Here is a 55,045-nt window from a genome sequence, read left to right as displayed (position 1 = left end):
GAGGTGGTCTGCACCGGCAACATCTGCCGGTCGCCGATCGGCGAGGTCGTATTGCGCGCGAAGCTCGCCGCCGCGGGCCTCGACGACGTGGTGGTGACGAGTTCCGGTACGAGCGGCTGGCACATCGGCGACCCGATGGACTCCCGCGCCGCCGCCGTGCTGGCGCGCCGCGGGTACGACGGCAGCGCGCACCGGGCGCAGGAGTTCCGCAGTTGCTGGTTCGCCGAGCGGGATCTGGTGCTCGCGATGGACTCGGGCCACCTGTCGGCGCTGACCCGGCGCGGCGGGACGGAGCTGGCGATACCGGTGGAGCTGTTCGCCGACATCGACGTACCGGATCCGTACTACGGCGAGGACTCCGGCTTCGACGAGGTGCTCGACCAGATCGGGAAAGCCGCCGACCTCTGGGTCGAGCGGCTTTCCCGATAGACGATCAGCAGTACCGACCGACGCCGGTCAGCACCGGCCGATGTCGGTCAGGACTGGCCGATGTCGGTCAGACCTGGCCGATGTCGGTGAGGAGCTTGCCGAACCACTCCACTGAGGGGTCGAACTCCTTGCCGCCGGCGATCCGGGGGAACTCGATCGCGCGGAGTTCGTCGCCGCGTTCCTCGTCGTGGCCGACCACGCCGCTCTCGCCGCGCAGGGCGGCGTCCACCGCGTAGTCGGTGCACTGCTTGATCAGTTCCAGGTCGCGGTCGTTCGCGGCGGCAGAGCGGCTGAAGTACCCGCTCTTCTGCACCATCGTCTTCTCCGCGCCGATCCGCTCGGCGAACTGCTTGGCGAACCAGGCGCCCGGGTTGATCGTGTCCAGCTTGACGTGCCCGAACGGGTCCCGGCCGACCTCCTCGCCGCGGGCCTCCATCTCGGCCACGATCGACGGCACCCCCGCGCCCTCGGACAGGAAGATGTTGACGCAGTCCTCGGTGTCCATCACCGCCTTGAGCCGCTCGGCCTCGGCGTCCAGGTCGATCGTTGCCTCTGGCACGTAAACGGCGTCGATGTCCCAGCGTCCCGCGGTCAGCCCGATGCCCGGGTTCCACTCCTGCTGCTGGAACCAGTCGCGGTAGGCCAGCGCCGTCGCCGCGGTCAGCCAGCCGCAGTTGCGGCCCATCACCTCGTGGACGATCAGCATCCGGGGATTCGAGCTGTGCTCGGCGACGATGTTGCGGGCGAACAGCGCGCCCTGCTCGGCGGCGGTCCAGGCACCCAGGCTCTGCCGGATCGGGATCACGTCGTTGTCGATCGTCTTCGGCAGGCCGACCACGGTCAGGTCGTAGTCATGCTCGTGCAGGTACGCCGCCAGGTCGGCCGCGGTGGTGTTGGTGTCGTCACCGCCGATGGTGTGCAGCACGTCGACGCCGTCCGCGACCAGGCGCTCGGCCGCGACCTGCAGTGCGTTCTGGCCGTCGGCGATCAGCCCGCGCTTCACCAGGTCCGCGGTGTTGGTCAGCTTGACCCGGCTGTTGCCGATCGGGCTGCCGCCGAACTTGTGCAGCAGGCCGGCCTTGGCCCGGACCTCCGGGGTGACGTCGAGGTGCCGGCCGCTGAGCAGACCGTGGTACCCGTTCAGGTAGGCGATGATCTCCACGTCGGGCGCTACTTCGCTGTAGCGCTCGATCAGCCCGCCGACGGCGGACGACAGGCAGGGCGCGAGCCCGCCGGCGGTGAGCAGGGCAACTCTGCGGACAGACTTGTCGGCAGCCATGGGTCAGGGTCCTTCCAGAGGTCGCTGAATCGCCACCAGCGTAGTGATGCAGACCACTCAGAACGCTGGTTGGGGTTCACCTGCCGGACAGCGGCGACTGAGGTATCGCGTCGATCCGACTTTGGTCTCCGACTCCGGCCAAGCCCTACCGCCTGCTGTGGAATGCCCGCGAGACTGCGCAGATGACCCTGCAGATCCGCGGCATCTCCTACGTGCCCGCCGACGATCCAGACGCCGTACGCCGGGATCTGCGCGCCATCGCGGACGACCTGCACTGCACCACGGTGATGCTGATCGGTACCGACATCGAGCAGCAGCGGGCGGCCGCGGAGTACGCGCTCGAGATCGGCCTTGACGTCTACCTCCGGCCGTATCTCGCGGATCGACCGCGATCGGCGGTGCTCGCGCATCTCGAGCAGACCGCCGTCGCCGCCGAGGGGCTTCGGAAGCGCTATCCGGACCGGGTCACGTTGCTGGTCGGCAGCGAGTTCTCGCTCACCTCGCGAGGGATGCTGCCGGGGCGGTGGATCTTCCTCCGCGTGCAGGTGCTGATCCGATGGCGCCGCTTCTTCGACCGCCGCATCACCCGCAAGCTCGCCGTGGTACTGAAAGCAGCGCTGGCCACGGCGCGGCGAGAGTTCCACGGCCCCATCACGTACGCCGCGGGCTATTGGGAACAGGTCGACTGGTCCGGCTTCGACGTCGTCGGCGTGAACCTGTACCGGTTCGGAAACGACCCGACCGGGTACGCCGAACGCCTGGACCGGCTGGTCGCGGAGTCCGCCAAGCCGGTGGTCATCACCGAGTTCGGCTGTGGCTCCTTTGTCGGGGCCGACCAGCGGGGGCCGGGCTCGTTCCTGATCGTGAACTGGTTCGCGACGCCGCCTCGCCTCAAGGAGGGATTCGTCCGCGACGAGAGCACGCAGGCGGCGTACCTGGCAGACCTGATCACCCTGTACGCCGACCGCGGCGTGCACGGCTGCTTCGCCTACACCTTCTCGATGGCGGACTTCCCGCACAGCCCGGACCCTCGGCTGGATCTCGACATGGCTGGGTTCGGCGTGGTGAGGATTTCCGCCGACGACCCCTCCCACTGGGAGCCGAAGAACTCATTCACCGAGGTCGCCAAGCTGTACTCCCGCTAATACCGAGGTCAGGTCTTGGTGGCGTAGCCCATGTAGGAGAGGCCGAGCCTCTTCACCTGACCGGCATCCATGCGCCGGCTCAACTCTCCGAAGGTCAGCCGCCCCCGTCGAACCCGGGCGAAATCCCGGAGCAGGCGGAGCTTGTTCGCCCGGGGCGCCAGGCCGGTGATCTCGTCCACATGCAGGCCGTGCCGCCGCAGTACCTGGGTCAGCTCGTGAGGCGTGATGAACAGGTCCCAGACGTGCAGGTCCGTGTCGATCATCCGGGTAGGCCGCCACTCCTGCATCACCTTGATAGCAAGCAACTTACTGGCCGTCGTCCGATTGACGGTATCGAAGAAATAGAGCCCGTCTTGCTCGAGGACGCGAGCCGTCTCGCTGATCACCGCGTCCAAGTCCGAGACGTGCTCCAGTACGTCGCAGCAGTACGCGAAGTCGACGGCCGAGTCCCGGACAGGCAGGTGTTCGCCCACCGCTACGGCGTACGCGATCTCGAGGCCGGCCGATTCGGCATGCCGCCGGGCCGCGCGGATCGACACGGGAGACGGGTCGATGCCGATCACCCGATTGCCGAGCCGAGCGAACTCCTCGGCCAGGAAGCCACCGCCACAGCCGATGTCCAGAACCGCCGAACCTTCTAAATCCCGGTCGAGACGAGCCAGCACCTGGCGGAAGTAGGCGAACCTCCCGGCCGTGAAGCTCCCATGCAGCACGTTCAGCGGGTTGCGCTCGTCCCACCAGCCGTCGCCGAGGCGGTTGTACACCTCGTTGTCGATCGGCACGGCTGCCACCTCCTCGCCCGGCTCAGGGCAGCGGGACCGCGCGGGGTTCGACAGGCGTGGAGACGATGAACGAACTCGTCGTCTGGCCGTGCACGAGGAACTTGTCGAGCACGTCTTCCAGGCTGGCGATCGCAGCGACCTGGACGCGGATCAGGAAGCAGTCCTCGCCCGAGATCCGGTGGCACTCGACCACCTCGGGCGTGCGGGCGGCGAGTTCGATGATCCGTGGGATCTGGCCCGGGCCGGGCCGCAACCGCACCCAGGCTCCGACCGGCAGACCCAGCGCGGCAGGGTCGATCTCGAGCCGGTAGCCGCGGATCACCCCGGACTCCTCCAGCCGGGCGACCCGCTCGCGCACGGTCGGCGCCGAGACTCCGAGGCGGCGCGCGAGTTCGGTGGTCCGCAGCCGGGGGTCGGCCGTCAGTTCGGTCAGCAGCCGGACATTCAGCTCGTCCAGTGGCGGTTTGTCGGTCTGAAGACTTTCCGCCCGTACTGCGTTCGTTCCGGTAGGCATCGACGCCATTGCTCGCTCATTTCGCCATGGGAAGTCGCTGATTCCATTCCTAGAGTAATCAGCGTGACAACCATCGTGGAAGCTTCACCGAAGACTTCGCTCGCGACCGGTGCGGCCGCCGTCACGGTCGTCCTGTGGGCCTCCTCCTTCGTCGCCATCCGGCACGGCGGCACGGAGTTCTCGGCCGGCGCGATGTCCCTGGCCCGGCTGCTCATCGGCAGCGCGCTGCTCGGCGCCTTCCTCTTCCTTCGCCGCAGAACCACCGACCCCGCAGTACGCCGCTGGCCCGCCAAGCGGGACTGGCCGCCGCTGCTGGCCTGCGGCCTGCTTTGGTTCGGCGTCTACAACCTCTCCCTGAACGAGGCCGAGCGCCGCCTCGACGCCGGGACCGCGGCGATGCTCGTCCACATCGCTCCGCTGCTGATCGCTCTGCTGGCCGGCCTCACCCTCGGCGAGGGCTTCCCCCGCCAACTGGCGATCGGCAGCCTGGTCGCGTTCGGCGGCGTCCTGCTGATCGGTACGTCGACCTCCACCGGCCGCGCGGAGACCTGGGGCGTCGTGCTCTGCATCACCGCCGCCATCTCGTACGCCGTCGGCGTGGTCACGCAGAAGCCGCTGCTGAGCCGTCTCCCCGCGGCCGAGGTGACCTGGCTCGCCTGCACGATCGGCGCGCTCGTCTGCCTGCCCTTCACCTCGACCCTCATCGACGAACTGCGGACCGCGAGCGCCTCGACGATCTGGTGGGTCGTCTACCTCGGCGCCTTCCCGACCGCGCTCGGCTTCACCACCTGGGCCTTCGCGTTGCGCAGGACGAGTGCCGGCCGGATGGGCGCGACGACGTACCTGGTGCCGGTCGTCGCCATCGGTCTCGCCTGGCTCTTCCTCGACGAAACTCCTCCAACCCTCGCCCTGGCCGGCGGTGCGCTCTGCCTGGTCGGCGTCGCGATCTCCCGTCGAAAGGCCTCCCGATGAAGTTCGGCGTTTTCGTACCCCAGGGCTGGCGGATGGACCTCGTCGAACTCGACGACCCGATCGAGAAGTGGGAGGCGATGACCGCTGTCGCCCGGGCGGCCGACGCCGGTCCGTGGGACACGATCTGGCTCTTCGACCACTTTCACACCGTCCCCGAGCCGGTCCGCGAGACCGTCTTCGAGGCCTGGACGGCAACGGCCGCGCTCGCCCGCGACACCACCCGGGTGAACATCGGCCAGATGGTCGGCTGCAACGGATACCGCAACCCGGCCCTCTACGCGAAGATGGCCGCCACCGTCGACGTCGCCAGTCACGGTCGGCTGTACGCCGGGATCGGCGCCGGCTGGTCCGAGCACGAGTGGACGGCGTACGGCTATCCCTGGACCAGCCTCAAGGACCGGATGGGGTCGTTCGCCGAATCCGTCGAGCTGATCCACCGGCTGTGGACCGAGGAGGACGTGGTCTTCCAGGGCAGGTACCACTCGGTCGACAGGCCGTTCGTGGAGCCGCGACGCAAGCCGCCGCTGTGGATCGGTGGAGGTGGCGAGAAGGTGACCCTCAAGCTGGTGGCGCAGTACGCCGACGCCTGCAACCTCGGCACCGGCAGGGTCGACCTGATCAAGCACAAGCTCGCAGTACTGCGTACGCACTGCGACGCGATCGGCCGTGACTACGACGAGATCGTGAAGTCCACCAGCATCAACGTGTTCCCGGTGGACCCTGGAGCCGACCCGGTCACCGCCACCGCGAGGGCCCGGGGCCGCTACACGCTGGACGAGTTCACCGAGATCGGTGCCGGCGGAGGGTTCGAGGGCGCCCGAGCCGAGATCGTGACGGTCAAGCAGGTCAGGGAGCACCTGGAGCAGTTGGCCGAGGTAGGGATCGAGTACGTGATCGCCTACATCCCCGGCGTCGCCTACGACCATGAGCCGATGCAGCGGTTCGCCGAGGACGTAGTACCGGCTTTCAGCTGAGGGTGGCGGCCAGGTCGCGCAGGTGTTGGTGGATGTCGCTGTAGACTTTTGCGCCCGGCAGCAGGCGCTTGGGGACCTTGGTGACGACGCTGTAGTTGGCGTCGACGACGTTGGCCAATGGAACCTCGCTGATCTGGCTGAGCAACTGGTAGGCGTCCAGCTTGTCCAGGCCGTACAGCTCACCCAGCCAGCCGACCATGTCGACCTGACCGGCCCGCCACGCGTCCTCGAGCGGTCTGCTCGACCCGACCACGGCCAGGTAGTCGTCGTTGACGATCCGCGGCCAGGCCGGCCCCGGGGTCTTCAGGAGCTCCACGATGAGCACGACGTTCATGGAGCCCTCGACGGCCGTGCCGCACGACTCGCCCTCGCCCTGGCGGTAGTGGCCGTCCCCGACCGAGAAGAGCGCTCCATCGACGTTGACCCGGAGGAAGCAGGTCGCCCCCGCCTTCATCTCCGGCGTGTCCATGTTGCCACCGAACGTGTCCGGCACCAGCGACGACCGGACCTCCCCGGCCGCCGGAGCCACTCCGACCGTGCCGAGCATCGTCTCGATCGGCAGGGCGATCTCCAGGTCGCTGCCCTGGGCCTGGAACCCGACGGTCTGCTTGTCGGTGTCGACCTCGTAGATCCAGGTCCGCTCCGGCAGCGGGTCCTGCAGGGTCGCAGTACGGTCCGTGCTGGTCAGGCCGCCGAAGAACGGGATGGTCGCCGACGCGCCCCAAGTGCGGGCGGGGGTGAGGTCGACGAAGTGCAGGACGAGGGTGTCGCCCGGCTCGGCGCCCTCGACGTAGAACGGGCCGGTCTGGGGATTCACGAACGGCATGTTCAGCGAGGCGCTGGCCAGATCTGCCGTACTGCGCAGCCGGCCGCAGAACGCGTCCTCCGTCCACAGCCTCATCACCGATCCGGGTTTGACCCGGCGGATCGGGGCGGCGCCGCCGAACGTCCAGGTGAGCTGCTCTGTCTCAGGCGTGAATTCGACGATGTCCACGCCGGAAACCTACGCTGGCGGACCCCTTCTTCGCGAGTGATCAGCGGGTTCTCAGCCGATTCTCAAACAGACGGCATAACCTCGACACGCGGACACCCGGACCCCGGGCCCGTGCGGTGACGACTCGAAGCGGGGAACGACATGCGGGTACTGGTGGTGGACGACGACCGGGCGGTCCGGGATTCGCTGCGCCGTTCGCTGGAGTTCAACGACTTCGAGGTGGTGACCGCCTCCGACGGTGCCGAGGCGCTCGCGGTGATCGGCAACGTCGAGCCCGACGTGGTCGTGATGGACGTGATGATGCCCCGCCTGGACGGGCTGGAGACCACCAAGGCGTTGCGTGCCGCCGGCAACAACGTGCCGATCCTGGTGCTGACCGCCCGCGACGCGGTCGCGGACCGGGTGGACGGCCTGGACGCGGGCGGCGACGACTACCTGACCAAGCCCTTCGCGCTGGAGGAACTGCTGGCCCGCCTGCGCGCGCTGCTGCGCCGCAGTACGACACCGGGCGAGGGCGGCGCCCGCGGCGAGGTCCTCCAGTACGCCGATCTGGTGGTCGACGTGGACGCCCACGAGGTGCACCGCGGCACCACCCCGATCCCGCTGACCCGGACCGAGTTCTCGCTGCTGGAACTGCTGATCCGCAACCCCCGCCGAGTGCTCGAGCGTGCGGTGATCCTGGACGCCGTCTGGGGTTACGACTTCCCGACCACCGCGAACTCGCTCGAGGTCTACATCGGCTACCTCCGCCGCAAGACCGAGGTGGACGGCCTCCCCCGGCTGATCCACACGGTCCGCGGCATCGGCTACGTCCTGAGAGACACCCCACCGTGACCACCCAACCCCCCTCCGGCGACTTCCCCCGCTACACCGGCCAGTCAGACGAAGAAGCCCTCGAGCTAGGCCCGAGCCACAACCCACCACAGCCCGGCGGGCACAGCCCGGGCGCTCCTCAGCAGCCCGGCGGGCCCAGCCCGAGCACCCCTCAGCAGCCCGGCGGGCACAGCCCGGGCGCTCCTCAGCAGCCAGTCTCGGCGCCGCCACCAGGCGCAGCGCCGACCGGGACGCCGCGGCGCTACGCGGGTCCGCAAGGACAGCCGCAGTCCGGCCCCCGCCCGGCCCAGCCGGGCCCGGGCGGCCAATCGGCCCCGAAGCCCGAAGCGCGGCTGCCCCAGCCAGGCGCCGGCGCTCCCCCCGGACCACCCCGCAACGGCAACGGCAACGGCAACAACGTTGTCGTGGCGACGGCTGCCCGGACGCAGGACTGGTGGCAGGAGAAGCTGCACAAGCTGAGCCTGCACGCCCGGGTGACGCTGCTCGCCGCCGTGGCGGTCGGCCTGGCGGTAGCCATCGTCAGCATCTCCGCCTACGTGACGGTCCGGCAGCAGATGTACCGCAACCTCGACGCCAGCCTCGTCGACCGCGCCCAGCAGGCCGCGAGGAGCGGCGCGCTGACCAACCCGACCATTCTCCGGGACGTCCCTCCGGAGGCCCTCGGCCTGAGCGACATTCAGCTGGGGCTCTTGACCTCCGGCGGTGAGCCGGTCGGTTCCGCCGACGGAACCTTGCCTCCGATGGCCGCCCCGGAGCTCGCAGTTGCGCGGAGCCCGGGCAGCGAGCCCGGGATCCGAACAGTCGGCGTGCGGAACGGCGCCCACTACCGGGTGGTCGCCGTGCCCGCCCGGTTCTGTCCACTGAATGATCAACGCGCCTGTGGTTCGGGCGACTACGAGGCAGCCGCGCTCGTCGTGGCCCAGTCGTTGAAGCCAATTGACCGGACGCTCCACAACCTGGGCATCGTGTTGTGGGCGGTCGGGTTGCTCGGTGTCATCGGAGCTGCGCTGGCCGGGAACGCGATCGCGCAGTCCGGGCTCCGGCCGTTGGCCCGGTTGACCGGGGCGGCGGAGCACATCGCGCGGACCGAGGATCTGAAGCCGATTCCGGTGACGGGATCGGACGAGATCTCCCGGCTTGCGCTTGCCTTCAACGCGATGCTGGCCGCGCTGGCTCGGTCGCAGGATCGGCAGCGGCGGCTGGTGGGCGACGCGGGGCACGAGTTGCGTACGCCGCTGACGAGCATCCGGACCAACCTCGATCTGCTCGCCCAGGCGGACAAGCGCGGCGGGCTGCGACCCGAGGATCGGCAGCAACTGCTGGACGACGTACGTGCGCAGATGGACGAGTTGACCACCTTGATCGGGGACCTGACCGAGTTGGCGCGCGATACGCCGCAGGTGCGGAACGCGGAGCTGATCGAGCTGGCGAACGTGGTCGAGGACGCTGTGATCAAGGTTCGGCGCCGCGCTCCTGGGCTGGAGTGGGACGTGCAGATCTCGCCGTTCCCGGTCTGGGGTGACGAGCGGTTGCTCGGCCGGGCCGTGACGAATCTGCTCGACAACGCCGCGAAGTACAGCATCCCCGATGGCGCCGGGGTGCCGCGGCCTGAAGGCGAGATGTTTGGGACGGTCACCGTCAGGTTGCTGGACGGTGTGCTGACCGTCACCGACAGTGGGCCGGGGATCGCCGACGCGGATCTGCCGCATGTGTTCGAGCGCTTCTACCGCTCGAGCGAGGCTCGCAGTCGTCCCGGCTCAGGGCTCGGGTTGGCGATCGTGAAGCACGCGGCGGAGCAGCACGGCGGCATGATCTACGCCCGCAACGCCCCCACCGGCGGAGCCCAGTTCACCCTGTGGCTCCCCCACGCCGCCACCCAGTCCCGCTGACCCACCACCCCGTACGCCGTACGGAGGCGGCGCTCACGTCGTGCTGGTCGAACTGCCGGACCTCCGCCATCACGGCTGGCTCCGCGACCGCACCACCCGCTGCGCCGGCGCCCGGCTGCGCTACCGACCCCAGCACCCGGCACGCAGTACCGGGGCGGGGTCAGGGCTGCTGCTCGTCCGGGCCGCGGAGTTCGGAGTTGATTCGCAGGGCCTCGGCTAGCTGGTCTTCCAGGATGATGATCCGGCAGGCCGCCTCGAGGGCCGTTCCGTTGTCGACCAGTTCGCGGGCGCGCGCGGCGATGCGGAGCTGGTAGCGGGAGTACCGGCGGTGGCCGCCTTCGGAGCGCTGGGGCGTGATCAGCTTCGCCTCGTCCAGGCTTCGCAGGAAACCGGGCGTGGTGCCGAGCATCTCGGCAGCCCGGCCCATCGTGTACGCCGGATAGTCCTCGTCGTCGAAGTTCGCCGGCGCTGTCTCGGGATCTGTCGTCATCGTCTGCTTTCTCTGCTCGGCTGGGGTCATCGCACCTCCACGTCGAGGGCCCCGGTGCCGTAGCACCAGGGCCCTGGGTTTGGATTTTCACCATCTACCGGCGGTCAGGCCGGTATCTACTGCTGGGATCGCTGAATGCGTAACCGAGGACCACCTTCCAATCACGAAGGGACTGCGGTACCCGCCCGGCGAAGAACACGGCCACGGCGGGCGATCCTGATGATGTAATCCACTCCCTTCTTTCGGGTTCAGACCTTGATCTTCTGCTTACAACACCAAAAACCCTAGCCACCCAGGCTCCGAATGTCTACCTCCGCCAGCGGAGATTTCCCGCCCGCGCCGCCTGATGTGTGCGTGAGCACACCGGTTCTTCAGGGGATCTTCATGGAGTTCTTCGCTGGCTCTGACGGGATCTTCAGGGCGTTCTCAGGTCCAGCCGCCAAGGTATTGCCCATGACCGAGAACCAGCCGCACCAGCCGCAGAACCAGCCCGGGAACGACACCCCGGCGCAGGGTTCGACGTACGGGAACCAGCCTCAGCAGGCCGCGTCGCCGTCGTTCGGTTCGGGTTCACCCGAGCGCACGCAGCAGCTGCCGCTCTCTGGCTACGGCCAGCATCCGCAGCAGCAGTACGCGCCGCAGGGCGGACAGCAGCGACCGGGTCAGCACCCCTCAGGTGGAGGTGCTTACCCACAGAGTGGGCAGTTCGGGACGACCGGGGCGCATCAGGGGACGCCACCGGGCTCGAACTGGCCGTTCGGCCCGCAGCCGGCCCAGTCAGAGCCTCCGAAGCCGCCCAAGCGGCGCGGTCTGGCTCTGATAGCGGCCACCGCGCTGCTGGTCGGTGCCGCCGGCGGTGTGGGCAGTGCGGCTGTGTACTCGGCGACCAACGACTCCAGCGCGACTCCGTCGGTGACGGCACCGCTGAACGGCGGGCAGGCCGCTCCGGTCTCCGCGCCGGACGGCTCGGTCCAGAACGCGGCGGCGAAGGTGCTGCCGAGCGTGGTGAAGATCGGTGTGGTGACGTCGCAGGGCGCGGGTACCGGCTCGGGCATCGTGATCAGCAAGGACGGCCTGATCGTCACCAACAACCACGTGGTGGCGGGCGGCGGCAACGGCGCCAAGATCCAGGTGATGCTGAACGACGGCCGGACCGTGTCCGCGACCATCGTCGGCACCGACCCGCTGACCGACCTCGCGGTGATCCGGGCCGACGCGGATGATCTGACCCCGGCGGTGCTCGGCAAGAGCGGTGACCTCGGGGTCGGCCAGGGCGTGGTCGCGATCGGTTCGCCGTTCGGCCTGGAGGCGACCGTGACGAGCGGCATCGTCTCGGCCCTGAACCGGCCGGTCACCTCGGGCGACCAGCAGCAGGACAGCACCACCGTCTTCCCAGCAATCCAGACAGACGCCGCCATCAACCCCGGAAACTCCGGCGGCGCCCTGATCGACCTCGCCGGCCAGGTGGTCGGAATCAACAGCGCGATCAAAACCGCCGGAGGATCGGGACAATCCGAAGGCGGCAACATCGGCCTGGGCTTCGCAATCCCGATCGACCAGGCCAAGCCGATCATCGACGAGCTGGTGGCCAAGGGCAAGGCCACGCATGCGCGGCTCGGAGTGACGGTCGGCGACGCGCAGTCTTCCGACGGGTTCCAGCAAGGAGCCACCCTCGGCGAGGTGACGTCCGGCGGTGCGGCGGACAAGGCCGGCCTGAAGAGCGGTGACGTGATCACCGCGATCGACGGCAAGGCGATCGCGTCAGGGGACGCGTTGGTCGCCGCGGTCCGTTCGCACCGCCCGGACGAGGAAGTCAGCATCACCTTCACCCGCGGCGGCAAGTCGCAGACCGTGAAGGCCAAGCTCGGCTCGGACAACGGCAACCCGACCGGCTGACCCCCGGTCTCCGTCGCCCTCTCCCCCCGGGGCGGCGGAGCACCTCCCTGGTAGGGACTGCGACCGCCCACCGAGCGGCCGCAGTCCTGTTTTTTGGACCTGCAGCGACAGCGACCGACTCACTTGCCCATGCCGGTGTTTACGCAGGTCAGAGGCCACTTTCGACGACTGACCTGACCACACAGGGATGCCCCGCCCGCAACTCGCGGGAGGGGCATCTCTGCGTTGGGTCTCAACGAGGGTCTCAACAGCGCCTCAGATCAGGCCGGAACGAGCGCTCCAGCAGCTCCGTCGCCGTCCTCGTCGTCACCCTTCGCCGGTGGCTTCTCCACCGGGGTCGCCCACAGAAGCCCGCCGACACGGTTCGCGATGTCGCGTCGTACCGGTGCCGTGATGTGCTGGTAGCGCTTGGCCATTGCGGTAGTTGCCCAGCCCATCGCATCCATCACTGCCCGCTCGGGGATCCCCAGCAACAGCATCACCGTCGCTGCCGTGTGCCTGGCGTCGTGTAGTCGCCCCTTGCGGATCCCGGCCGCCTTCAGCAGGTCCTTCCACTCCTGGTGATCAGTGCGCGCGTTCAGCGGCTTCCCCGTGCGACTCGCGAACAACCACCCCTCGTCCGTCCAGAGCTGCCGAGCAGCTTCCTTCTCCCCCGCCTGTTGCTTCTGATGGGTGTGCAAGATGCCCACCAGCTCGTCGGGCAGTCCGATTGTTCGCCGTCCTGCTCGGGACTTCGTGGGTGCAGCGTCCGGCCGCGTGGACACACGCTCTGGGCAGTGGCCCGGAATCTTGCGGCCGCAAGGCTTATCTCCACAGCCGTGGACATAATGCGGCTTGTTCCGACTACGCCGGACTTGCAGAATCCCGCCGTCAAGATCGACATCCGACCACTTGAGACCGAGCGCCTCGCCCTGGCGGAGACCGAGCGCAAGGGCGATTGCCCATCGAGCACTATTCCGCCCCTTGTCCGCCTCGCGAAGAATGGCCTGAATTTCCTTCACCGTGTAAGGCTCGATCTCCTCCTCTTGCTCGATATCGGATCGAGGCGACTTCGCCTTGGTGGCCGGGTTGCTCTTGATGTGGCCTCTTGCCTCAGCCACACCAAGCGCCGTCCGGATCGTTCTGTGAACCTGATGCGCAGTACCCGGCCTTGCTCCGGCGTCCTGCATTCGGGTGTAGAGCCGTTCGAGGTGTTCGGGTTGAAGCTTGTCCAGCTTGTGCTTCCCAATCCCGGGAATGAGGTGAATTCGTGCGGCGCTCTCATATGCCCTGTATGCACCGAATCGAAGGTTTGGCTGGACAATCGTCAACCAGTGCAAGAGCCAGGTTTCTACCGTCCACTTCTTCTCACCGACCGGCCGGACCTTGCCGGAGTCTCGCTCTGTCTCCAACTCCTTCACGCGCGCCACCACGTCTTCCTTCCTTTTCCGCTTGACGTGGGGCCGGTCTGGCGAACCGTCGTCCTTCAACCCCATCGTGACGCGCCCATGCCAGTAGCCATCCGAACCGAGGTAGATCGTCGACCGGCCGTCAGGATTCTTGTGACGCTTGTCAGTCTCTTCGCTCACTGGAAACTCCTTCCTAGGCAGCCTTGCGGCCATCGCGGGCGGCGGCCCGAAGACGATCGATGTACTCGGTCAAGCACTCGGCAGGGATGCGCCGTAGGCGACCGAGTGGCACAGACTCGATCTCCCCAGCCGTCATGAGCGCGTAGAACGTCGTGCGGCCAATGCCAAGCCGTTTGGCGGCCTGCTCGACGGTGAGCAGCAGCGGAGCGGCTGAGGTTTCCTCTACCAGTGACATGCGGTTTGAACTCCCTAGGGATGCCGGGTGCAGCGCTTCGGGGGTGGCCTGGTTGGTAGCCGTTGCAGTCATGGGTGTCGATCTCCCTTGTAGGGCTGAGGGTCGAGAGACGGTGACAAAAGTGACAGAACCTCTGTCGCTGGGGGTTTTGTCACTTTTGTCACTGTGTGGCGAGGACTGTGGGGTGGACTTCGTAGACGCCTGGGGGCCTGCCGCCCCGGCTGGTCTTCTCGGTGGCTCTGGGGCGGATATGGCCGTGGTCGGTGAGGACTTCGAAGGCGGGTTCGAGGGCGGTTGCGGTGGCGAACCGGGGACGCCCGTGGAGGCTGCGGAGGGCATCTCTGCGGGAGAAGGACTCGAGCCCGGTTCTCTTGCAGTGGTTGGTGATCCAGGTCAGGACTTCGCGGGCGTCGTCGAGGTCGGGGTGAGATCGGCCCATGAGGTCGTACACGGCCAGGGCGTGATCGAGGTAGTAGCGGCCGACGCGTTCGGCGGCGCGCATGGTGTCGGCGGTGATCGCGCTGGCGTAGCCGGTGGTGAATGTGTGGGCCAGGTGGAGCAACGCGGCGATCCGGACGACGGCACCGGCGAGCTTGGACGCCCAGTCCGTGATGGGCGCGAGCTGCCCGGTCTGGGGATCGAGTCGGGGTTCGATCCAGTCTTGAAAGTCGAGCAGGATTTGCCGGGCTTCCGGCGTCAGGTCGAGATGGTGCGGGGTCTCGTTGTCGTCCAGCAACAGGACGAGGGTGCGCAGCGCATCGCGGTAGCTGGTCTCGATCGGTTCGGGCACGGACGCGGCACGGTTGTTGCGGCTGCCGACCGTGTTGACGGGCAGGCTGTAGAGGATCCGGGCAAGGACACCTCGGTCACGGAATCCGGGCTGTGCGGCCAGACCTTGGAGAGTGCCGGGCTGAGTGGTGACTCCGAGAGTCAGCGCGGGCCGGTCGATCGACTCCGACTCGCGCCCCTTGCGATCAACTTGCAGCTTGTCGCCTGCGTGGCCCTTGAGGAACACGCCAAGGTTGGGCGCGGCCGAGTAGCGGGTGCCGGTCAGGGTCGCGAACACATCCCCTTCGGCCGACAACACCGCGATCCGTCCGCCGTGGGCAGCCATCAGGGACACGCACGACTCGGGGGTGACGTCGTCAGTCATCAGCCGGGGCAGCACCGGCACAAAGATCTCGGCGGCTTCTTTCGCTGCCGCTGTCGCGTCTGCTAGCGCCTCCTGCGGGTTGGCGGTGGCGCGTTCGGCCTTCTTGGCAAGGTCTTCCGCGCGGGCGTGTGCGATCCGCGCGGCGATCTCCAGCTCGTGCCGCTGCCCTGCGGTGTCGTCCTGCAACGCCTGCTCGGCATCCGACAGTGCGCCGGCCATGGCCCGGAACACCGGCGACTTACGAGAGCCGGGCGGCAACGCGGTAACGGTGTAGAGGTTGACCTGTTCCAGCCAGGACCGATCGACTTGCACGAGCACCTTGCCCCCGGCCGCCGTGGACAGGCACGCCAGCGCCACCGACCCGGCGAGATCGACCGGGGTCTGAGTGGCCTCCGCAACAGCGCTGACCTGGTCAGCGAGCCAGCCGGGGAAAACCTCGACCGGGAATGGCCGAAGGAGCCGGTTGGTCTTCAACGGCACCGGATCGCCATCCCACACCGGCCCGGCATCTGCGGCGGCGGGCGTCTCCACCTGGTCGTGATGCCTGGGTGTGTGCTGAGATCTGATCGGTGTCGGTGGGGTTGGTTCCCATGGGTCTTCGGGTGGCTCGGTGAGTGGCGGTAGCCAGTCGGGCAGCGGTACGGCGCTCATGCTGCTGCGATCCCTTCGTCACGGAATCCGCCGGTGATGGCGGCTCGGATCTCTCGTTGGCTTTGGGCGGCTTGGAGTCCTACGTCGGTGAGGGCGGCGACGGCGTCGGCGTGGTCGATCACCCCGGCGGCGACCATCCGCGCAACGCCTCTCGCGGCTCCGTAGAGCGTCGTTCGGCGCTTGCCCCTCGGTGCGGTCCGGACGGTGTCGAGCAGGGCGCTGAGCAGTAGTTCGGGATGGGAGATGCCCCCGCCCGATCGGGTGGTGGGGAAAGTGCCGGCCAACTGGGCGACGGCGGCCGGTGGTGGCTGACAGGCGGCGATCAGAGCGGAGGGCATCTCCGCCAGTTCGGCGGCGCTGCCCCATCGGTACGGCTGGTGGGTGCGGTGGTGGATCGACGGCGGGAGCACGAGGTAGCCGCCGTCTGCCTTGATGTCGATGCCGGGCCGGTTCGGCATCGGCCGGGAGGCGATGTGCTGGCCGGGGTGGCGGTAGTACAGGTGCAGCCCACCGGATCCGGTGTGGACATGCAGGGTGCGCGGAACAAGCCGGTCAGCCATCAGCGCTGCCAGGCTGTGATCTCCACCGTGGGCCGGGTCCACATCGACACCGACGAGGCCGGACACGGCGCCGGTCCGGACGGCGAGCTGACCACCGGGAACGGCGGCGATGATCGCGGTCAGTCGGTCGGGGTTGGTGGTGGCGGCGTAGAAGCCGTGGCAGGTCAGGTGACCGCAGGCGGCCGGGTCGTGGTCGGGGTCGAGGCGGCAGGGTTCGCAGTTGGCTACGGGACGCTTGGAGCGACCGAGTACGAACACCGGCCAGCCGCGTTCGGCGGCGTCCAGGGCGGCGATCAGCAGATCCGACACGGGCAGTTTCCTCCTTGCAGAGTTGGTTAGGCGGCGGTGGCGTACCGGTCGACGTACGCGGCTATGCACAGGTCGCAGCGGCCATCAGAAGTGGGGATGCAGTAGTCACAAACCCGGCCGCATTGCCCGCAGCGGCGCCGGGCTTCCATCGCCTTGTCGAGGGCGTTGAGCTGCGCCGGTGACGGCACTCGCGACAGGCGGGCGAGGTCGAGCCGGTACAGCCAGGCCCAGCGTTGCCCGTTGCGCCACACCAGAACCGCGTACGGTTCCTGTCCGCCCGGACACATCCGCATCGCGCGGAGCTGTCGGCGGGTGGCGAGCCCACCGGGTGCCCACCGGAACTTGAACACCGGGGTTCCGTGCAGATCCCACCCGAGCGCCTGCTTGCCGTTCCACAAGGTGATCCAGCGCGACGCGGCCGGGTGCAGGCTCGCCCTTTCCATCAGTCGCCCGGCCATCAGCGGTTCCACCAACGACGCTTGCGCTCCGCCTGGTCGAACTGGTCGCGGGCTTCCTGGGCCTCGCTGGTCTCGTTGTTGTGGGAGTAGTTGTTGAGGTTGTCCAGGGCGGCGCGGTACTCCTCGCGCGGCGTCAGCGGCCTGTCTGGGTTTTTCTTGCCCTTGGCAACGGGCTTGCGTGGGGTGGTCACGGCAGTTGCTCCTTCGGGTCAGCGGTTGCTGTGGCGGTCGAGCAGGCAGCGGCCGAGCCGGGTCCGGCGGCCGGTGCCTTTGCAGCGCGGGCAGTTGCGGAACGACTTGCGCGATGGGGATCCGGACTTGCCCGAACCCGTGCAGCGCGGGCAGTCGGCGTAAGGCCAGATCCGGCACCCGGCGAGGTAGAGCACGGCCAGGACGACGACGAACGCGGCGAGCAGCAGGACCGATCCGGCGGTGACGAGTGCGACCAGCGGCGGCACAGACTCAGTCATCTCTGTCACTTTCTGTAGTCGGGTGAGGGTGTGACGGGGCGGGCCGGGCACCATGTGCGGTGGCCGTCCGGGAGGTTTCGGGATGTAGTTAGCTGCCGGTGATCGGGTTAGGTTTGTCACTCGGCGGGTGAGGTGGGCTGATTGTGGCTCTGACCTGCGGAAAGTTACGGAGTGAGCCGAGTTAGCCGGGGATCGGAAACCGCTGGTCAGAGCCGCTCAGAGCAGTGTTCCGACCCCCGGCCGTGGGTTAACTCGCGAGCTGACCTGCGCCGTCGTCGGCCTCGTCTGCGGCCTGTTCCCGCTGGACGATCGCGTCACGGACCGTAGCGGGATCGATCGGCCAGCGGTTACCGGTCGAGGGGACCTTGACCCCGTGCTCCTTCGCGAGCTCGTCTCGCAGCGACTTGCCGGTCATACCCAGGTACGGCGCCCAGGTCGGCGCGAGCCGCTTCAGCAGCGCGGGCACATCCGCGCTCGGCACCGGGTCATCCCCCAAGACCTCGTCCAGGTCGGCCAGCAGATCGCGGGTCTCGATCTCGATCCGCGCCGTGCCGGGCTTGGAGCCGCCGCGTTCGGCGATCGCGGCCATCGCCCGCTCGATCAGCGGTGTCACTTGGTCGTTCTCCTTGGACACGTCGAGGAAGTACCACTGCAAGATCTCCGACCGCTCCCCGCTGAAGCCCTTCACGATCGCGGTTCCCCGGTCGGTGCCGGGGATCAGCTCGGTTGCCCGGTGGCCGGCGGTGTAGGCGCCCTGCCCCAACAGCGCGTCGTTGGCGACGTGGTCGGAGACGGCGAACGCGATGCCGTTGGAGCAGTTGCGGGTCACGTCACGCGGCATCGATGTGGCCGTGGGCGCCTGGGTGGAAACGACCAGGTGAATGCCGCGCTTGCGGCCGAGCTTGACGATCTCGATCACGTACTTCTGAATTTCCTTGCCGTACGTGTCGTCATACAGCGCCACGTGCGCCTCTTCGAGCAGCCCGACGAGCGGGTGCAGACCGACGCCCTTGTTCGCGATTTCCCTTGTGACAGAAGGGATCTCGTACTTCACCAGCAGCGCACCGCGCGCCTGAACCTCGTCGTACAGCTCCTTCAGGTCGTCGCGGATCTTCTCGATCGCTTCGGCGTCGGAGCCCATCACGTAGCGCGAGCAGCGCGGCCGGAACACCTCGAAGTCGTAGTTGGTGTCCGGCACCCAGATCCGCAGCTCGGCGGTCGGGTCGAGCGCGGCACCGATCATCATCACCCGCGCCGAGGCGGACTTGCCCTGACCGGGAATGCCGCCGGTGATGGTGTTGCGCTCGGCCATCGGCGCGAGCATCGGTTCACCCCGCAGCGTCCGACCGGCCGGAACGCCCCTGAAGAAGTCGACCAAACCGCCCTCCAGCAAGGGATACGCGCCCGCCCCCTCAGCGAGTGCGCCCTTGTCCGCGACCCACAGATCCAGGATTCCGGCCTCGCTGCCGGTGGTCGGCCAGACCTCTTTCGCGGCCCGGCTGAGCCCCGTGGCCAGCTCAGCGCGGCGCCGTGCGACCTTCTCCGCGGTGACACCGGCGGGCAGCCGCACGACCGCGTGGGTGCCGCGCCCGTCGACGCGGGCCGGGGTGATGAACTGCAGCTTGAGACCGGACTTCAGGTACTGCGTGATGGACGGGATCCGCAGCGCGTTTAGCGCGGACGCGATCGTGGTTTCATCGATCGCGACATCCCACGCCTGATCGCCGGTCGTGACCAGCCACGACGGCGGTTCAGCGCGCCGCTTGCCTTCGCGCCACGCGGCCAGCACCACCAGGAACGGCGCGGCGATCGAGAATAGCCCCCACACGAAAGCGACAGCGGCGATCGTGAACCCAATGACGGCGAAGAACCCAAGCCACACACCCGTGAACGATCCGTTGCCGGTGGCCTTGGTCAGAACCGCGATCACGAACACCGCCAGCGGGACACCGATCAGCACCGCTGCCAGGACCTTCACGACACCGACGAACAGCTTCGGCAGATCCATCAGACGGCGGTGACGGCGCTCGGTGGCCATCTCCTTGCGGTCGGCCCACTCCTTCAACTCTTCACGGTCACCGGCCGCCTCAGCGGCCTTGATCTGACGCCGGTAGACACCCATGGTCGAGGCATCCCACAGCCGCTTAGCCCACGACTCGACGCCCTGCACGACCGTGAACGACTCCCGCAGCACAACCTTGCCGACCGTCTTCGTCTTGTCGTGGGTGCCGACCTTCACCACGGCGCGGGTCGCGACCTGCCCGGTGCTGACCGCGCGGCGCACCAGCGCGCCCCGGTTCGCCAACCGGCGGTCCAACTCGGCCGACTCATCATCGGTCAGGATCTCGCCCTCGATCACCTGAGCATCCACCGCGCCGTGAACACCATCAGCGACGACAGCGGGCACCCGCTCGGCGTCCTCGTGAACGATGCCCGGAACGCCTTCCTGAACGTCGCCCTGAACACCCTCGTGAACGCCGTCGTGAACGGTCTCGTGAACCTCGGCGCGGCTGTTGTCGTGAAGCTTGTGAACGTTGTCCATGAACCTGCCTCCTGTCTCGATCAAGCCGCCGCACGAGCGAAGTCATCGCCCGTTGCAGCCGCGTCGTCAGTGGTGGTCTCGACAGCCACCGGGGCAGCCGTAGTGGTCTTGGTGGTCTTGCTCAGCTCGTCGCGGACAGCGGCGGCGACCTTCACCGACAGGCCGGCCGAACAGCCACTCACCCGGCGAGCCCACGCGGGTGTGATCTCTACGCCCGGCTCAACGCCCGCCAGGGCGTCGGCCACGTAGTCGGCCAGCAACTTCCGGCCGTGCTTCGCGGCGGCCTTCTTCCGGGGCTTCGGGGGCTTGCGCGCCACGTGGCTAGAGGCGGTGTCGGCGAGCGCGGCAGAAGCCGACTCCAGGGCTGCCGGAGCATCCGGGATCTGTACTGCGGGGCGGGACATCTCCAACGGCTCAGCGGCCTTCACCGGGTCAGCCAGCGCAGCCGCCTGCTCGGCCCGCAGCACCGCTTCGGTCAGCCGGTCCCGCAGAACTGGGGCGGTCTCGGCAGCGCAGAACACCAGCAGTGGCGGCACCGAGTGCAGCACGATCCCGGCCACGTCGAGCGTGAGGAACGACGACCACGTGTTCATGGCGTAGGTCGCGGCGAAGGCGAACCGCTTTGTCCGGCCGATCCACGGGCCAACATCGCTCACCTGATACCGGGCGGTGATCTGCTCAGCTCGCAGTACTGCGATCAGCACCAGCGACACCATCGGGTCGAGCAGCCAGGCGGCGAACCAGGCCAGGGAGAACACGGCCGCTCCACGGGCGGCGAAGTCCTGAACGTTCACCATCGTGAACGCCAGACCGAGCACGATCCCCAGCCACATACAGCGATCTACCTGCGTGCGGATCGCCTCGACCCGCAGCGCAACAACGTCAGGGTGAGTGGATAGCGCCCGGACCTGCGATGCCTCAGCCGCGGCTACTCGCAGCCGCTCGACACCGGACCGCTTCGCCTTGCCGGACTCGTTGACCTCAGACGTAGGAATCAGGGTGCTCATGACCGGGCCTCCCTGATGGCCAGCTCACGGCGAGCGTCGTCGTAGAGCCAGCCCAACGCATACAAGTCGCCGTGAGCGGTGGCGATCTCGGCGGAGTCGGCCGGCGCGTCACCGGTCAGGGCGGCCAGCAACGACCCGAGCCGGGCCTCAAGCTCGTCGTGCAGGTTCGGCTCATCAACACCGAGCCGTGCGGCCAAGATCTCGGTAAAGGTCATCGTCCGGTGGCGGTTCATCGGGAACCCCCAGCCAGTAGCAGGGTCCAGCCGACGAGGTTGGTACCGACAACGGTCCCGATCAACGCGAGCTGCGCAAGCCGGACCCGCAGCCAGCTCCGGCGCGGCCGCAGAATCGGCAGCACCACCGCGATAGACATCACGATCGCAGCGACCATCAGCGCCACGCCGACCCACAGCAACGGTCGCCCGATACCGCCGAGCCCGTGCAGATCAGCAAAGGCCAGAACGACCAGCAGCGTGGACTCCAACATGAATACGATCCGGGCCCTGTGCTCGGCGCTCGCCGTGGCCTGCCGGTCCGGAGCAGTAGGGCGGCTCATGCCGCACCGTCAGTCAGAACATCGCTGTCGGCCAGCTCGCGGGTGACGGCCAAGACCTGGCGCTCAGCGCGGCGAATCCGGCGACGGTCGAGAGCGGAGGCGGCCGGACCGGCGTTGATGTACGCGATCTCGGCGTCCAGCAGGTCCAGCTCGGCCGCGATCAGCGGCCATTCCTGCTGAATCTCGGCCAGCTCGGCAGCGGTCGGACCCTCGCTGTCGGCGGCCTGAAGGTGGATGATCTTCACGGGTTGTGCTCCTCTGCTGAAACGGAATGAGTGCGACCCAGACGCCTCGGCGGGTGCCACCGCCGGGGCGTCGCTTGTCTGGTTCCTATGGGTCTTGGTCTGCTTATGTGGCTTGTAGGAACAAGTAGCTTGAGTGACATGTTGGAACAAGCCGCATAAGCTTGTCAAGCACCAGACGAGAGGAATGTGGGATGCCAGAGACGTTGCAAGAGCGAGTGGCGCGCTTGATCCGCGACTCACTCGGTGAGCCGGGCTCAGCCCTGCCCAGCGAGGCGGAACTAGTGGACCGCTATGGCGCGAGCCGCAACACGGTTCGCGCCGCGCTAGCCGCTCTGGAGGCCGAAGGTCTGATCACCAGCAGCCAGGGCCGGACTCGTCGCGTGCGGCAGATCCGCCGCTGGGAATGGAAGATGGCCGAGTGGGAGAAGGCCCACAACAACGACGGCGACGCCTGGGCCAACACCATCAAAGCTCAGGGCGGGACCCCCAGGAACGACCTGCAGATCCTCACGATCCAGGCGCCGGCCGATGTGGCCGAGGCGCTCCAGATCCCCACAGGAACAGCGATCCAGGCACGCAACCGCCTCCGCTGGGTCAACGACGAGCCCCACCAGCTCAGCGACTCCTACTTCCCGCCGTTCGTGACGGACGGAAACGACCTGTTTTGGAATCCCAGCGACCTCGGCGTCAACGGCGGCCTGTTGGCGGCAACCGGACACACGCAGGTCCGCTGGCATGACACCCTCACTGCTCGGATGCCAAGCTCTGAGGAAGCGCAGCGCCTGATGATGGCCCCCGGCACACCGCTACTCGTCCACACTCGCGTGGGCTTCGACGCGGAAGGTCGCCCCGTTCGCTACATGGTTTCCCGCATGGCGGCCGACCGCGTCGAAGTCTCATACGACGTGGACGCCTGATGCTCATCACGCTCGACGAATCCCACCGCAAGCTCGTCCACCAGGTCCGCGACGAGGCCGGGGAGTGGCTAGCGACAAAGGCCACCGACCAGTACCGAGGCGGCCTCGACATGGCCCAGGTCCATGCCAACATCGACCACGACTTCGACGAGTACCCATTCGTCGGCTGGCTGATCGACGGCGAAGTGGTCGCGATGATGGCACTGATCGAGCCAGAGGCTGACTTCTGGTCTCCCGAAGAGCTTGCAGAGCCGCAGACCTACATCAGCCGATTCTTCGTCGTAGAGCACGGCAAGGGGTACGGCTCAGCCCTTCTTGACGCAGTGATTGAACAGGCGCGCCGCGACGGCAAGCGGTGGGTGCGCCTGAACTGCTGGAGCACCAACACTAGGCTCCACGAGTACTACGTCGCTCACGGTTTCGAGCACGTGCGCACCTGCGAGATACCGGGCCGAATGAGCGGGGCTCTATTTCAACGGAAGTTGAATTCGTGAGGTCGCAGGTATCGCAGTAACCGCATCGGTAAGGCAAAGTGTCCGCTATGAGCAACAGCCCCGACACTCACTCCGACGACAGTCTTGTCGTTCAGGCCGAGTCGCCTCGGCCTGAACAAATGCTTGCCGTGGTCACAGGCCTGGTTCATCCGAACCGGCTCGGATGGACCTATGATGAGCCCATCCAATACACGTTCGACGGAGCTCGTTGCCAACTCTCCGTCATGCTGGGCCTTTTCAATGTCTTCATCGAGGCAGATAGACCGGATGACTTCGCTACATTCCTGAATAGGATAGGCGCAATAGTACAAGGATGCCTCGACTCGCTGGGATTCTTCCTGGCAGCGCCTCTTCGAGGAGAAATCCTATCGATGATCGTTGACGGCAAGGAACTCCACTACCGCAAGCTCCAGTGGGACGAGTTTTTACCCAAAGGCTCCGACGAAACACGCGTCGAAGCCGTGAAGCTTCAGCCCTTCACACGCATGGCGATTGAAGAGCCGCTGGTTCGACTGGCCCTCGCAGACCTGCGCACCGCCCTGGACCTACCTGGCGAAACCGTAGTGCTCTGCTATCGAGCAATAGAAAGCATCCGCCAGTGGTTCTTGTATGGCGATGCTGACGATGACTCCGCTCGAAAGCAGTCTTGGATCGACCTGAAAACTCATCTCGACATTAAGCGCGAGGAGATCAAACCGTTAGAGGCCATGGCGACGTCTCGCCGCCATGGCGCCGACACAGCCGCCACCGAGCGGCAGCGAGTAGAGGCATTGACTCTGGCACGGAAGGTTGTCGAACGCTTCGTAGCCTATCGCGTGTCACTCACTGCCCCACCACCCAGCTCCGACCAGTAGGGAAAGCACGGCGGCCCGGTGCGGATTATCTCCCCTGATCCTCCGAGACCTCACGAAGGTTATTGAATTCGTCACGATGCCACCGGCATGCCAGCATTGTCCCGGAATGAGAGTCTACATACCAGGATATTGTATTTTGGATAAGAAAACGCACGTATGCGTTCCGCAGTAAAGGAAGCATCTAACGCGCCGCCGGGAGGGAGAACAGAACGGCGCTCGGTCTCGCGAAAGCTCTCCCAATTCCCTGCCGTGTTCAAGCTCCCGATTTCAACCTCTACGTCGCTGATTGCGAAAGGGCTGCTGTTCAGGACATGCGCGGCCGCATACCAAGGGCTCCCGATTATGTTGCGGGGTGGAACGTCCGGGTACTCCGTCTCACTCGTCGCCCACGCCGAGACCTGCGACGCTTGGCCACGTCTACGGTCGTTCGCCTCGGCGGCGAGCAGTCGGTTGACTCGGAGCGTGTCTCTAACGGCGACGAACAGAGCGACGAGAACAGCAACGGCCGTGAGCATTGTCGAGACGGCGCTCCAGCCAACTGACCACGGATCCGGGTTCATGACTAGCAACGATGAGCGTACGAACCGAACGGACTCGGCTGCCACGCCGAACCAACTCACGACTGTACGGACTACGTGCGGCGCGGGTGTCTCAGAGCCCGCGCAGATCGGCATTCCCTCACTTCGTATTGGGGATCCACACCGATAGGTCAGTCACTCCGCCACATTGCTGACGCCAATGAGCATGGGCCAAGGCAAGACCGACACTGGTAAGACGTATCTGATTCATGAGCGTACTTGGCCAGAGATTTACGAACGCTTCTAATTCTGGGACATTACGCTTTACCGCGTCCTCAATTTCATTGGCTGGCTGCACAAATGTTTTTAGTAGGGTCTTGGCTTGCTCGACAGCAACGGGCACATAGCCATCCTGGACCATACTGCTAACGACTGCGTCGGAATCCCGAAACTTGAGCTGCAACTTCGTGCTGTCATTTATGCATGGCATGAACAGTTCAGGCTTGCCTTGCAACTCTAGGGGCAGTTCGAGCTCGGAAAATCCCCTCGGAAACAATCCAGGATATGTCCCCGACAAGAGGGATCCAAAGGTGCTTGATGTAACTTCGATGCTCGCGCAGCCCGTGTAAGCCAAGTGTTCATAGTCAGCGCCATGTGTCGCGACATGAGCCGCCACCGGAACAAGGTTTTCCCGGAGCCAACTAAAGATCATCCCCGGGGTTGCAGCAGTAACTGACCGGATTCTGGTCGAAACGAAGACCGCAGTGAGTGTATTGATCTGGAGCGGCGTGAGCCGTCCTATCGTTGCTATAGCCTCATTGAGGACTATCGCAGTCAGGGACATGGTCTCATTAGCGAAGCGATCCACGAGCATGTCAATCAGAGAGCGCCCAAGCTCCTCGGACCCGTTTTTAGCGAAAACATTCTGCGCCGCGTAAAGCGTGCTCTGAATATCCGGATCCTGAAGAGTGTTGATCAATTCAGGCGCTTCGCGAAGCTTCTCGAAAATCTGGTCATTCAGCCATGAAACCCTCTGGTCGACCAATTCCTGTGCGTAGCCCTGCATTTCAAGCATATTCCGCTTCGCGACCATCTCCATCATCTTGATGGCTGTATCCGCATCCAAGCCCTGATTGATCACCACTTCCATCGACTTTCCTGCCTGCAAGTTGACGGATCCCTCAGCTCCCTCCTGCTGCTGATCTGGTTTCACTTGCCATCACGCCGATACTTGATGTTCTTTCCGGCTTGGAGATTCACGCTCCCCTTTCCGCCCTTCTGATCCTGTCGTCGCGAGGAACGGAAACGCGCGCTCGCCAATAGACCGCAGATCGCAACGAACGTTGCGACCGCTCCGCCGACAATCCATTCAAGGTTGTCCCTAATCCAATCCATTCTGCGATTGTCGCAGAGTCTTGCCTCGACGCCTACATACCGCCAACACTGCCTCTCGTATGCCTCACACCGGCCAGCAGGAGGCAGCAGGCCGGCCTGCCAGCGCTGACACTGTCCGTCTCAGTTTCCGTCTCATCCGTCGTCGTTCGCGACCGTTCACGACGACCAGGGCGACGCTCACCCACGCTGCGCGGACGTCCAAACAGCCTGCTGAACGGCGATCCGAGGACTTGGAAAGCATGTTGGAGCGGTCGACACACCAGCGGCTAGCGGCGCAGGGGAAGGGTCTCAAAGTGGGTCTCATCCGTCCCCGTTCAGACCCGTTCATTGGGGGTCCATCTCATCTAGTCGATCAGGCTCAGCGACCACTTCGAATCTTGCCGAACACCAATACGACGACCCACCGAGCGGCCGCAGTCCCGCTTTTCTGATGGGGTATTACTAGAGGGTGGACATCCGCCGGGCCGACGACCGCTTTCGTACGACGTCCGGCTGGCTGGACTCGCACCACTCGTTCTCGTTCGGCCCGTACTACGACCCCGCGAACGTCGGCTTCGGCCTGCTGGTGGTGCACAACGACGAAGTGGTTGCCCCTGGCACCGGGTTCGACACGCACCCGCACCAGGACCTCGAGATCGTCACCTGGGTACTGCGGGGCGCCTTGGTGCACCAGGACTCCGAGGGCCACAGCGGCATCGTCTACCCCGGGCTCGCTCAGCGGATGAGCGCCGGCAGCGGCATCCAGCACTCCGAGCGGAACGACGCGGGCGAGCCCGTGCGGTATGTGCAGATGTGGGTCCGGCCGGACGAGCTCGACCTGGACCCGTCGTACCAGCAGGCGGAGGTGGGCGACAGCCTCGCCGGGGGTGACCTTGTACCGATCGCGTCCGGCCTGCCGAAGCACGCCGACACTGCCGCGATCCGGATCAACCAATCCAAAGCCGGTCTTTATGCGGCCCGCCTGGCTCCAGGCCAGGCCGTCCAACTGCCGACAGCGCCGTACGTTCACCTATTCGTTGCCCTCGGCACCATCTTGCTCGAGGGCGCCGGATCACTCGGTACTGCGGACGCGGCCCGCCTGGTCGCCGCCGACGGCCAACGCGTCACCGCCGGCCCTGGCGGAGCCGAGGTACTGGTCTGGGAAATGCTGGCCTAGATCGCGGGACGAGATCCACGTCACGTCGGCCGCCATCCACCTCACAACTCGCTGCCAGTGTTCGTCGGTAGAGGCAGATATCCCGACAACGGCAGAGGAGTCCCTCATGGATGCCCGTTCGAACATCTTCGGCAGCCCGGTGGCAGGCAAGGTCGTGAAGTACCTCGCCTCGGCCGGACACGCGGTCGCCGAGAGCACGCTGCCCGCCGCGACGCAGGAGTTGATGAGGCTGCGCGCGAGTCAGATCAACGGGTGCGGATTCTGCACCGACATGCACACCAAGGACGCGCTCGCCGCCGGAGAGTCGCCGCTGCGCCTCAGCCTGGTCGCGGCGTGGCGCGAGGCCACCGTCTTCACCGAGGCCGAGCGGGTCGCGCTGGAACTGACTGAGCAGGGCACCCGCATCGCCGATGCGGCCGGCGGGGTGACGGACGAGGCCTGGGCCGCCGCCGCCGACCACTACGACGAGGAGCAACTCATCGCGATGACGTGCCGCAGGGACTGGCCGGCCAGTCCGTCGGGATTCTGGGCGAAGCTCTCCACGAACTGGCTCATGTGCTGCTGCCAGCGCTGGTCCACCGGGTCGTTCGCGAGCCGGGCCACGGCGGCCTCGTAGTCGTCGCACTCGACCAGGTGGAACAGGTCGCGGCCGCTGCGCCAGATGGTCCAGTCGTGGATGCCGGCCTGGTTCATCACCGCGATCAGCTCGGGCCAGACGCGGGCGTGCTCGAGCTCGTAGGCCTCTTCGGTGCCGGCGATGAGGCGGCTGTGGAGTGCTAGGCGGGTCACAATCGTGCAGGATACGCCCGGGAGTGACCGAACCGTTACCCGATCTCACGGCGAACTTCTCGACGTGGCCGATGGTCCCTGGCAGGTTGGGGGGCTGTTCTGGACAACGCATTCCAGCGGAAGGACTTTCATGGTCGAGCGGAGCCTGCCGTGGCCGCCGGGGACGCCCAACTGGGTGGACCTGGCCGCCGACGACACCGCAGCGGCTGCCCGGTTCTACGCCGACCTGTTCGGGTGGGACTGCCAGCACCAAGGCTCCCGCGACTACTGGGTCTGCAAGCTGGACGGTGAGAACGTGGGCGGCATCGGCCCGAAGCAGCCCGGTACCGAGCACCTGCCGAGCCGCTGGACCACGTACCTCGCCACTGACCACCTGGATCGCACCCTGGACGCAGTGAAGGCTCAGCAGGGGCAGGAGTTGGTGGAGCCCCGCGAGGTGGCACTGCACGGCCGGATGGCGATCGCGGCCGACCCGAACGGCGCGATCTTCGGGCTCTGGCAGGCGGCAGAGAACCTCGGCACCGACCGCAACACCCACCCCGGCACGCTGGTGTGGAGCGAGGCGCTCAGCGAGGACTACGAGACCTCCCGGGCCTTCTACATCTCCGTCTTCGGCTACCGGGCCGAGGAGATCGGCGGCGACACCCGGTACGCCGCGCTCTACGCCGCCGACAGGCCGGTCGCCGGCACCGGGCAACTCCACCCGGACTTCCCCGCCGGTACGCCGCCGCACTGGCTCCCGTACTTCGCCACCGGCAGCACCGACGGCACCGTCAGCCAGGTCACCGGCGCAGGCGGGGAGTTGGTCAGCAACCCGCTGGAAACCGACTTCGGCCGGATGGCGGTTCTGGCCGACCCCGAGGGCGCCCGCTTCGCGGTGATCCAGCTCGGCTGAAGGCCGATTCCTCTTGTAAATCAGGGGGATTCGCCCCGGCAATCGTCGGACGATTTGCCGGTTCCGGCCAACTTCAGGCGGCGGTCGCGCGTCGTAAACGTGTCCCGGACCGGCCGCTGCTGAGTATTTTTGCTCTCGTGGCAGGCTGGCCACACGCCGAAGACTGTTCCAGGTGTGTACCCGTCGCCGTGCGAGAGTTGAGAACGTGAAGCGAACTGCTGCCATCGTCTGTCTGAGTACCTTGCTGGTCACCGCTGGTTGTACCGACAGCAAGTCGGAGGGCGGAAAGCCGGACCCGAACAACGAGAAGCAAGCATCCGCGGAGGTCGTGAAGAACTTCGCCGCCGCCTGGGTGAAGGCCTGGGCGCCGGACGGCAAGCCCGACGAGGCCGCCGCCCTGAGTGACACTCCGGCGACCTTCGGGAAGCGCCTGGACGAGGTCGACACCGCGCTGGTCGCCCAGTCCGTGACGGTGACGCCGAAGGACGAGCCGAACTGCTCCGACGACAACACCTGCACCCAGGATCTCGACGTCGAGGCTGTCCTGCGCGGCATCGGCACGATGAAGTGGACCAGTACGGCGACCGCCGTGAAGACCGGCGACGCCTGGAAGATCAAGGCGTCGGGCGACACCATCTACCCGGGACTGGGTGAGGCGAACTACCTGAAGCGGGTCCGTGCCCTCCCCGCCCGCGCCTCGATCCTGGACCGGAACGGCAAGGCACTGACCGCGAACCGCCCGGTGGTGATCGTCGGAGTCGCCGCCGGCACCAAGGCCACCGCGGCGACGTACGCGGCCTTCACCAAGAACCTGCAGGTGGACGGCGCCAAGCTGAAGGCGCGCGCCGTCGCCGCACCGGCCGGCCAATTCGTCGACGCGATCACCATCCGCGCCGAGGAGTGGGAGACGCTGCGGCCGACGATGGGCAAACTGCCCGGCGTCCTCACCATGGGTGGCACCCAGTCGCTGGCCGAGAGCCCGACCTTCGCTCGCTCCGTGATCGGCACGATGAAGACCGCGACCGCCGAGACGCTGAAGAACGCAGGGCCGACCGCGTCCGCCGCCGACCAGGTCGGCACCACCGGCCTGCAGTACGCGTTCCAGCAGCAGTTGGCGGGCACCCCCGGCGGTACGGTCACGCTTCGTGACGGCAAGACCAAGCTGTCGATCAAGACGGTCTTCTCCCAGCAGGGCAAGGCCGGTGCTCCGGTCAAGACCTCGCTGGACCCGGCGCTGCAGCGCGCCGCCGAGGCCGCGCTGGCGACGAGCAAGCTGAACGCGTCGTTGGTCGCAGTACAGGCATCGACCGGGCAGGTGCTGGCGGCCGCGAACGGACCGACCCCGACGAACTACAACCGCGCCTTCCAGGGCCGCTACGCGCCCGGGTCGACGTTCAAGATCGTCACCTCGGCGGCGCTGATGGGCACCGGGCAGAACAAGTCGACGCCGTTGCCGTGCACGAACACCATCAACGTGCTCGGCAAGACCTTCAAGAACTACGACGGCCTGGCGGCGTACGGCAACGGCACCATGGAGCAGGCGCTGAACCAGTCCTGCAACACCGCCTTCATCTCCCAGCACGGGCGGCTGCCCAAGGACGGGATGACCAAGGCGGCCGCGCTGTTCGGCTTCGGCCAGGACGTGAAGCTGGCGATCCCGGCCTACGGCGGCGAGGTGCCGGCCCCGAAGGACGACGTCGCCGAGGCGGCCTCGATGATCGGCCAGGGCACCGTGACGGCCAGCCCGCTGCAGATGGCGATGGTGGCCGGCGCGGTCCAGCACGGCACGGCTCTCAAGCCCGTTCTGGTGCCCGGCAAGGACCCGGCCGGCGCCGCGGCCAGCCCGTTGCCTGCAGCAACCACCGCGGCACTGCGGACGATGATGCGCACCACCGTCACCGGCGGCACCGCGAAGGTGCTGGCCGGCAACGGAGCCGTCGCGGCCAAGACCGGTACCGCCGAGGTGGTCTCGAACGGCAAGGTCATCACCAACGGCTGGATGGTCGGCTACCGCGGCGACGTGGCCTTCGCCGTGATCGTCGAAGGCGGTGCCTCGGGCGCCAAGGCCGCCGGCCCCATCCTGAAGAACTTCCTCTCCAAGTTCAGCTAGGCCAGACACGCCCCTAGTACGCCGTAGGCCGCGGTCAGAAGCTGAGTACTTCGCCGACCGCGGCCTTCAGGTCGTTGGCGTCCAGGGTGACGAGGTCTTCGTCGGTGGGGATGCCGGGTGAGTTGAAGAGCCGCAGATCGCGGTGCTTGGCGGCCGACTCCAGGATCGTACGGATGAAACGGGCGTTGCCCAGTTCGTCGATCCGGCCGCTGGAGCAGACCTGGTCGAGGACGGCCGTGAGGCTTGCCATCGCGCCCGGGGTCAGGTGGTCGCCGCGGTCCGCGACCAGGCGGGAGGCGATCTCGCGAAGTTGGTCGGCGGTGTAGCGGGGGAAGTCGATCCGGGTGGAGAACCGGCTGCGCAGGCCGGGGTTGGCCTCCAGGAACTCGGCCATCGGTTCGGAGTAGCCGGCCACGATCACCACCAGGCGGTCCCGGTCGTCCTCCATCCGCTTCAGCAGGGTGTCGATCGCCTCGGTGCCGAAGTCGTTGCCGGTCCGCTTCTTCCGCAGGGCGTACGCCTCGTCGATGAACAGCACGCCGTCCAGCGCGGAGTCGACCACCGCGTTCGTCTTCACGGCGGTCTGACCGATGAACTCGGCGACCAGGCCGGACCGGTCGGTCTCGATCACCGTGTCCGCGGCGAGCAGCCCCAGAGCGCAGTACAGGCGGGCGACGACGCGGGCGACGGTGGTCTTGCCGGTGCCGGGTGGTCCGGCGAAGATCAGGTGGCCGCCGAGCTTGGGCATCGGCAGGCCGCGTTCGGCGCGCATCAGCCCGGCGCGGACCTGCGCGGCGACCGCCGACACCTGGCGTTTCACGCCCTCCATGCCGACGTTGCGGTCGAGTTCGTTGAGGATGCGCTGCACCGCGGCCCAATCGGGCTGTCGATGCAACGACGGCCTGGTCGGCGCACCGCGACGGACCACCGGCCCACCCGTACTGCGGGGCGCCGGGCTCGTGTCCAACCGCAACTCGGAGTCGGCAAGTGCCTCCGCGACCTGCCGGTGCGCGTTGTTCCGCTCGTAGACCCACTCGAACTGGCGCAGGGCGTTCTCCTCGCGGTTCGTGCCGCGATAGACGAACCCCAGGTAGTACTCCGCGTCGAGCCGCACCAGGTCGTTCAACTGTTGCCCGGCGGCCTGCTTGAGTACGGTTTCCGCCTCGCTCCACTGCTCGACCGTGGCCAGCAACATCCCCAGCCGCAGGATCGCCTCGACCCCGAGGTGCCCGTCCTGCGGAACCAGCCGGAGCTCGCGGATCGCCACGTCGTACTGCTTGCGCAGCGTCGCCACCCCGGACTGCAGGAAGTGCCGCCGCGTGTCCTCGATGATCTCCGCGACCGCCTCCCCGGCCCGGTCCGCGTCCCCGGCGGCGAGTCGGCGAAGGGCCTCCGCGTGCCAGACGTGGTCGGTGGTCTCGAGCTGATGGGTGAACCACCAGCCCGCCTGGAAGGTCGAGCTCAGCCGCCGCTTGTCCGCGTCCCGCTCCTCACCGAAGCGGCCGAGTCCTGTGACCAGCTTGTCCAAGGCCGTGTCATGGTCCCCGCCTGCCGCGTGGAATCCGAGCCACGCGTCCGTCATCCCCGGATCCAGCTCGAGCGCCCTGGTGAACGTGTCCAGCGCGGCGGGCTTGTCCGCGGTACCGGCCGGCTCGCCGGTCTTCGCGAAGCCCAGTTGCCGAGCGCCGCGCACCCACAGTCCGCGCGCCCGCCGCCGGGCCAGCAAGCCCGCGGACTGATCGGCCATCGTTGTCTCCCAGGTCGCAGATCGTGTCAGCCCAGTCTGGCGGTTCAGCGGTTCCTAAGAAGTCGCTGAGGTCCCGGGGTTCTGGGGTTTTCGTCACCTAGAGTGGATGGGATGGAGACCCTGACCTGCCCCAAGTGCCGAGGCTCGATGCGAACGTACGAGCGCAGCGGCGTCACCGTCGACCAGTGCACGGAGTGCCGCGGTATCTTCCTCGACCGCGGCGAGCTGGAGAAGCTGGTCGACGCTGAGATCGTCCTGAACGGACCGCAGCCGGTCCACCCGCAGCAGCAGCCGCCCCGCCAGCCGGGCTACGACGCGCCTCGCTACGAGGAGAAGCGCTACGACGACCGGCGGTACGAGGACAAGCGCCGCTACGACAACGACCGCGACCGGTACCAGCAGTACCCGCAGCGCAAGAAGAAGAAGTCGTTCTTCGACGAGCTGTTCGACTGACCGAGCTCTTCGACTGACCGAGCTCTTCGACTGACCGGGCTGCTCGACTGACCGGACCGTTCAACTGACCGGGCTTCAGGCGCGGACGGCGATCACCGTGCCCTGCGCGATCGCGCAGAGCGTGGCGACGCCGTCCTCGTCGAGCACGGCCAACTCGCAGGTGCACGTCGCCTGCCGCTTGCTGGCGTGCGCCACTCGCGCCACAGCCCGCAGTACCGCACCCGCCGCCGGCCGCAGGTAGGTGATCGTGAAGCCGCCGGTCAGCACCGCCGGCCCGAGCGCGGTCCCGCCCGCGAACGTGATCGCGTTGTCGGCGGCATAGCTGAGCACCCCGCCGTGCAGATATCCGTTCTGCTGACGCAGGTCTTCGCGGATGTCCAGCTCGAGCGTCGCTCCCTCAGCCCCGAACGCCGTCAACCGGGTCCCCAGCAGCACGCTGAACGGCTGCGAGGCGAGCACCTTCTCCGCCAGTTCCAGAGTCAGCTCCATGCCGCCCATCGTAAACCGATGGGTAACTTCCAGGTCGGGCTCAGCGCTGCCGGGCGTGCAGGGCGGGCTCGCGTTCTTCCTCGGTGACGCCGCCCCAGACGCCGTACATCTCGCCGACGGCGGCCGCGTGGGTGGCGCATTCGCGGCGCACCGGGCAGGTGCCGCAGAGGGACTTGGCCAGCAGTTCCCGGGCGCGTTTTCGCAGGCCGCGTTCGGACTCGGCGGCGAAGAACAGCTCCGGGTTCACGTCCTTGCAGGCGGCGCGGTCCTGCCATTCCCAGTTCTCGAGCAGGGGCGAGGGCAGGCCCTCGGGCGCCTTCGAAACCGCCCCTGCGGGCGGCTTGCGCCTCATCGGCCAGTCCGGAGTTGGTGAGCCATCACAGACACCTCGGGGTGATCGGGTCCCGCACGGCTGTCTGTCTAACCGGCGGCACCCGACCTGGTACCCAATGTCAAACGTTCATCAACTCGTGATCAGGATCCGCAGGGACGTGCCAAGCTGCGTCAGCACCCGGATCTTCACTCCCGCATGCGGCACCTTCACGCCGTACGACGGCACCGCCTTGGACCAGAACTCCGACCGATCGTCGAACGTCGGTACTGCGCCCGCCCCACGGACGGGGTTCTTCTTCCCGGCCACGGTCAGGTCGAACGAGTCCGACCTCTGCAGCCCGAAGGTCGAGTCGTAGCTCTGCACCGAGCTCTTCCAGAACGAGCCGTCCAGCCTGGTTCGGAGCGTGGGGTTCGCGTCGATCGGCAGCCACTGGCCCTGGCCCGGGTGGACGGCCGTCTCGTTGTTCGACTGCGAGGTGTCCCAGTACGACACCAGCAACCCATCCTGGTACGGGAAGTGCTCGACCCAGTTCGGCCGGGGCGTGCCGACGAAGCTGTACGGCCCGTGCCGCAGGTACTGGTTGAACGAGTTGTAGGTGTAGTTCGAGGCCAGGTAGTAGTTGTCGTGCTCAGTGGTGATCGAGTCGCCCGCCGCCTGGAAGCCGGTCGCGGTCCAGCCGTTCGGGCCGCTTTCCGCTCCGTCGTCGACGAGCGTCTGACCACCCGCGGTGAGCCTGATGTCGTCGGCGAAGAACCCGACCTCGTGCGCCGCCGCGTCCGTGGCGTACCGGAACCGCAGGTCGATCGTCTGGCCCGCGAAGGCGGTCAGGTCGAACTTCGCCGGCTTCCAGCCCGCGCTGTCCCCGTCGATCCCGTTCGCCTCGGCGGCCTTGGTGATGCTGCCCGGGATCGACTTCCACCCGGACCCGGTGTTCACCTCGACGTACGCGTAGTCGCAGGGGTCAGGGCCGCAGTCCTCGATCTTCCAGTTCGCCTGGAAGTCGAGGGAGGCCGGCCCGGCCGGCAGGGTGACCTTGCGACTGAGCGTGTTCGCCAGCTTGTCGCCCTTCCCGCTCCACCAGGACTTTGTGCCGGCGGCGGGCTGGACCAGTTGCGTGGTCACCTTCTTCTTCGGCAGCACGACGACCACGCCCTGCGCCTTCTTCGAGTTGTACTCGTGCGGGCCGAGCTCGATCGTCTTGGTCTGACCGGCCTTGACCGTCATGTGGTCGAGCCAGCCCAGCTGCAGCTTGTCCCAGGTGCCGAGGTCCTGCGGCTTCAGCCCGATCCCGGCGTCGCCCTTGGCACCGGACCGGGACTGCGCCATCACGCTCCACCAGTTCACCGGGTTGTGGCTGGCCAGCCCCGAGGTGTCGTAGTGGTCCGGCAGGCCGAGATCATGGCCGTACTCGTGCGCGAAGACGCTCAGGCCGCCGTTCTCCGGCTGGATCGTGTAGTCGCCGACCCACAACCCGGTACTGCCGATCTGGGTGCCACCGAGCTTGTTCGCCGATGGGCCGCTGCTGCTGTTCTGGAACGCGTACCAGCGGTGTGACCAGATCGCGTCCTCGCCCTGCTGCGGATCACCGTCGGCCTGATCCCCGCCGGCGTGCACGATCTGGAAGTGGTCGATGTACCCGTCCGGTTCATTGAAGTTGCCGTCGGCATCGAAGTCGTAGCGGTCCCACTGGTCGTAGGACCGCAGGGTGGACTTGATCTGGCCGTCGGACCTGCCGGCCGTCTTCTGAGTGGCGACCCACTGGCTGACGGCATCGGAGATCAGGTTCCAGGTGTTGCCGCAGATGTTGCCGTCACACGGGTAGCCGTTGCTCCGGCCGTACCGCGCCTCGTTGTAGGGCACCTTCACCCAGTCCGAGACCATGCCGTCCACGCTGTACCGCCCGGACGACTGCTTCTCGTAGTACGTCTTCACGGACTCGCCCTGGCCGAAGTACAGCTTCCGGAAGTGGTCCGGCGAGTAGTCGGCCTGCCAGACCGTGGAGTTGTCCGTACTCCGGTCCGGCTGGGGGATCGCGTTGTGCAGCGGCCCGGCGAAGGTCGCGGGCCCCTCGGTCTTCGGGTCCGTGTCCCTGTCCGGGTAGTCCGGATGCCGCTGGTCGCCGAACTCGGCCAGGATGACGAAGATCTTGTCGGTCTTCTCCCGGGCCGGCTCGACGTACTGGTCCTTGCGCTTGGCTGCGAGCTTCGACCGCCCGGTCACCCCGTGCACCGCCGGTACCGCGACCTCCTGGCCGACCTTGACCACCTTGCTGGTACCTCGCTGCTCGACCTTCGACGCTCCGTTGAGCACGTTCGCCACGGCCCGTTCGCGCAGGTCCCGGCGTTTGTCCTCGAGCGGGTTCGGCAGTTCGTCGGGTCCGGCCTTGACCGCGGCCGGGCCGCTTGATCCGGTTCCGTCCGCGGGAGCGGGACCGGCCGAGGACTGCGGGAGCTGGTTGAGACCAGCCACCACCGCCAGGCTCAGTACCCCGATGGCCGTCGTTCGTGCGGGTTTGAGGCGCACGCTTCCTCCTCCTGGTATTCGCGCGGCTTCATGCCTGAGGCGCAGCGGCGGCTCCGCGCCCCGGGGATGCCGGTGGCAACTATCCCGGCGACGGTACCGCACGCACGGTCATCGGTCCGTGACGATGCGCAGTCGTGGTCGCGCAGTGACAGTGTGTGGATAACCCGGCTGCCCCGACGGGCCGGCGGCGGTATCTTCGGTGGGTGAGCAGCCCCAAGGCACCGCCTGTCACCCTCCGCCCGCTGACCGACGACGAGTTCGGCGACTGGGTCCGGCGCAGTGCCGAGTCCTTCGCCGCCGGAATGGGCCCGGCCCGCGACCTCGACCCGGCCACCGCTCTGGAGACCGCCTACCGGGAGGTCGGCAAGCTGGTCCCCGACGGCCGGCACACCGAGAACCACCTGATCTGGATGGCGTGCCACGAAGGCAAGCCGGTCGGAAGCCTGTGGATCAGCACCCAGAAGCCGATCCCGTTCATCTTCGGGATCGAGGTCGACGAGGACCAGCGCGGCAAGGGCTTCGGCCGCTCGATCATGCTGGCCGGTGAGGAGGAGTGCCGCCGACGGGGGTACGAGCACCTCAGCCTGAACGTCTTCGGCAACAACAGCACGGCCATCGCCCTCTACGACTCCCTGGGCTACGTCGTCACCTCCCAGCAAATGCGCAAGGCGCTCTGATTCCACAACCAGCGCCGGTGACGGTCGCGGCGAGCATGTTCCCGCCGCGGCTGCGCGGAGGAGCTCAGGCTAGCGGCCTGCGGCGAGGTCGGCGGCTGCGTCCTGGTGGGCTGGGGTCCAACCCAGTTCGCTGTGGGCGCGAGAGCTGCTGAGTTGCTGGTCGAGGGCGTACGCCTCCGCGATCGGGCCCATCTGCTCGAGGGCCTGCTCCAGGCTGATCTGCTCGACCTTGCCCGCATGACCAGCCGCCAGAGCCAGCGCCGACGCGATCTCGGCGAACGGCAGATTCTGCGCGACCCCGAAATACACCGCCCCGGCCGGCGCCCCCAACGCGAGCACGTACAACTCCGCGATGTCGTCCACATGCACCAGCGTCGTGTGGTTTGACCCGTCCCCGATGATCCGTACTGCGCCCGCCGCGCGCGCCGGCTCCACGAAGAACGCCTCGATCAGCCCGGCCGACCGCCCGTAGACGAGTCCGGGCATCACCACGACCGGGTGAGAGCCGTTCGCCGCCGTCGCGAGCACTCGGGCCTCGTTCTCCAGCCGCCACGCGGTGATCGCCGGTGGGTTGGTTGCCGCACCCTCGTCGACCACTCCGTCGGTGTCGCCGTAGATCCATACCCCACCGGTGTGGACGTACGGTCCGCGCTCGCCGAGGCCGTCTAGCATCGCCTCAGCCGCGGCCAGGTCGATCGCGGCCGCTTCCTCGCCGTTCACCGCGCCCAGGTGGATCACGCCGTCCGCCGCGGCCGCGCCGGCGCGTAGTACGTCGAGATCGGTCAGGTGGCCGACGGCCGCCTTCGCGCCCAGCGCGGTGACCGTCTCGACTGCCCGGGCGCTCCGGGCGAGCGCGGTGACCTCGTGCCCGTGCCTGCGCAGTGACTCGATCGTGGCCCGGCCGAGGTAGCCGGAACCGCCGGTCAGAAATACCTTCATCGTTGCCTTCTCCCTTCGGTGCCTCCAGCCTCCCTGCGGTCGGCACTCGCGGTCCAAGACCTGTTCTGCCGTCTGTGATACCCCTGAGGTATGAGCTGGTGGATTCTCCATGTCGACATGGACCAGTTCCTTGCGGCAGTGGAGATCCGGCGGCACCCCGAACTGCGCGGGCTGCCCGTGGTGGTCGGCGGCTCGGGTGACCCGAGCCAGGCTCGCCAGGTGGTCGCCACCGCGTCGTACGAGGCGCGTGAGTTCGGGGTGCACTCGGGGATGCCGCTGCGGGCCGCGGCGAAGAGGTGCCCGCAGGCGGTGTTCCTGCCGACCGACCACGCGACGTACGAGGCGGCGTCCGCCGAGGTGATGGACATTCTGCGCGAGTTCCCGGTGATCGTGGAGGTGTGGGGCTGGGACGAGTGCTTCGTCGGCGCCTCGACCGACGATCCGGAAGAACTGGCTGAGCAGTTGCGGGCGGCGGTGCTGGAACGGACCGGTTTGTCCTGCTCGATCGGGATCGGGGACAACAAGGTTCGGGCGAAACTCGCCACCGGATTCGGTAAACGCGACAGCGGTTCCGGGGCCGGGATCTACCGGCTGACCGCGGCGAACTGGGCCGAGGTGATGCACGATCGACCGGTCCGGGAGCTCTGGGGAATCGGCAGCCGGATGTCGCAGAACCTCAACGAACTGGGCCTGTTCACCGTGGCGGATTTGGCGGCGGCCGATCTCGAGGTGCTGAAGAAGCGGTTCGGTCCGAAGATGGGCACCTGGTACCTCGCGCTCGGGCGCGGACTCGGCGACACCGAGGTGACCGACGTACCGCGCGAGCCGGTGTCGCGCAGCCACGAGGAGACGTTCGCCACCGACCTCGCCGAGCGCGCCGAGATCGAGCGCGAACTCCGGCGGATCGCGGTCGAGGTGACACGCGAGGTGGTGGCCGACGGGCGCAGCATCCAGCGGATCGCGGTGAAGGTGCGCTTCACGTCCTTCTACACTCCGATCAAGAGCCGCAAGCTGCCCGAGATCACCCAGGATCCTGAGGTGATCGCCGCGGCGGCGCTGGTCCTGCTCGAGAAATTCGAACTCCGCCGCCCGGTCCGCCTGCTGGGCGTCCGCGTCGAGTTCGCCACCGACTGAACTTCCTGCCCCCACCCGGCGTCAGACCTGCCGCGGTCACCAGACCGTCCGAACCCCAGGGACGCAGATGAACCTCAGCCGCTCCGCACTCGCCGCCGCAGCCGGCGCTGTCCTACTCGCCGCAGTAACAGTTGGCTGCACCGCGGCCGGCGCGCCCGCAGCCGTCCCGCCCGCGGCCGGCGACTCCGGGGCGACGCCCGGAACGGGCGAGACGCCCGGCGGTACGGGAACCAGCGGTACGGGAACCGGCGGCACGGGAACCGGCGGCACGCTCGGGAGCGGCGCCACCCCCGGGACCACGCCTGAAGCTGCAGGCCAGGTGCCGGCGTTGGCGGCGGAGCGGGTTTCTTATGTGCAGAGGAACTGGGGCGATCCGAAGACCGAAATGGGGATCGTCATCCAGGCACCCAAGGACTGGAGCATGGCGAAGCTGTCGACCTTCGAGGTTCGCTTCAGCAGCGCCAACAAGTTGTGGAATCTGCGCGTGAACGGCTGGGCGACCGACGACCCGGTGAAGACGCTCGCCGACCGCAAGTACCGGAGCGTGCAGTCAGTGCCGGGCTTCCAACTCATCTCCCGCGTCAACGGCAGCACCAAGGCAACGAACCCGGCGTTCAGCGGCGTGGTCTTCCACCACACGACCCTGACCTACTCCTACCTGGAGCCGGCCCGCGGTCAACGGCTGGTCGTCGAACGGTTCGTCGCCTTCAACGATCAGCCTCACACTCTCTTCCAGCTCAGCGCAGGCGGTCGCCCTCAGGACGCCGCAGCCCTCAAAGCGATCACCGACAAGGCCACGGCCGACTTCATCAGGCTCCCCTAGGACGTCAGGTCATAGACGCGCCGAGCGGTGTCACCAAAGACCGCATCCCGCTCGGTGTTGTCGAGCCCTGACGTAAGTTCGACCGCCGCCTGCACAACCTCGCCGTACGACGCCGCGAGCAGGCACACCGGCCAGTCCGACCCGAACATCACCCGCTCCGGCCCGAACGCATCAAGCACCACGTCTACATAAGGCCGCAGATCCGACACCTTCCAGTCGGTCCATGACGCCTCGGTCACCATGCCTGACAACTTGCAGGACACGTTCGGCAGAGCGGCCAACTGCCGAAGCCCCGACGCCCACGGCTCCAGCTCTCCACCGATCACCGGCTTCGAGATGTGATCCACCACGAACGACAACTCCGGCAACGCCTGCACGGTCTCCACCGCGGCCGGCAGGTGCGGCGTCTTCGTCAACAGGTCATAGACGAGCCCCGCCTCGGCAACCGCCGCAAGCCCGCCCCGTACGTCGGACCGGCACAACCAGCGCGGGTCCTCCTCATCGTGCACTTGGTGCCGGATCCCCTTCAGCCACTCACCGTCGGGCCGATCCTTCAACCCGGCCAGGGCATCCGCGACATCCGGCGCGGTCAGGTCCACCCAGCCGACCACGCCCGCCACCAGTTCGGTGCCAGCAGCAACTTCCAGGAACTCGGGCGTCTCCGCCGGGACGCCGACCGTCTGGACCAGCACGGTCGACGTGACATCGGCAGCGGCCGCGAGTGGCGCGAGATCGTCGATCGAGAAGTTCCGCCGCACCGGATCAAGCTCCGGCCCGACCATCCAGGACTGCTCCCGGACGCTCAGATCCCAGATGTGATGATGCGCGTCCACCCGCCCACTCATGCCGTCCTCATCCCGTCCGCAGCCGACCGAACCCGTCCCGGCCTCACAACGCCGTCCGTCATACCGGTTCCAGTCCTTCCGCGTGGATCAGCCGGATCACTCGCTGGCTCATCGTGTCGTAGTCGTGGTCGTTGGCCACCTCGCCCTGGACCCGGTGGTCCCGCATCACCACCACCCGGTCGGCCAGCGTGATCATCTCCGGCAGGTCCGAGGTGATCAGCAGGATCGCCAGCCCGTTCGCCGCGAGATCCCAGATCAGCGTGTGGAACGCGTCCTTGGTCCGTACGTCGATGCCGACCGTCGGCTCGTCGATGATCAGGATCTCGGTCTTCGCCGCCAGCCACTTCGCCAGCGAGACCTTCTGCTGGTTGCCGCCCGACAACGTCCCGGCCAACTGCGCGGGTGAGGCGATCCTGATCCCCAACTGCTCCACATAGTCCGCGACCATCGCGGTCTCCGCCTTGGCCGGCACATACCCGAGCGCCTTGCGGAGCCGGTCCCATACCGTCACCGCGATGTTCCGGCTGACGGACTGCTCGAGGAAGACGCCTTCCTCCTTGCGGTTCTCGGTGACGTAGCCGATCTTGTACGTCTTCAGCGCGTCGCGGACGTTCTTGATCCGCACCACCTCACCACGCACCCGCACCTCACCGGCGGTGATCCGGTCCAGCCCGAGCAGCGCCTTGGCGAGCTCGCTCCGACCGGCGCCGACGAGCCCGTAGAGACCGACGATCTCGCCGGGCCGCACGCTGAGATCCACGCCCGCGTGGCCGGTCGCAGTACCGACTCCGGACAGTTCGAGCAGGGGCGCCACGTCGGAAGGAACCGTCCGCGGCGGCAGGGTCAGCGCCTCATGGACGCGACCCACCATCAGGTCGACAACCTGGTCGCGGGTCAGCTCGCTCAGCGCCCCGGACTCGAGCACCGAGGAACCGTCCCGCAGCACGGTGACGGTGTCGCAGATCTGGAAGACCTCTTCGAGCTTGTGGCTGACGAACAGCACCGAGCGGCCGTCGTTCTTCAGCTTGTCGACCACCCGGAAGAGCCGCTCGGCCTCGTTCGGCGTGATCGAGGCGGTCGGCTCGTCGAGCAGCAGCACCCGGCTCTCCACCGACAACGCCTTCGCGATCTCGACCAACTGAGCCTGCGCGACGGACAACTCCGTCACCGGCTGGTCCGGATCGATGTCCAAGTCCAGCTCGGCCAGCCATCGCCTCGCCTCGGACCGGATCGCCGCGCGATCCACCAGCCCGCGCGAGGTCGGCAGCTTCTGCAGCAGGATGTTCTCGCCGACGGTGAAGCCGGGGATCAGGTTGCGCTCCTGGTGCACCACGCCGATCCCCGCGGAGGCGGACTCGTGCGGCGACCCGAACTGGACCTCCGAGCCGTCCAGCAGCAACCGCCCGCCGTCCGGCTTGTAGAGCCCGGTGATCACCTTGATCAGCGTGGACTTGCCCGCGCCGTTCTCACCGAGCAGCGCGTGCACCGACCCGGCTTCCAGCTTCAGCGTCACTCCGTCGAGCGCCCGGACGCCGGGGAACAGCTTGTCCACCTGGGAGGCTTCGAACAGCGTCATGAAACACCTCCGGCCACGGCCGCGTCCGGCGCTTTCACGACCGTACGCCGCTCCTGCCGGCGGGTGCGGACCTGCCCGAGCACGACCGAGCCGAGCACCACGGTCCCGACGACGAAGTTCACCCAGCTCGGCTCGAGCGAGAACTCCGCCCGGGCCGTGTCGACGAAGCGCACGATGAAGGCGGCCAGCACAGTCCCGAGCACCACGGCCGAGCCACCGGTCAGCAACGCACCACCGATGATCGGCGCCGCGAAGCTCGGCAGCAGCCAGTCACCGCCGATGCTCTTGTTCACCCCGGGCGACGAGGCCACGGTCAGGATCGCGGCGACGCCGAGGATCGCGCCCGACAACGTGTGCGCGAGGATCACCGACCGGTCGTTGGAGATCCCGGAAAGCCTTGCGGCGATGGGGTTCCCACCCGAGGCAAGCAACTGCCGCCCAGGCACCGTACGGCGAAGCATCACCGCGAGCAGCGCGGCAACCACCAGGGCCACCAGGAAAATCAGCGGCAGCACCCCGAACACGGCGTACGAGCCGAAGTCCTTCAGGCCCTGGGGATAGCCGTCGACCGTGCGCGTGCCGACCAGGCGGTACTGGACGCCGAGCAGCACGGTCATGGTCGCGAGGGTGACGATGAAGCCGTTGATGCGGGTGAGCACCACCAGCAGACCGTTCAGCAGGCCGGCTGCCGAGGCGAGCAGGAAGCCGATCAGCAACGCCAGCGGAACCGGCACGCCGTGATCGGCCATCAGCACGCCCATCGCGCACGCGGCGAAACCGCCGACGGCACCGACGGCGAGGTTGAGTTGACCCACGGCTAAGACCACCATCTGAGCCAACCCGATCAGCACCGGAACCGCCAGGAACTGAAGGAGCACTCTCAGTGAATTCGCCTCCAGCAGGTCCCCGCGCGAGGCGATCACCAGACCGATGAAGAAGACCACGCAGATGACCAGCAACGTCATCTCGGTGGTTCGGGCGAAGCGCCTCATCGTTCTCGCACCCCCTGCCGGTCGGACAACACTGTTCGGAACCGGTCCGTCGACAGCGCGACGAGCAGGATCAGCCCGAGGTAGATGTTCAGGCTCTCCAGTCCGACGCCCAGCAGGTCGAGGCCCTTCCGGATCACCGTGGTCAGCGCGGTCCCGAGCAGCGTGCCCCAGATCGAGACGAACCCGCCGGCCAGCAGGGTGCCGCCCAGGATCGGGCCGAGGAACGACGGCAGCATGAACTCCTCGCCGATCGTCGCCTTGATCGACCCGGTGCTGACGGCCAGCATGAACCCGGCCAGCGCGGCCAGGCAGCCCGACATCGCGTGCGCGGTGATCACCCGGCGGGCGGTCGGAATGCCCGACAGCTCGGCGGCCTTCAGCGACGTCCCGGTCATCAGCAGTTCACGCCCGAGCTTCGTCCGGCTGTAGATCCAGCCGACCACGATCATCGCGATCACCGCGAACATGGCCAGTTGCGGCACCGCGGGCGAGCCGCAGACGTTGCCGATACAGACGTCGGCGAGCGAGTAGTTGCGCAGTTCCCGCATCCCGTCCGGCTTGGTGACGAAGGCGGCGTTCTCCGTCAGGCTGGTGTAGACGAGCGGGATCATGCCGAGCAGCAGGAAGTCCAGCGCCAGCGTCACGACGAACGAGTTCACCCCGGTCCGCGCGATCACCCAGCCCGCGAGCGCGCCGATCGCAGTACCGGCGACCAGGCCGACCACCAGTCCGGCGTACAGGCTGAAGTGCCACAGGTCGTAGGAGATGCCGGTGATCATCATCGAGAACGCGGCCATCCGGCCGACCGCGAGGTTCATGTGGCCGATCGACAGCACGCACATCTGGGCCAGGCCGACCACGGTGAACATCGCGATGTCGCGCAGCAGTGGGAAGACGACCAGTTGCTGGTTGAAGAAGGCCGGCCGCAGGATCCCGAACAGTGCCGAGAGGGCGACCACCAGGAGGAGCAGGCCGATCCGCTGGTTCGCCCACCAGGGCGTCCGCCCGCCGCGCGGCGGTTCGACCGGGGTCTCCGGCTCCTGCAGGGCCGCGGTCGCGGTCTCCGAGACGGGTGCGCTCACGAGACCCGCCGGTCGTCGATCGCGTCGCGGTCCCAGTCGATCCCGAGCCCGGGCTCGTCGGGGGCGACCGCGTGCCCGTCGGCGATCTCCATCTCCGTCGAGGTGATCGCGCGCAACTGCGGGATGTGCTCGACGTACCGCCCGTTCGGTACCGCGGCCGTCAGGCTGACGTGGATCTCCATCAGGAAGTGCGGGCAGACCTCGAGGTTGAAGGTCTCGGCCAGATGCGCCACCTTCAGCCACGGGGTGATGCCGCCGACCCGGGCCACGTCCACCTGGACGATCCCGGCCGCACCGGACGCGACGTACTCGCGGAACTGCGACACGGAGTACAGCGATTCGCCGACCGCGATCGGGATCGAGGTGGACTCGGCCAGCCGGACATGTCCGCTCAGGTCGTCGGCGGGCATCGGCTCCTCGAACCAGCTCAGGTCGAGCGGCTCGAAGGCCTTCGCGCGCCGCTTCGCCTCGGCGTACGTCATCGACTGGTTCGCGTCGACCATGATGTCGAGCGCCGGCCCAACCGCATCCCGTACTGCGCTGAGCCGCTCCAGGTCCTCGTGCACGCGAGGCTTGCCGACCTTCAACTTCACCCCGGGCCAACCCGCCTTTTGGGACGCGAGGGCCCCGGCAACCAACTGGTCGGTTGTCAGGTGCAGCCAGCCGCCCTCCGTGTCGTACAGCGGCACGCGCCGGCGGAATCCGCCCGCCAGCCGCCACAGAGGTTCGTCCGCGCGACGGCAGCGCAGATCCCACAGCGCGGTGTCGACCGAGGCCAGCGCGAGCGACGTGATCGCGCCGACCGTGGTGGCGCGGTTGGAGGCGAACAGGTCGAACCAGATCGCCTCCACGTTGCGGGCGTCCGCGCCGATCAGCCGCGGCAGCAGGTGGTCCCGCAGCATCGCGAGGACCGCCGTACCGCCGGTGCCGATCGTGTAGGAGTAGCCGAGGCCGACGAACCCGTCGGTGGTCTCGAGCTCGACGAAGACCGTCTCCTGCTTGAGGAAGGCCTGCACCGCGTCGGTCCGCTCGGTCTCCACCTCGAGATCGACGAGGAAGGCCTCGGCCCGGCTGATGGTTGTCTTAGGCAAGATACGCACCTGTCTGGGGGATCCGCGTCACGAGCAGGACAGCTGACCGGCGAATTCCTTCTGGAGCTCGGTCGTCTTCGCCTTGCGCTCGGTGTCGTAGCTGTCGACGTTGGCCTTGGTGACGACGAACGAGCCGGAGTCGACGATCACGCCGGGCGTCTTCATCGTGCACTGCTTGGAGCCGAGCAGGGCCAGCAGCCAGCCGCCGACGTACGCCTGGCCGACCGGGTTCTGGGTGACGGTCGCGGCGACGCCGCCGGACTTGATCCCGGACAGGATCTTGGCGTCGTCGTCGATCGCGACCACCTTGATCGGCAGCTTGCTGCTCGCAACACCGTCGGCCGCGGCGACCGCCGGGTTGTAGGCGGTGGTGACGATGCCCTTGATCTCCTTGCCCTTCGAGGCGAGCAGGTCGGCGACCGCCTTCTGCGCGGTCTGCAGGTCCTTGTCGATGTCGGTGATCACCGGCAGTTCGGTCACCTTGCCGCCGGTCTCGCCGATCGCCTTCTTCACGCCGGCGATCCGGCGCTGGGTGTTCGAGTCGACGTTGTTGCCGGTCAGGTGGACGATCGTGCCCTCGCCGCCGATCGCCTCGATCGTCGCCTTGGTCGCCTTGTACGCCGCCGCCTCCACGTCGGTGGACAGGCAGAAGTCGGCCGAGTTCGTGTCACCGGCCGGGCAGGAGGCCAGCGAGCCGACCGCGAACCCCTTCGCCTTCAGGTCCTCGAAGGTGGAGTTGATGTCGGTCGGCGACACGCCGAAGATGCCGAACGCGTTGTACCCCTGGGCGGCCAGCGAGTTGATCACGTTGTTCTGCTTGCCCTGATCCCACTCGCCGGTCTCGTTGAAGGTGACACCACCGAGCTTGAAGTCGGTCTTGTCCAGCTCGGCGGTGGTCTTCCAGGGCTGGAAGTACGGGTGCGCGCCGCCCGGGATCAGCGCCAGCTTCACCTTGGAGCCGTCCTTCAGCTCCACCGGACCGGTCGACGTACCGGTGGAGGCGTCGTCACCAGCGGTGCCTCCCGCGGCGTCGTTGGAACTCTTGGTGCTGCAGCCGGTCGCGGCCAGCGCAACGAGGGCCAGCCCGACGGCGGTCTTCCGGTACAGCGACGAATGAACGGTCATGGAACCGGCTCCTCAAAGATCCTATAGGATATTGCGTAGCTGATGCTGCCGCTTCACACTGGTGGCGTCAAGGCTTGTACTCATAACGACTGTGCACACCGTGGCCGGGCGGGTCGGGCATGATGGGGGCTTCGGGAGGAGCGACTGTGACAGATGCGCATGTGGGTCTGGCGGGGCAGCTCGCGCGCCTGCCCCAGCGACAGGTGCTGAGCGACGACGTCTACGAGACCGTCAAGGGCCTGATCATGGACAGCGTGGTCGAGCCGGGCACCCGGCTCAACATCGACGCCCTGACCCGCGAACTCGGCATCTCGCAGACGCCGATCCGGGAGTCGCTGGCCCGGCTGGAGTCCGATGGCCTGGTGATCAAGGAGCCACTGCGCGGCTACCGGGTGTCCTCCCGGCTGACCCGAGCGGAGTTCGAGGACCTCTTCGAGTACCGCCTGCACATCGAGCCTTGGGCCGCCGGCCGCGCCTCCGAGCGGGCCGCGCCGGACGACCTGGCCCGGCTCAAGGACGAGATGCTCAGCTACACCGACGTCCCGGACCGGCCGGACTACGACAGCTACAAGGCGATGGCCGCGCACGACCAGCGGTTCCACGACCTGGTGCTGGAACTGTCCGGCAACGAGACCGCCCGGCAGTCCTTCGCCCGGACGCACTGTCACCTCCACCTGTTCCGCCTGTACTACGGCGGCGGCATCGCGACCAAAGCACTGCGCGAGCACAAGACCATCGTCGCGGCCGTCCGCAAGGGCGATCCCCAGGAGGCGGCCGCCGCGATGCGTACCCACATCGAAGCGTCCCGGGCCCGGTTGCGGCCCGTGTTCGATCAAGAGTGATTTTCGTCTGAGGAGAAGTCTGTGGAACTGCTGCGCCTCGGCGCGGTCGGCGAGGAGCGCCCGTACGTGCGCGACGCCGACGGCACCGTCTATGACCTGACCTCCGTCACCGCCGACATCGACGGCGCCTTCCTCGGCTCCGACGGGATCGGCCGCACCCGCGCGGCGCTGGTCGCCGGTTCGCTGCCGGTCGCCTCGACCGAGGGCCTCCGCGTGGGCGCGCCGATCGCCAGGCCGGCCGCCGTCGTCTGCGTCGGCCTGAACTACGCCGCCCACGCCGCCGAGTCCGGCGCCGAACCGCCGAAGAACCCGGTCGTCTTCTTCAAGCACCCCAACACCGTCGTCGGCCCGAACGACGACGTCCTCGTCCCCCGCGGCTCCGCCAAGACCGACTGGGAGGTGGAACTGGCCGTGGTGATCGGCAAGACCGCCCGGTACCTGTCCTCCGACGAGGAGGCGCTCGAGTGCATCGCCGGCTACACCGTGTCGAACGACGTGTCCGAGCGCGCTCTCCAGCTCGAGGTGTCGGGCGGCCAGTGGTCGAAGGGCAAGTGCTGCGAGACCTTCAACCCGCTCGGCCCGGCGCTCGTACCCGCCGACGAGGTCGACCCGCAGAACCTGGACCTCAAGTCCTGGGTCAACGGCGAGATCCGGCAGGACTCGAACACGCGCGACATGATCTTCTCGGCGGCCGCGCTGGTTCGCGATCTGTCGCAGTACATGACGCTTGATCCGGGTGACATCGTCAACACGGGCACTCCTGAGGGCGTGGCGCTGTCCGGGCGCTTCCCGTACCTGTCGCCCGGCGACACCGTCGAGTGCGAGATCCAGGGCTTGGGGAGGCAGAAGCAGACCCTCGGGAAGGCTTAGTCTCTGGCGGGTGACCGACGGCTCTTACTTGCAAGGCATCCGTACCTCATACGACACCGTCGCGGAGTCGTACGCCGACTTGGTCCGGCCCAGCGAGCCGTGGGAAAGCAGCATGCTCACCGCCTTCGCTGAGCTGGTACTGCGGACTGACGCGGGCGAAGCGGATGCCTCGGCTGAGCGTGTTCTCGGCGCGGCGCTGGTGCCGGATGCCGGGCAGGTGCTCGGTGCCAGGCAAGTGTCTGGGCGGGTGCTCGATGCTGGGTGTGGGCCGGGGCGGGTGACCGCTCGGCTGCACTCGCTCGGGTTGCCCGCCTTCGGCGTCGACCTGTCGCCCGGGATGATCGAGATCGCTCAACGCGACCATCCAGGCGTGGAGTTCGCGGTCGGCTCGATGACGGACCTCGACCTGAAGGACGGCGAACTCGCCGGCGTCCTCTCCTGGTGGTCCATCGTTCACCTCCCCCGCGAAATCCTCCCGACCGCGTTCGCGGAGTTCCACCGCGTGCTGACACCCGGCGGGCGCCTCCTCGTCGGCTTCCACGTCGGCGACACCCACAGCCACAAGGACTCCGGCTACGGCGGCCACCCCATGTCCCTGGACGTCTACCGCTGGCAGCCCGACCAACTGGCCGCCTTGGCCGCGGAAGCCGGCTTCACCCTCCACGCCCAGGTCGTGATCGACCCGACCGCGGCAGTGCCCGGCGCCTGTCTCTTCTTCCAGAAACCAGTAGCGGCAGCTTGAGCATCTGCGCCACGCTCGCCCCATGACTTCCGTTGTCCGCACCGTGACGTTCGACGCCCACGACCCGTACAAGCTCGCCGGCTTCTGGCTCCAGGTACTCCGAGCCGAGCGCCCCGCCGACGACGAGCCCGGCGACCCGTACGCCGCGGTCAACACCGACTCGGTCAAACTTCTCTTCGAACAGAACAACGACACCAAAGCTGCCAAGAACCGAGTCCACCTGGACCTCGAACCCGACGGCTCCCGCGACGAGGAAGTCGAGTGGCTCCTCACTCTCGGCGCCACCATCGCCCACGACCACCGCGAACCCGACGGCACCGGCTTCGTCGTCATGCTCGACCCCGAAGCCAACGAGTTCTGCGTACTCCGCAGTGCGGCCGAACGCGCCGCTACCAGTAGTTGAGCTCGTACTACGTTTGCTCGGGTGTCTGGCCGGTGAAGGTGATTCGCCAGTCAGTAGCCCAGGCATGGACAGCGACGTCGAAGCCATTGCGATAAGCAACTACTCGGTGATGCCCGTTCTCCTCCGGAGCGATCTCGGCGGTCCAGCCGCGAGACTGCAGAGCGTCGGCAGCGGCGGCGACCGCGGACGCGGGGTCAGACTTCGGGCTCCCGGTCTCGACGGTGATGCTGCAGACCGTCGCCGGACCTCGACCGTCGAACAACGCGCCGGGATTCACCGGACCAGGATCATGCGTGACGACCCCCCGCTGACCCGGCACGACGATCGCCGCGACCGCCAGCAGTTCTTCGCGGAGGAACTCCCTCGCATCGGTCATCGCGCGGGTCCTCCTCGTCGCCTCGTCGGATCGGATGATCGGGAACGGATCCGAGCGCCGTCCTGGCCGGCAGCGTGCCGGGCCGCCTCCCCGGCACCCCGGGCCTCCCCGGCACCCCGGGCTGTCTCCCCGGCAGCCCGCCGGGCTGCCTCACGGGAAGGCCGGCTCACGGACACAACTCCGTCATACACCTTCGACGCAGCCCCGGCGATGTTCTTGAGGCCGTCGCCCCAGGACGCGCCAAGGAGCAATTTGGTCTCCTGGTGACGGCTCGTGCCGGTCGTGGTGATGTTGGCGAGATCCCCGCGAACCACCCGGCCGATGTTGCGCAGAGCCTCGCTGTTCGGGCGGTAGTACTCGTTGTGCCAGTGCACCGACACCGCTTCGTCGTTGGCCAGTTGGCTATTGGTGGCCATCCGGATCGCGTCCGGGAAAGTCGCCGGGTCCGGACCGTGCCACTGGGTGTACGACACGTAGTCACCCGGCGCGCGTTCGACGTACACGCGGGTGGGCGGCGGGACCAGGTCACTCGCCTCGTCGACGTACTTCGCGATGCCGGGGCTGCCGGTGAGGACCACACGACCCGGCCGGGCGCCCTGCAGCAGCGCCTGGCCGACCACCTCCGAGCCGTAGCTGTGGCCGATCAAGGTGACGTTTGCTCCAGGCGACTTCTCAGCGTCCACCTCAGACAGGAACTGAGCGAGTCGAGGAGCACCGGCAAGAGCCGCCTCCTTGCTCATCGCGGCCGGGATACCCTGCGGTGATTCGTAGCCGAGCCACACCACCGCGGCGGTTCCAGGCCCAGACTCATGCCGGATCAGCCCACCACGGTCGGACTGGCCGCGGAAGGTCTCGAGGTTGTTGCCCATCCCCGGCACCAGGACGGCGACGTCGCGCGCCCGGGAAAGATCACCCAGTACTTCGACCGCCTGACCCTGGCCTTCGAGGTCGACGTCGTAGAACTGCCGATACCGCCGTACCTCGACGACGTTGCCCGAGGCATCGAGCTCGGCGGTGGAGACCGGAGTGAGGAGTTCCTGCACAGTCGCGAGCCTGGTGCGCTCGTGGTCGGTCGCGGTACCGGAGTCCACCGCGGACTGCAGGCGGTCGCGGGCGGCGACCAGCTTTCGGTGGCCGGCGCGGAACCGCGCTTCGAGCTGATCTGCCATCGCGACTCCCCGTCAGCGCGCTCGGTCACCCGAGCCTCACCCCGGGTGACGGCAGTCTGACATCGGAAACGCCTGACGGGAAGACCTTCTCAGCCGAAAGTCAGCGACCAGGACCCGTGGTGAGCGGACAGCCGTACCACCGACAGCGGCCGGACATCGACGTGCCGCAGCGACTCGGCCGGCGCGTCGAGCACGTACAGAATCGCCGCACGCACCACCGCGGGATGTACTACGGCCGCCACGCTGCGACGGCCTTCGCCCTCGGCCTTGACCAAGTCCCCAAGCCAGTCGCCGACCCGGGTGATCACGTCATTCTCGGTCTCGCCGGCCGGTGGCGCCGTGTGCGGCCGCTCGAGCCAGGCGCCGACCTCCTCCGGCGAAGCCGCCAGCAACTCCTCCAACTCGCGCCCGGCCCAGTCGCCGTACTCGCGGTCGCGCAGCGCCGGGTCCACCGTCGGGACCAGGCCGATCGCTTCCGCGGTCTGTACGGCGGCCGGCTCCGGGCCGGAGAACACCTGGTCGGCCTCGATCTTGACCTCGCGGGCCGTGTCGACGCTGGCCGGATCCGGCTGCGCCTCACCGCCGAGGACCAGGCCGCGCAGGGCAGGCGTGAGGGCGTGGGCGATCAGCGTCAACGCGGTCAAGCGGCAACCACCTCGGTCTTTGACGTGGCCGTCCTCCGACGGTCCACCAGTGCGGCGTACCCGAATCCGAGCAGCAGCCACAGCGTCGCCTGCGTACCGAGCGAGGCGAACCGGAACTGCCACAGCAGCGTAGCGGGGAACGACCCCGGAACCTCGTTGATCGACGGCAGGATCAGGTATGCCGCGACGACCGTCGCCAGGAACGCCGCCGCACCGAGGCCGAGCCGGATCCACGGCGCGTCGCCGAACCGGGCCGCCCAGCGCGAGGCGGCGACTCCGGCCCAGACGGCGAGCAGGCCGATCACCAGGCTCAGGAGGTAGGTCACCGTTCGTTGGGTGATCGTCTCGGGGTCACCCACCGCGGGTGGGTTCGGTGGGTACTTCACGAACGGCACGAGCACGATCCCGACGAAGCCGGCGGCAGCCAGGCCGAGGGCGGCGTACGAGTCGCTGGACGTGCGCAGCCGGCGTCGCAGCAGGGCGAACCCGACCGCGAAGATGCCACCCAGCGCCACGCCGTACAGGGTGGTGGCGAGGAACAGGCCGAAACGCTGACCGTCGCGGCTGACGAGAGGCTCCTCGTCAGGCTCAGCGGGCACCGCCTTGCCGTTGGCGTCGTGGGTGTGCGCGGCACCGGCGGCCTCTTCGATGGCGATCGCGGAGTCGATGTGGGGCTCGCCCATCACGTACGCGAAGGTTCCGGCCAGCAGGCCGGCGAAGAGTCCGACGATCAGTCCGCGCACCAGGAGCGATCCGAAGGTGCGCATCGGGCTAGTGGCAGGGAACGCCGAGGAGATGGCGCCCGTCGTGCATCAACTCGTGCAGGTACATGCCGGACTGCGAGATGGCGCCCTGGTCGAAGGCGACCAGGTAGGCGAGCATCAGCAGCGCGCCGACGGTGAGCAGAGCGAGCGCGAGCAGCCGCGGCGAAACGGCCGGTACGGCGACCGTGCGGGCAGGCGTGGGTGAAGACATTCGGTACCTCCTGGGGAAGTGCGCGTCCCCTTCGAAAGGCTGCTGGTGCCCGAGCGTCCTGACTCACGAGCAAGCTCGCTCACAGTGGCGCGGCCGTACCGGTCTCTCACCGGTTTCCCTCATGGCACCGCAGGTTGTCCCTGGCAAGGTAGCGGCCCGCTTCCACCGGGGTCAACGCACCGGACCCACCCGGTGATGTTTCCCACCCGTTAGGTCTACGCCCTGGTGCGTCGCGCGGCGAGCACGCCGACCAGGGCGAGCACGGCCGGCAGCCCGAACGCGGTCAGGTACGCCGTGGTCGCCGAGTGCGGCTCGATCGCGGCGAACAGCGAGCCGCCCACCGCCAGGACGGTTGCCGTAGCCAACGAGTCGCTGAGTTGCAGGGCCGACGTGTTCGCGCCCTGCTGCTCGCGACTGGAGTACTCCAGCACCAGCACCGAAACGGTCGGGAAGACCGTACCCATGCCGAGTCCGGCCAGACCCCAGCCGAGGATGCCGACGAGCACGGGGACGTGCGGGTTCAGGGTCAGCGTGGCAGCCGCGATCCCGAGCACCATCGAGACCATCCCGGCCTGCAGGAAGACCGCGTGCGAGAACGGCTGCTTCGGCCTGCCGCGGTACCAGGAGGCGGCGGTCCAACTGAGCGCGCTGATCGTGAGCACCAGCCCGGCGAAGGACGGAGAGAGCCCACGCTCGCGGGTCAGCATCAGCGGCAGGAACACCTCGGCACCGAATCCAGCCGCCGCCACGAGCCCGCGCAGCGCGATCACCGCGGGCAGTCCCGTACCCATCGAGAATGTTCCCTTGGGCAACAACTTGGGCGCGAAGGCCGCGACACCGAGCAGCCCGGCAGCCAGCAGTACGCCCTGGAGAATCCCTCGCTGCTGACCGCCGTAGTGGAGGAGTCCCACGCCCACCGCAGCCGCGATCGCCCACATCGCACGCCGATCCCAGAGTGATCTGTGTGCCTGCTCCGGCGTCCCGCTGTTCGCCCTGGCAAGACCTGGCCGCATCACCAGCGCGGCAGGAATCGCCAGCGCCGGCACTGCGAGGAACACGATCCGCCAGTTTGCGTGCTCCACGATCAGGCCGGCGATCGCGGGACCCACCAGGGACGGGACCACCCAGCCGGCCGCGAAGGCGGCGAAGATCCTCGGCCGGAGCGCCGGCGGGTACAAATGACCTACGACGACGTACAGGGCGACGGTGACGAGACCTCCGCCGAAGCCCTGGATGATGCGGCCGGCAACCAGCACCTCCATCGAGGGCGCGGCACCGGCGATGATCAGCCCGGCCAAGAACCACGCCGTGCCGTACCAGAGCGGGCGGCTCGGACCCTTCAGGTCGCTCCAGGTCCCGGAGACGACCATCGCCACCACTCCGGACGCGAGCGGCCCGCCGAAGGCCAGCGCGTACAGGGACAGCCCGTCCAGCGCCTGCGCGACCGTCGGCATCGCCGTCGTGACGGCGAGGGACTCGAACGCGACCAGGGTGATCAGCGCGACCATCCCGACCGTCAGCGCCCGGTACTCCGGCGCGAGGACGCTGCCTGGCTTGGGTTCTGCCGCGGTGGTCGGGGGCTCAGCGGTAGTCGTCATGCCGAGCACCTTCGGACATGAAGTGCACTTGAAGTCAACCCGGCGACTTCAAGTGCACACGAAGGTTCAGAGGACGGCGGCGAGGATCAGACCGATGATCGGCGGGCCGGCCTGCAGCGCGGCGGACCGGGCCATCCGGCGGTCCGAGGCGATCAGTACGAGCCCGGCGCCGGCCATGCAGGCCGCGGCGAACAGCGCGATCGCGTGCCCCTCGTCGCCACCGAAGATCAGCCCACCGAGGGCGCCGAGAGCGAGGAAGAGGTTGTAGAAGCCCTGGTTGAACGCCCACGGCCGCACGATCTCCGCGTCGGCCTCGGTGCGGATCAGGAACCTCTTGTAGGTGCTCGGCTTCTTGAAGAGCAGGCTCTCCAGGGCGAAGACGGCGAGGTGGAAGACACCGGCCAGGGCGATGAAGATCTGCGCGATCGTGTTCACCAGCGAACCGTACCGCCCGCGGCTCACGATCCGGCGAATAAGAAGGGCCCGGTCAGGCAATGCCTGACCGGGCCCTTCAAG

At 67.6% G+C, this 55,045-nt stretch carries 58 protein-coding genes, 1 pseudogene and 1 riboswitch (1 of these 60 cut by a window edge); of the genes and pseudogenes, 22 read left to right on the top strand and 37 right to left on the bottom strand.

What is annotated here, in order from left to right; translation table 11 throughout:
- On the top strand, positions 1-429 hold the 3' portion of the coding sequence (locus tag ABD255_RS09770; RefSeq protein ID WP_344212088.1) for a low molecular weight protein-tyrosine-phosphatase. It extends 24 nt beyond the left edge of the window; 429 of the gene's 453 nt are visible here — the last part of the coding sequence; the start codon falls outside the window, past its left edge; the stop codon is at positions 427-429.
- A gap of 67 nt (positions 430-496) precedes the next feature.
- On the opposite strand, the gene ABD255_RS09765 is transcribed toward ABD255_RS09770, so the two are convergent.
- Positions 497-1,708 (bottom strand): pyrophosphate--fructose-6-phosphate 1-phosphotransferase, encoded by a 1,212-nt coding sequence (locus ABD255_RS09765; RefSeq protein WP_344212086.1) that lies wholly within the window; start codon positions 1,706-1,708, stop codon positions 497-499.
- Positions 1,709-1,890: 182 nt separating this feature from the next.
- On the opposite strand from ABD255_RS09765, the gene ABD255_RS09760 reads away from it, so the two are divergent.
- Positions 1,891-2,853, top strand: coding sequence for a glycoside hydrolase family 113 protein (locus ABD255_RS09760; protein ID WP_344212084.1), 963 nt, complete (start codon positions 1,891-1,893; stop codon positions 2,851-2,853).
- A gap of 8 nt (positions 2,854-2,861) precedes the next feature.
- Here ABD255_RS09760 and ubiG read toward each other — a convergent pair whose 3' ends face one another.
- Positions 2,862-3,635 (bottom strand): bifunctional 2-polyprenyl-6-hydroxyphenol methylase/3-demethylubiquinol 3-O-methyltransferase UbiG, encoded by a 774-nt coding sequence (gene ubiG, locus ABD255_RS09755; protein WP_344212082.1) that lies wholly within the window; start codon positions 3,633-3,635, stop codon positions 2,862-2,864.
- A gap of 22 nt (positions 3,636-3,657) precedes the next feature.
- Positions 3,658-4,149, bottom strand: a complete 492-nt coding sequence (locus ABD255_RS09750) for an Lrp/AsnC family transcriptional regulator (RefSeq protein WP_344212081.1) — start codon at positions 4,147-4,149, stop codon at positions 3,658-3,660.
- 63 nt (positions 4,150-4,212) lie between these two features.
- On the opposite strand from ABD255_RS09750, the gene ABD255_RS09745 reads away from it, so the two are divergent.
- Together ABD255_RS09745 and ABD255_RS09740 are read left to right on the top strand one after the other, a co-directional pair.
- Positions 4,213-5,121 carry a DMT family transporter gene (locus tag ABD255_RS09745; RefSeq protein ID WP_344212079.1) on the top strand — a complete coding sequence of 303 codons (909 nt, stop codon included), beginning with the start codon at positions 4,213-4,215 and terminating at the stop codon, positions 5,119-5,121.
- On the top strand, positions 5,118-6,095 hold the full coding sequence (locus ABD255_RS09740; protein ID WP_344212077.1) for an LLM class F420-dependent oxidoreductase: 978 nt from the start codon (positions 5,118-5,120) through the stop codon (positions 6,093-6,095). Before ABD255_RS09745 ends, ABD255_RS09740 begins: the two co-directional genes overlap by 4 nt.
- Here ABD255_RS09740 and ABD255_RS09735 read toward each other — a convergent pair.
- Complete coding sequence (locus ABD255_RS09735) at positions 6,088-7,089, bottom strand: acetamidase/formamidase family protein (RefSeq protein ID WP_344212075.1); 1,002 nt, start codon at positions 7,087-7,089, stop codon at positions 6,088-6,090. The two genes, ABD255_RS09740 and ABD255_RS09735, sit on opposite strands and share 8 nt — an antisense overlap.
- A 141-nt stretch (positions 7,090-7,230) precedes the next feature.
- Here ABD255_RS09735 and ABD255_RS09730 point away from each other — a divergent pair, with 141 nt between their 5' ends.
- The gene (locus tag ABD255_RS09730; RefSeq protein WP_344212073.1) at positions 7,231-7,923 is read left to right on the top strand and encodes a response regulator transcription factor; all 693 of its coding nucleotides are present in this window, start codon (positions 7,231-7,233) and stop codon (positions 7,921-7,923) included.
- On the top strand, positions 7,920-9,812 hold the full coding sequence (locus ABD255_RS09725) for an ATP-binding protein (RefSeq protein ID WP_344212070.1): 1,893 nt from the start codon (positions 7,920-7,922) through the stop codon (positions 9,810-9,812). The genes ABD255_RS09730 and ABD255_RS09725 overlap by 4 nt, the downstream gene beginning before the upstream one ends.
- 160 nt (positions 9,813-9,972) lie before the next feature.
- Here the strand turns inward: ABD255_RS09725 and ABD255_RS09720 are convergent, their stop codons facing one another.
- A complete protein-coding gene (locus ABD255_RS09720) occupies positions 9,973-10,302 on the bottom strand; it encodes a MerR family transcriptional regulator (RefSeq protein WP_344212068.1) in 330 nt (109 codons plus the stop codon).
- A gap of 453 nt (positions 10,303-10,755) precedes the next feature.
- Here ABD255_RS09720 and ABD255_RS09715 point away from each other — a divergent pair, with 453 nt between their 5' ends.
- Positions 10,756-12,198: a S1C family serine protease gene (locus ABD255_RS09715; protein ID WP_344212066.1), complete on the top strand. Its 1,443-nt coding sequence runs from the start codon at positions 10,756-10,758 to the stop codon at positions 12,196-12,198.
- A 260-nt stretch (positions 12,199-12,458) separates the two neighbouring features.
- On the opposite strand, the gene ABD255_RS09710 is transcribed toward ABD255_RS09715, so the two are convergent.
- The 12 genes from ABD255_RS09710 to ABD255_RS09655 all read right to left on the bottom strand — a co-directional run bounded on the left by ABD255_RS09710 (position 12,459) and on the right by ABD255_RS09655 (position 21,952).
- A complete protein-coding gene (locus ABD255_RS09710) occupies positions 12,459-13,766 on the bottom strand; it encodes a tyrosine-type recombinase/integrase (RefSeq protein ID WP_344212064.1) in 1,308 nt (435 codons plus the stop codon).
- Positions 13,767-13,779: 13 nt separating this feature from the next.
- Positions 13,780-14,001, bottom strand: coding sequence for a helix-turn-helix domain-containing protein (locus ABD255_RS09705; RefSeq protein WP_344212062.1), 222 nt, complete (start codon positions 13,999-14,001; stop codon positions 13,780-13,782).
- A gap of 160 nt (positions 14,002-14,161) precedes the next feature.
- Positions 14,162-15,805 (bottom strand): YfjI family protein, encoded by a 1,644-nt coding sequence (locus tag ABD255_RS09700; protein ID WP_344212060.1) that lies wholly within the window; start codon positions 15,803-15,805, stop codon positions 14,162-14,164.
- A complete protein-coding gene (locus ABD255_RS09695) occupies positions 15,802-16,674 on the bottom strand; it encodes a bifunctional DNA primase/polymerase (protein WP_344212058.1) in 873 nt (290 codons plus the stop codon). Before ABD255_RS09695 ends, ABD255_RS09700 begins: the two co-directional genes overlap by 4 nt.
- Before the next feature lie 26 nt (positions 16,675-16,700).
- Positions 16,701-17,132: an RRQRL motif-containing zinc-binding protein gene (locus ABD255_RS09690; RefSeq protein ID WP_344212056.1), complete on the bottom strand. Its 432-nt coding sequence runs from the start codon at positions 17,130-17,132 to the stop codon at positions 16,701-16,703.
- Positions 17,132-17,323, bottom strand: coding sequence for a hypothetical protein (locus ABD255_RS09685; RefSeq protein WP_344212054.1), 192 nt, complete (start codon positions 17,321-17,323; stop codon positions 17,132-17,134). Before ABD255_RS09685 ends, ABD255_RS09690 begins: the two co-directional genes overlap by 1 nt.
- Before the next feature lie 18 nt (positions 17,324-17,341).
- Positions 17,342-17,602, bottom strand: a complete 261-nt coding sequence (locus tag ABD255_RS09680) for a hypothetical protein (RefSeq protein WP_344212052.1) — start codon at positions 17,600-17,602, stop codon at positions 17,342-17,344.
- A gap of 247 nt (positions 17,603-17,849) precedes the next feature.
- On the bottom strand, positions 17,850-20,144 hold the full coding sequence (locus ABD255_RS09675) for an ATP-binding protein (protein ID WP_344212050.1): 2,295 nt from the start codon (positions 20,142-20,144) through the stop codon (positions 17,850-17,852).
- 20 nt (positions 20,145-20,164) lie between these two features.
- Positions 20,165-21,151: a hypothetical protein gene (locus tag ABD255_RS09670; RefSeq protein WP_344212048.1), complete on the bottom strand. Its 987-nt coding sequence runs from the start codon at positions 21,149-21,151 to the stop codon at positions 20,165-20,167.
- On the bottom strand, positions 21,148-21,384 hold the full coding sequence (locus ABD255_RS09665) for a hypothetical protein (RefSeq protein WP_344212046.1): 237 nt from the start codon (positions 21,382-21,384) through the stop codon (positions 21,148-21,150). Before ABD255_RS09665 ends, ABD255_RS09670 begins: the two co-directional genes overlap by 4 nt.
- Entirely contained in the window at positions 21,381-21,638 is a 258-nt protein-coding gene (locus ABD255_RS09660) for a hypothetical protein (protein WP_344212044.1), read from the bottom strand. Before ABD255_RS09660 ends, ABD255_RS09665 begins: the two co-directional genes overlap by 4 nt.
- 65 nt (positions 21,639-21,703) lie before the next feature.
- Entirely contained in the window at positions 21,704-21,952 is a 249-nt protein-coding gene (locus ABD255_RS09655) for a DUF6284 family protein (protein WP_344212042.1), read from the bottom strand.
- A gap of 191 nt (positions 21,953-22,143) precedes the next feature.
- Between ABD255_RS09655 and ABD255_RS09650 the strand changes: the two genes are divergently transcribed.
- From ABD255_RS09650 to ABD255_RS09640, 3 genes are read left to right on the top strand one after another with little or no spacing between them, the layout of a single operon-like run.
- Entirely contained in the window at positions 22,144-22,869 is a 726-nt protein-coding gene (locus ABD255_RS09650; protein WP_344212040.1) for a GntR family transcriptional regulator, read from the top strand.
- A complete protein-coding gene (locus ABD255_RS09645) occupies positions 22,869-23,363 on the top strand; it encodes a GNAT family N-acetyltransferase (protein WP_344212038.1) in 495 nt (164 codons plus the stop codon). Before ABD255_RS09650 ends, ABD255_RS09645 begins: the two co-directional genes overlap by 1 nt.
- A gap of 47 nt (positions 23,364-23,410) precedes the next feature.
- A complete protein-coding gene (locus tag ABD255_RS09640) occupies positions 23,411-24,217 on the top strand; it encodes a DUF8168 domain-containing protein (protein ID WP_344212036.1) in 807 nt (268 codons plus the stop codon).
- A 678-nt stretch (positions 24,218-24,895) separates the two neighbouring features.
- Here the strand turns inward: ABD255_RS09640 and ABD255_RS09635 are convergent.
- The gene (locus ABD255_RS09635) at positions 24,896-25,885 is read right to left on the bottom strand and encodes an LPO_1073/Vpar_1526 family protein (protein ID WP_344212034.1); all 990 of its coding nucleotides are present in this window, start codon (positions 25,883-25,885) and stop codon (positions 24,896-24,898) included.
- Between the two features lie 693 nt (positions 25,886-26,578).
- On the opposite strand from ABD255_RS09635, the gene ABD255_RS09630 reads away from it, so the two are divergent.
- Positions 26,579-27,286: a pirin family protein gene (locus ABD255_RS09630; RefSeq protein WP_344212032.1), complete on the top strand. Its 708-nt coding sequence runs from the start codon at positions 26,579-26,581 to the stop codon at positions 27,284-27,286.
- Positions 27,287-27,392: 106 nt separating this feature from the next.
- A complete protein-coding gene (locus tag ABD255_RS09625; RefSeq protein WP_344212030.1) occupies positions 27,393-27,902 on the top strand; it encodes a carboxymuconolactone decarboxylase family protein in 510 nt (169 codons plus the stop codon).
- Here ABD255_RS09625 and ABD255_RS09620 read toward each other — a convergent pair.
- Positions 27,860-28,075 (bottom strand): annotated as a pseudogene (locus tag ABD255_RS09620) (L-rhamnose mutarotase); the annotation flags it as partial. The gene ABD255_RS09625 and the pseudogene ABD255_RS09620 sit on opposite strands and share 43 nt — an antisense overlap.
- A gap of 130 nt (positions 28,076-28,205) precedes the next feature.
- Between ABD255_RS09620 and ABD255_RS09615 the strand changes: the two are divergent.
- The gene (locus ABD255_RS09615) at positions 28,206-28,970 is read left to right on the top strand and encodes a VOC family protein (protein WP_344212028.1); all 765 of its coding nucleotides are present in this window, start codon (positions 28,206-28,208) and stop codon (positions 28,968-28,970) included.
- A gap of 205 nt (positions 28,971-29,175) precedes the next feature.
- The gene (locus ABD255_RS09610) at positions 29,176-31,080 is read left to right on the top strand and encodes a penicillin-binding transpeptidase domain-containing protein (protein ID WP_344212027.1); all 1,905 of its coding nucleotides are present in this window, start codon (positions 29,176-29,178) and stop codon (positions 31,078-31,080) included.
- A 34-nt stretch (positions 31,081-31,114) separates the two neighbouring features.
- On the opposite strand, the gene ABD255_RS09605 is transcribed toward ABD255_RS09610, so the two are convergent.
- Complete coding sequence (locus tag ABD255_RS09605; protein ID WP_344212025.1) at positions 31,115-32,827, bottom strand: AAA family ATPase; 1,713 nt, start codon at positions 32,825-32,827, stop codon at positions 31,115-31,117.
- Positions 32,828-32,938: 111 nt separating this feature from the next.
- Here ABD255_RS09605 and ABD255_RS09600 point away from each other — a divergent pair, with 111 nt between their 5' ends.
- The gene (locus tag ABD255_RS09600; RefSeq protein ID WP_344212023.1) at positions 32,939-33,280 is read left to right on the top strand and encodes a TFIIB-type zinc ribbon-containing protein; all 342 of its coding nucleotides are present in this window, start codon (positions 32,939-32,941) and stop codon (positions 33,278-33,280) included.
- Between the two features lie 75 nt (positions 33,281-33,355).
- Here ABD255_RS09600 and ABD255_RS09595 read toward each other — a convergent pair whose 3' ends face one another.
- The 3 genes from ABD255_RS09595 to ABD255_RS09585 form a co-directional block, all read right to left on the bottom strand.
- Positions 33,356-33,769: a PaaI family thioesterase gene (locus ABD255_RS09595; protein ID WP_344212021.1), complete on the bottom strand. Its 414-nt coding sequence runs from the start codon at positions 33,767-33,769 to the stop codon at positions 33,356-33,358.
- Positions 33,770-33,809: 40 nt separating this feature from the next.
- Positions 33,810-34,121, bottom strand: coding sequence for a WhiB family transcriptional regulator (locus tag ABD255_RS09590; RefSeq protein WP_344212019.1), 312 nt, complete (start codon positions 34,119-34,121; stop codon positions 33,810-33,812).
- 111 nt (positions 34,122-34,232) lie between these two features.
- Positions 34,233-36,626, bottom strand: a complete 2,394-nt coding sequence (locus tag ABD255_RS09585; RefSeq protein WP_344212017.1) for an immune inhibitor A domain-containing protein — start codon at positions 36,624-36,626, stop codon at positions 34,233-34,235.
- A 203-nt stretch (positions 36,627-36,829) separates the two neighbouring features.
- Between ABD255_RS09585 and ABD255_RS09580 the strand changes: the two genes are divergently transcribed.
- Positions 36,830-37,303, top strand: coding sequence for a GNAT family N-acetyltransferase (locus tag ABD255_RS09580; protein ID WP_344212015.1), 474 nt, complete (start codon positions 36,830-36,832; stop codon positions 37,301-37,303).
- A 69-nt stretch (positions 37,304-37,372) separates the two neighbouring features.
- Here ABD255_RS09580 and ABD255_RS09575 read toward each other — a convergent pair whose 3' ends face one another.
- Positions 37,373-38,242 (bottom strand): NAD-dependent epimerase/dehydratase family protein, encoded by an 870-nt coding sequence (locus ABD255_RS09575; RefSeq protein ID WP_344212013.1) that lies wholly within the window; start codon positions 38,240-38,242, stop codon positions 37,373-37,375.
- A gap of 90 nt (positions 38,243-38,332) precedes the next feature.
- On the opposite strand from ABD255_RS09575, the gene ABD255_RS09570 reads away from it, so the two are divergent.
- On the top strand, positions 38,333-39,376 hold the full coding sequence (locus ABD255_RS09570) for a DNA polymerase IV (RefSeq protein WP_344212011.1): 1,044 nt from the start codon (positions 38,333-38,335) through the stop codon (positions 39,374-39,376).
- Positions 39,377-39,443: 67 nt separating this feature from the next.
- Positions 39,444-40,199: a hypothetical protein gene (locus tag ABD255_RS09565; protein WP_344212009.1), complete on the top strand. Its 756-nt coding sequence runs from the start codon at positions 39,444-39,446 to the stop codon at positions 40,197-40,199.
- On the opposite strand, the gene ABD255_RS09560 is transcribed toward ABD255_RS09565, so the two are convergent.
- From ABD255_RS09560 to ABD255_RS09535, 6 genes are read right to left on the bottom strand one after another with little or no spacing between them, the layout of a single operon-like run.
- Positions 40,196-41,044, bottom strand: coding sequence for an amidohydrolase family protein (locus tag ABD255_RS09560; RefSeq protein WP_344212007.1), 849 nt, complete (start codon positions 41,042-41,044; stop codon positions 40,196-40,198). The genes ABD255_RS09565 and ABD255_RS09560 overlap by 4 nt on opposite strands.
- A gap of 58 nt (positions 41,045-41,102) precedes the next feature.
- Complete coding sequence (locus ABD255_RS09555) at positions 41,103-42,620, bottom strand: sugar ABC transporter ATP-binding protein (RefSeq protein ID WP_344212005.1); 1,518 nt, start codon at positions 42,618-42,620, stop codon at positions 41,103-41,105.
- A complete protein-coding gene (locus ABD255_RS09550) occupies positions 42,617-43,612 on the bottom strand; it encodes an ABC transporter permease (protein ID WP_344212003.1) in 996 nt (331 codons plus the stop codon). Before ABD255_RS09550 ends, ABD255_RS09555 begins: the two co-directional genes overlap by 4 nt.
- Complete coding sequence (locus ABD255_RS09545; RefSeq protein ID WP_344212001.1) at positions 43,609-44,694, bottom strand: ABC transporter permease; 1,086 nt, start codon at positions 44,692-44,694, stop codon at positions 43,609-43,611. The genes ABD255_RS09550 and ABD255_RS09545 overlap by 4 nt, the downstream gene beginning before the upstream one ends.
- Positions 44,691-45,794: a mandelate racemase/muconate lactonizing enzyme family protein gene (locus tag ABD255_RS09540; protein WP_344211999.1), complete on the bottom strand. Its 1,104-nt coding sequence runs from the start codon at positions 45,792-45,794 to the stop codon at positions 44,691-44,693. The genes ABD255_RS09545 and ABD255_RS09540 overlap by 4 nt, the downstream gene beginning before the upstream one ends.
- A gap of 18 nt (positions 45,795-45,812) precedes the next feature.
- Positions 45,813-46,910 (bottom strand): sugar ABC transporter substrate-binding protein, encoded by a 1,098-nt coding sequence (locus ABD255_RS09535; RefSeq protein WP_344211997.1) that lies wholly within the window; start codon positions 46,908-46,910, stop codon positions 45,813-45,815.
- A 146-nt stretch (positions 46,911-47,056) separates the two neighbouring features.
- On the opposite strand from ABD255_RS09535, the gene ABD255_RS09530 reads away from it, so the two are divergent.
- From ABD255_RS09530 to ABD255_RS09515, 4 genes are read left to right on the top strand one after another with little or no spacing between them, the layout of a single operon-like run.
- Positions 47,057-47,752: a GntR family transcriptional regulator gene (locus ABD255_RS09530; protein WP_344211995.1), complete on the top strand. Its 696-nt coding sequence runs from the start codon at positions 47,057-47,059 to the stop codon at positions 47,750-47,752.
- A 21-nt stretch (positions 47,753-47,773) separates the two neighbouring features.
- A complete protein-coding gene (locus ABD255_RS09525) occupies positions 47,774-48,622 on the top strand; it encodes a fumarylacetoacetate hydrolase family protein (protein ID WP_344211993.1) in 849 nt (282 codons plus the stop codon).
- A gap of 10 nt (positions 48,623-48,632) precedes the next feature.
- The gene (locus tag ABD255_RS09520) at positions 48,633-49,364 is read left to right on the top strand and encodes a class I SAM-dependent methyltransferase (RefSeq protein ID WP_344211991.1); all 732 of its coding nucleotides are present in this window, start codon (positions 48,633-48,635) and stop codon (positions 49,362-49,364) included.
- A 22-nt stretch (positions 49,365-49,386) separates the two neighbouring features.
- The gene (locus tag ABD255_RS09515) at positions 49,387-49,767 is read left to right on the top strand and encodes a VOC family protein (RefSeq protein ID WP_344211989.1); all 381 of its coding nucleotides are present in this window, start codon (positions 49,387-49,389) and stop codon (positions 49,765-49,767) included.
- Positions 49,768-49,774: 7 nt separating this feature from the next.
- On the opposite strand, the gene ABD255_RS09510 is transcribed toward ABD255_RS09515, so the two are convergent.
- From ABD255_RS09510 to ABD255_RS09480, 7 genes are all read right to left on the bottom strand, one after another.
- Positions 49,775-50,143, bottom strand: a complete 369-nt coding sequence (locus ABD255_RS09510; RefSeq protein ID WP_344211987.1) for a hypothetical protein — start codon at positions 50,141-50,143, stop codon at positions 49,775-49,777.
- Positions 50,140-51,312, bottom strand: coding sequence for an alpha/beta hydrolase (locus ABD255_RS09505; protein WP_344211985.1), 1,173 nt, complete (start codon positions 51,310-51,312; stop codon positions 50,140-50,142). Before ABD255_RS09505 ends, ABD255_RS09510 begins: the two co-directional genes overlap by 4 nt.
- An 89-nt stretch (positions 51,313-51,401) precedes the next feature.
- Positions 51,402-51,956 carry a histidine phosphatase family protein gene (locus tag ABD255_RS09500; protein ID WP_344211983.1) on the bottom strand — a complete coding sequence of 185 codons (555 nt, stop codon included), beginning with the start codon at positions 51,954-51,956 and terminating at the stop codon, positions 51,402-51,404.
- On the bottom strand, positions 51,953-52,723 hold the full coding sequence (locus ABD255_RS09495) for a CbtA family protein (RefSeq protein ID WP_344211981.1): 771 nt from the start codon (positions 52,721-52,723) through the stop codon (positions 51,953-51,955). The genes ABD255_RS09500 and ABD255_RS09495 overlap by 4 nt, the downstream gene beginning before the upstream one ends.
- A gap of 4 nt (positions 52,724-52,727) precedes the next feature.
- Positions 52,728-52,931, bottom strand: a complete 204-nt coding sequence (locus tag ABD255_RS09490) for a CbtB domain-containing protein (protein WP_344211979.1) — start codon at positions 52,929-52,931, stop codon at positions 52,728-52,730.
- A gap of 53 nt (positions 52,932-52,984) precedes the next feature.
- Positions 52,985-53,049, bottom strand: a riboswitch (cobalamin riboswitch).
- Between the two features lie 97 nt (positions 53,050-53,146).
- Positions 53,147-54,529: an MFS transporter gene (locus ABD255_RS09485; protein WP_344211977.1), complete on the bottom strand. Its 1,383-nt coding sequence runs from the start codon at positions 54,527-54,529 to the stop codon at positions 53,147-53,149.
- A 66-nt stretch (positions 54,530-54,595) separates the two neighbouring features.
- Positions 54,596-55,045, bottom strand: a 450-nt coding sequence (locus ABD255_RS09480; RefSeq protein WP_344211975.1) for a DUF1304 domain-containing protein, incomplete at its 5' end; no start/stop codon positions are given.

This window comes from Kribbella sancticallisti, assembly GCF_039530625.1.
In the GTDB taxonomy this organism is placed as follows: Bacteria; Actinomycetota; Actinomycetes; order Propionibacteriales; family Kribbellaceae; genus Kribbella; species Kribbella sancticallisti.
The sequence above is the reverse complement of the archived record's forward strand: the minus strand, read 5'-3'. Positions and strand labels throughout refer to the sequence as shown.

What these genes read in the sequence shown, in the direction of transcription:
- ABD255_RS09765 (WP_344212086.1), bottom strand. Translation starts at nt 1,708, where the DNA reads ATGGCTGCCGACAAGTCTGTCCGCAGAGTTGCCCTGCTCACCGCCGGC.
- ABD255_RS09760 (WP_344212084.1), top strand. Translation starts at nt 1,891, where the DNA reads ATGACCCTGCAGATCCGCGGCATCTCCTACGTGCCCGCCGACGATCCA.
- ABD255_RS09750 (WP_344212081.1), bottom strand. Translation starts at nt 4,149, where the DNA reads ATGCCTACCGGAACGAACGCAGTACGGGCGGAAAGTCTTCAGACCGAC.
- ABD255_RS09740 (WP_344212077.1), top strand. Translation starts at nt 5,118, where the DNA reads ATGAAGTTCGGCGTTTTCGTACCCCAGGGCTGGCGGATGGACCTCGTC.
- ABD255_RS09730 (WP_344212073.1), top strand. Translation starts at nt 7,231, where the DNA reads ATGCGGGTACTGGTGGTGGACGACGACCGGGCGGTCCGGGATTCGCTG.
- ABD255_RS09720 (WP_344212068.1), bottom strand. Translation starts at nt 10,302, where the DNA reads ATGACGACAGATCCCGAGACAGCGCCGGCGAACTTCGACGACGAGGAC.
- ABD255_RS09715 (WP_344212066.1), top strand. Translation starts at nt 10,756, where the DNA reads ATGACCGAGAACCAGCCGCACCAGCCGCAGAACCAGCCCGGGAACGAC.
- ABD255_RS09705 (WP_344212062.1), bottom strand. Translation starts at nt 14,001, where the DNA reads ATGTCACTGGTAGAGGAAACCTCAGCCGCTCCGCTGCTGCTCACCGTC.
- ABD255_RS09700 (WP_344212060.1), bottom strand. Translation starts at nt 15,805, where the DNA reads ATGAGCGCCGTACCGCTGCCCGACTGGCTACCGCCACTCACCGAGCCA.
- ABD255_RS09690 (WP_344212056.1), bottom strand. Translation starts at nt 17,132, where the DNA reads ATGGCCGGGCGACTGATGGAAAGGGCGAGCCTGCACCCGGCCGCGTCG.
- ABD255_RS09680 (WP_344212052.1), bottom strand. Translation starts at nt 17,602, where the DNA reads ATGACTGAGTCTGTGCCGCCGCTGGTCGCACTCGTCACCGCCGGATCG.
- ABD255_RS09675 (WP_344212050.1), bottom strand. Translation starts at nt 20,144, where the DNA reads ATGGACAACGTTCACAAGCTTCACGACAACAGCCGCGCCGAGGTTCAC.
- ABD255_RS09670 (WP_344212048.1), bottom strand. Translation starts at nt 21,151, where the DNA reads ATGAGCACCCTGATTCCTACGTCTGAGGTCAACGAGTCCGGCAAGGCG.
- ABD255_RS09665 (WP_344212046.1), bottom strand. Translation starts at nt 21,384, where the DNA reads ATGAACCGCCACCGGACGATGACCTTTACCGAGATCTTGGCCGCACGG.
- ABD255_RS09660 (WP_344212044.1), bottom strand. Translation starts at nt 21,638, where the DNA reads ATGTTGGAGTCCACGCTGCTGGTCGTTCTGGCCTTTGCTGATCTGCAC.
- ABD255_RS09650 (WP_344212040.1), top strand. Translation starts at nt 22,144, where the DNA reads ATGCCAGAGACGTTGCAAGAGCGAGTGGCGCGCTTGATCCGCGACTCA.
- ABD255_RS09645 (WP_344212038.1), top strand. Translation starts at nt 22,869, where the DNA reads ATGCTCATCACGCTCGACGAATCCCACCGCAAGCTCGTCCACCAGGTC.
- ABD255_RS09640 (WP_344212036.1), top strand. Translation starts at nt 23,411, where the DNA reads ATGAGCAACAGCCCCGACACTCACTCCGACGACAGTCTTGTCGTTCAG.
- ABD255_RS09635 (WP_344212034.1), bottom strand. Translation starts at nt 25,885, where the DNA reads ATGGAAGTGGTGATCAATCAGGGCTTGGATGCGGATACAGCCATCAAG.
- ABD255_RS09625 (WP_344212030.1), top strand. Translation starts at nt 27,393, where the DNA reads ATGGATGCCCGTTCGAACATCTTCGGCAGCCCGGTGGCAGGCAAGGTC.
- ABD255_RS09615 (WP_344212028.1), top strand. Translation starts at nt 28,206, where the DNA reads ATGGTCGAGCGGAGCCTGCCGTGGCCGCCGGGGACGCCCAACTGGGTG.
- ABD255_RS09605 (WP_344212025.1), bottom strand. Translation starts at nt 32,827, where the DNA reads ATGGCCGATCAGTCCGCGGGCTTGCTGGCCCGGCGGCGGGCGCGCGGA.
- ABD255_RS09600 (WP_344212023.1), top strand. Translation starts at nt 32,939, where the DNA reads ATGGAGACCCTGACCTGCCCCAAGTGCCGAGGCTCGATGCGAACGTAC.
- ABD255_RS09595 (WP_344212021.1), bottom strand. Translation starts at nt 33,769, where the DNA reads ATGGAGCTGACTCTGGAACTGGCGGAGAAGGTGCTCGCCTCGCAGCCG.
- ABD255_RS09590 (WP_344212019.1), bottom strand. Translation starts at nt 34,121, where the DNA reads ATGAGGCGCAAGCCGCCCGCAGGGGCGGTTTCGAAGGCGCCCGAGGGC.
- ABD255_RS09575 (WP_344212013.1), bottom strand. Translation starts at nt 38,242, where the DNA reads ATGAAGGTATTTCTGACCGGCGGTTCCGGCTACCTCGGCCGGGCCACG.
- ABD255_RS09570 (WP_344212011.1), top strand. Translation starts at nt 38,333, where the DNA reads ATGAGCTGGTGGATTCTCCATGTCGACATGGACCAGTTCCTTGCGGCA.
- ABD255_RS09565 (WP_344212009.1), top strand. Translation starts at nt 39,444, where the DNA reads ATGAACCTCAGCCGCTCCGCACTCGCCGCCGCAGCCGGCGCTGTCCTA.
- ABD255_RS09560 (WP_344212007.1), bottom strand. Translation starts at nt 41,044, where the DNA reads ATGAGTGGGCGGGTGGACGCGCATCATCACATCTGGGATCTGAGCGTC.
- ABD255_RS09555 (WP_344212005.1), bottom strand. Translation starts at nt 42,620, where the DNA reads ATGACGCTGTTCGAAGCCTCCCAGGTGGACAAGCTGTTCCCCGGCGTC.
- ABD255_RS09550 (WP_344212003.1), bottom strand. Translation starts at nt 43,612, where the DNA reads ATGAGGCGCTTCGCCCGAACCACCGAGATGACGTTGCTGGTCATCTGC.
- ABD255_RS09535 (WP_344211997.1), bottom strand. Translation starts at nt 46,910, where the DNA reads ATGACCGTTCATTCGTCGCTGTACCGGAAGACCGCCGTCGGGCTGGCC.
- ABD255_RS09515 (WP_344211989.1), top strand. Translation starts at nt 49,387, where the DNA reads ATGACTTCCGTTGTCCGCACCGTGACGTTCGACGCCCACGACCCGTAC.
- ABD255_RS09510 (WP_344211987.1), bottom strand. Translation starts at nt 50,143, where the DNA reads ATGACCGATGCGAGGGAGTTCCTCCGCGAAGAACTGCTGGCGGTCGCG.
- ABD255_RS09505 (WP_344211985.1), bottom strand. Translation starts at nt 51,312, where the DNA reads ATGGCAGATCAGCTCGAAGCGCGGTTCCGCGCCGGCCACCGAAAGCTG.
- ABD255_RS09495 (WP_344211981.1), bottom strand. Translation starts at nt 52,723, where the DNA reads ATGCGCACCTTCGGATCGCTCCTGGTGCGCGGACTGATCGTCGGACTC.
- ABD255_RS09490 (WP_344211979.1), bottom strand. Translation starts at nt 52,931, where the DNA reads ATGTCTTCACCCACGCCTGCCCGCACGGTCGCCGTACCGGCCGTTTCG.
- ABD255_RS09485 (WP_344211977.1), bottom strand. Translation starts at nt 54,529, where the DNA reads ATGACGACTACCGCTGAGCCCCCGACCACCGCGGCAGAACCCAAGCCA.